The following is a 56,491-nucleotide window of genomic DNA, read 5'->3' on the forward strand; positions in this document are numbered from 1 at the left end:
CCTGGGCTTGAAGTACTGGCGCAATGGCGGGCCGCCGCGCTGGCCATCCCGGTACTGATTCTCACGGCGCGTGATTCCTGGGCCGAGCGCATCGAAGGGCTCAAGGCTGGCGCCGACGACTACCTGAGTAAACCGTTCCATCCCGAGGAACTGCACCTTCGCATCCAGGCGCTGCTGCGCCGCTCCCATGGGCAGGCCAATCAGCCCACCCTGCAAGCGGCTGGCCTGCACTTGGATGAAGGGCGCCAGTGCGTGCTGCGCGATGGCGCAGAGATCCAGCTGACCGCCGCCGAATTCCGCCTGTTGCGCTACTTCATGCTGCATCCCGAGCAAATCCTGTCGAAAAGCCACTTGGCCGAGCATTTGTATGATGGCGAAACCGAGCGCGACTCCAATGTGCTGGAAGTCCACGTTAACCACCTACGGCGCAAGTTGGGGCGCAGCGTGATCGAAACCCGGCGCGGCCAGGGTTACCGGTTTGGCGCCAGCGCCGAATGAGGTCGATCCAGCGGCGCCTGAGCCTGGGCCTGGTCAGCGTTATGGTGATTGTCGGCGTTGCGTTGGCGCAAACCAGTCTTTGGTTGTTTGAAACGGGCTTGCAGCGCTACCTGGAAGCGGGGCTGCGCGACGACAGTGAGAGCCTGCTGGTCGCGCTGGTACGCGGCCCAGATGGCTTGCAACTGCATGAGAAACGCTTGTCGCCAGCGTACCAACGACCGTTTTCCGGGCACTATTTCCGGATTGATTTCGCCGATACGCACTGGCGCTCCCGCTCGTTGTGGGACCAGGAGCTGCCGCAACTGCCCGAGGCCGGCCTCAAGGGCAACCTGCAACTGGGGCCGGAAGGTCAGCAACTGTTGGTGTTGCGCGAGGACTACAAACGCTTCGGGCAGTCGATTTCCATCAGCGTGGCCCAGGACTACACGCCGGTGCGGGAAAGCTTTCGCCTGATGCGTCAGATCGGTCTGGTGCTGGGGCTGGCGGCGCTGCTGCTGGTGTTGGTCCTGCAACGGCTCACCGTGCGCCGCGCCTTGCGCCCCTTGGAAACCGCGCGTAACCAGATTGCTCAACTGCAACAGGGCCAGCGTTCGCAACTCGACACCCAGGTGCCGCTGGAGCTGGAGCCGCTGGTGGCGCAGATCAACCACTTGCTGGCCCACACCGAAGACAGCCTCAAGCGTTCGCGCAATGCCTTGGGCAACCTCGGACACGCCCTCAAGACCCCGCTGGCGGTACTCTTGAGCGCGGCGTCAAGCGAAGCGCTGATGAAGGATCACCCTGAACTGAGCAAGCTGCTGCGTGATCACTTGGAACACGTGCAGCAACGCCTCAACCGTGAACTCAACCGTGCGCGCCTGGCCGGTGAAACCTTGCCGGGTGCGTTGTTCGACTGTGAAAAGGAATTGCCGGGCCTGCTCGCCACCTTGAACATGATCCACGGTGAGCACCTGGACCTGAGCTATCACGCCGCGCCCGGGCTGCAACTGCCCTGGGACCGTGAAGACCTGCTGGAGCTGCTGGGCAATCTGTTGGATAACGCCTGCAAATGGGCGGATGCCGAGGTGCGCCTGACCGTCACAGAGACTGCGCACAGCTACGTGCTGGCGGTGGAGGACGACGGCCCCGGCATACCCGAAACCCTGCGCGATCAGGTCTTCAGCCGCGGCGCACGGCTGGATGAGCAGACTGATGGGCATGGCCTGGGGTTGGGTATCGTGCGGGATATCGTCGAGGTGTGGGGAGGGGTGTTGCAGTTGCAGGAAAGTGCGTTGGGCGGTTTGAAAGTACTGATTGAGTTGCCCAAGCGTTAGTCCTGACACACCACAATCAAAATGTGGGAGCGGCGGTGCGACGATTCGACTTGCTCGCGAATGCAGTGTGTCAGTCTCTGAATATGTCGACTGATGTACCGGATTCGCGAGCAAGCCCCACATTGGATCTATTACACCGTCAGACCCGGAACTGATCCATCAACCCCTGCTGCTGATTCGCCAGGCTATTCAACGCCTGGCTCACCCGCGCCGATTCATTCGCCTGTTCCGACAGCGATTCGGTCACATCGCGAATCGTCGCCACATTGCTGTTGATTTCCTCGGCCACCGCGCTTTGCTCTTCGGCAGCGCTGGCGATTTGCAGGTTCATGTCGCTGATCACCGTGACGGCCTCGCCGATCTGGCGAAGGGCGGTCACCGCCTCGCCAACTTGTTCGACGCTGCCCTGGGCCTGGCGATAGCTATTGTCCATGGCGCTGACGACCTCTTCGGTGCCGCCTTGCAACTGCTCGATGACCAGGCGGGTTTCCTCGACGGACTCCTGGGTGCGCCGCGCCAGGTTGCGCACTTCATCTGCCACCACCGCAAAGCCACGTCCAGCCTCACCGGCGCGGGCCGCTTCGATGGCGGCGTTGAGCGCCAACAGGTTAGTCTGTTCGGCAATACCACGAATCACTTCCAGCACCGAACCGATTTTTTCGCTATTGGCAGCCAGGCCTTCGACCTGGTTCATGGCCGTGCTCATATCCGCCGCCAACTCCCCGATATTGCGGGTCGTGCGGTCGATTACTGTGAGGCCGTCGCGGGTCGCCTGGTCGGCATCGCGTGCAGCTTGGGCCGCCTGCGCAGCGCTGCGCGCCACATCCTGGGCGGTGGCGCTCATTTCGTGGGAAGCAGTGGCCACTTGGTCGACCTGACGATACTGCTGTTCCATGCCGGCGCTGGTTTGCGTGGCAATTGCGGCGGACTGGTCGGCGGTGCCACGGGCGTCCTGCACCGAACGCTTCACCTCGGCGATGATCGGTTGCAGCTTGTCCAGGAAACGGTTGAACCAGCCGGCCAGTTGGCCCAGCTCGTCCTGCTTGTCGTAGGCCAGGCGTCGGGTCAGGTCGCCTTCGCCGCTGGCAATGTCTTCGAGCATCTGCGCTACGCCGAGGATCGGCCGGGTCACGCTGCGTGCCATCAGCCACACCAGGATCAGGCCGACCACTGCCGCCAGCAGGCCCAGGCCCAGTTCCAGCAGGGTGCCGCGCGTGTTATCGGCGTCCAGTTGCGCCTTGAGCGCTTCGGCCGGGCCTACCAGGACTTTCTCCGGCACATCCAGCAACACGCCCCACGGCTTGCCATCCGGGATCGGCGCGAACGGCGCCAGCACCTTGAGTTGGTGGTCGCTACGCAGGCTGCGGATGTGGGTGCTGCCAGACAGGGCGCTGATCAATTGTGCGCCATTGGCGCTGTCGACCTGGTCCAGGCGCTGACTGAGCTTGCTGGCGTCCTGGCTGTGGCCGGCGAGCAAACCTGTAGGGCTGAGGATGCTGACGTGGGTCTGGCCGTCATACAGCTTGTGGCTGGCCTGTTGGCTCACGGCCTGCAGGCTGTTGAGGTTGATGTCGACCGATAACGAGGCGATGACTTTGCCATTGACCATCAACGGAAAAACGATGCTGGTCATCAGCACGTTTTGCCCGTCGATCACATAAAAGTAGGGTTCGATCACGCACGGCTTGAGGGTGGTGCGCGGGCAGGTGAACCAGGCGTTGGCCTTTTCACCGCTGGGGCCGACGCTGGCGTCGGACATGTCGCTTTCCGGCAAGGCCATTGAGGTCAGCTTGCCGGGTGTCGGCTGCGACCAGTACAGGGCGAAGCGGCCTTTGTCGTTACTGCCCAGTTCGGCTTGGCCTGCGAACAACTCATCCTTGCCATCCAGGGCATTGGCTTCGAACACCAGGGACAAACCGAGCAAGTCCGGGTTGGCCTGCAACGCGGCCCTGACCTGGCGGGTCAGGTCTTCGCGGGTGTCGAAGGCGTCGAGAAAGCGTTTTTCCGCCTGTTCGCGCAAGAACAGCACCTGACGAGAAAAACCATGGCCGTACTGATAGGCGTCCATGAACTGCTGCCGAATACCCAGCGCCTGCACTTCGCCTTGGGCTTCGATGCGCGCCTGGGCGGCTTCATCCAGCATCTGCATGCTGGACGCCTTGACCTGCTGCGAACTCTGCTCCATGCGATACAGCGACAGACCCACCAGCAGGGTCACGATTCCCAGCAGGCACAGGCCGGCGAGCAGGGTGATTTTCCATTGAATGGAGAGCTGCCTAAGCGACATCGGTACATCCTTACCTGAAAACACATGAGCCCGGTTATCGGCCGATTTCAAACTTTCTTAATTCAAACGATCAATTTAAACCTGAAAGCGGCGCCGCTTTTTGACATGCGCGCCCACCTGCGGCAAAGTGCGCGCCCTCTAATAAGACCTCCTTCAAGCCTGTACGTCGGCTGCCGCCCGATGGCCGCCCGGGCGCAGGCATGCCTGTTGTTTACGTTTTTTGCTTGAGGTAACCATGATTAACGCAGTTATTGCCGCGGTCGGCACCATGCTGGTGCTCAGCCTGTCCCGCGTGCATGTGGTCATCGCCATCATCGTTGGCGCACTGGTGGGCGGCCTTACCGGTGGGCTGGGCATCGACGCCACGCTCACGGCCTTCAATGGCGGTTTGGGCGGTGGTGCCACCGTGGCCTTGTCCTACGCCTTGCTCGGCGCTTTTGCGGTGGCGATTGCCAAGTCTGGCCTGGCTCATGCCCTGGCCGACAAGGCGCTGCTGCGAGTGGACCGCCAGGAAGCCAGCGGTGGCAGTCACGTCAAATGGCTATTGATCGGCCTGCTGTGGGGGGTGGCGATTGCCTCGCAGAACATCCTGCCGATCCACATTGCGTTTATCCCGTTGCTGGTGCCGCCGCTGTTGTATGTGCTGACCAAGCTGCAACTGGACCGCCGCCTGATCGCCTGCGTGATGACCTTCGGCCTGATCACGCCCTACATGTTCCTGCCGGTGGGCTTTGGCAATATCTTCCTCAACCAGATCCTGCTGGCCAACGTGGCCAAGAGCGGCGTGGACATCAGCCAGGTCAGCGTCACCCACGCCATGAGCTTGCCGGCCCTGGGCATGGTGGTCGGCCTGCTGGTGGCGGTGTTTATCAGCTACCGCAAAAAGCGTGTGTACAACCTGGAAAAAATCGAGCGCGTCGAGCAGGTGGCGGTGCAGTACAACCCGTTGACCCTGCTGGTGGCTGGGGTGGCGATTGCTTCGGCGTTCATCATTCAATTGTGGCTGGACTCGATGATCATCGGCGCGCTGGCCGGGTTCCTGATCTTCTCGGTGTCGGGCATCGTGCGCTGGCGCGATACCGATGACCTGTTCACCGAAGGCATGAAGATGATGGCGATGATCGGCTTCATCATGATTGCCGCGTCGGGGTTTGCCGAAGTGCTCAAAGCCACCGGCGATGTGCGCGCGCTGGTGGAAACGTCCGCGGCGTTCATCGGCCATAGCCGTGGCGTGGGGGCATTGCTGATGTTGCTGGTCGGGCTGCTGGTGACCATGGGCATCGGTTCGTCGTTCTCCACCGTGCCGATCCTGGCCGCGATCTTTGTGCCGCTGTGTGTGCAACTGGGCTTCAGCCCGGTCGCCATTGTGTGCATCGTCGGCACGGCGGGTGCCTTGGGTGACGCCGGCTCACCGGCCTCTGACTCCACCCTCGGCCCGACCTCCGGCCTGAATATCGACGGCCAGCACCACCATATCTGGGACACTGTGGTGCCGACGTTCCTGCACTACAACCTGCCATTGCTGGCGTTTGGCTGGCTGGCGGCGATGACCCTCTGACGGCGCGCTCACTACAGAATCCGCGCAATTGGCCGATAGCCTCTCAAGTCGTGACTAATAAGAGAGAAAAGCCATGCGTCTGAGCCTCAAGGCCAAAGTTCTGTCCCTCGCCGTAGTGCCGGTGTTGCTGTTTGCGGTGGTCATCAGCCTGACCACCGTGTGGATCCTGCAAGGACAGGCGCGCAACGAGGTGGATGAAACCCGCCAGCGCCTGCTCAACGACGCCAAGGCTACCCTGCAAAGTTATGTAGAAGTGGCCATGAGCACCGTCAAGCCGCTCTACGACGCCGCCGCCCCGGGCGATACCGCCGCGCGCGCAGAGGTGGTCAAGTTGCTGTCCAACACCAGCTACGGCAAGGACGGCTACTTCTTCGGCTATGACTCCGAGACCATCCGCCTGTTCAAGGGCAACAGCCCAGACGGCGTGGGCAAGAGCTTCAAGGACAACCGCGACCCCAACGGCGTCTACGTCAACCGCGACCTGGTCAAGGTCGGCAAGGACGGCACCCACTACCTGCAATACAGCTCGACCCAACCGGGGCAGACCGAACTCGTGCCCAAAATGGGCTACACCGAATACCTGCCTAAATGGGACATGGTCATCGGTACCTCCGTCAACCTGGACGGCATCGAAGCCCAGGTCGCGGTGGTCGAGGCCAAGGTGCAAAAACGCATGGAAGGCGTGTTGCTGAGCATCCTCGGCGTGGCTGTGGTGGTGCTGCTGGTGATCGCTGCCGTCGGCATGGTGCTGGCCAATACCATCCTGCGTCCGCTGACCTTGATGAAAGCCAACCTCGACGATATCGCTGCCGGCGAAGGCGACTTGACCCGCCGCCTGGCCATCACCAGCCAGGACGAGCTGGGCGATCTTGCCGGCGCGTTCAACCGCTTTGTCGACAAGATCCACGGCCTGGTGCGCCAGATCACCGAGATGACCACCCAACTCACTGGTCTGGTCAGCCAGGTCTCCGACCAGGCCCAGCGCTCCGAACAGGCCATGGAGCGCCAGCGCCACGAGACCGACCAGGTGGCGACTGCGATCAATCAGATGTCGTCCGCTGCGCAAGAAGTGGCGCGCAGTGCCCAGGGCGCCTCGGTGGCTGCCCAGCAAACCGACGCCGAAGGCCAGGCCGCCAAGCGCGTGGTGGACGGCAGCATCGCGCAGATCCATGCGCTGGTGAACGACATCCGTAGCAGCGGTGTGTCCCTCGACAGCTTGCAGCAAGACGTGTCCTCTATCGTCAGTGTCCTCAGCGTGATCCGCTCCATCGCCGAACAGACCAACCTGCTGGCGCTCAACGCGGCGATCGAAGCGGCACGGGCAGGGGAGGCCGGGCGTGGTTTTGCCGTGGTCGCCGATGAAGTGCGTGCCCTGGCCAGCCGCACCCAGACCAGCACCCAGGAAATCCAGGGCATGATCGACCGCCTGCAAAAAGGCACCGAAGCCGCCGTGGAGGCCATGCGCCGTTCCAGCGATGCCGGGGATGGCACCTCGGCCCAGGCCAACGAAGCTGGCGCGTCGCTGGACACCATTGCCCAGTTGATCGGCACCATCAATTCGATGAACGCCCAGATCGCCAGCGCCGCCGAAGAGCAGACCGCGGTCGCCGAAGAGATCAACCGCAGCGTGCATCAGATTGCCGTGGCGGTGGACAGCGTGGCCGACGAGACCCAGCTGGGCGCGCAGACCTCACGTAGCCTGGCGGAGCTGGGTCAACGGTTGGGGCAATTGGTCGGTCAGTTCAGGATCTGAAGCCGCCATAGCAAGCTGAAACCACCCATGCTCGGCGGTGTTAAGAAGCGATCCAGCGGCTACAAGACATCACGCATCAGCAAGCCAAAGCGCACATCCATCTCCGCCGGGACAGGTACATACACCGTGTGCCCATCTCCCGGCGCGACCTCAACAGCCTCGCCCCGGCTGTTGTGCATCCTCTCCAGATCAAAGTGAAAATTGCCGGCCGGTGTCATCAATTCCAGGTGATTGCCCACCGCAAAGCGGTTCTTCACCTTGACCTCGGCCAACTCGCCCCAACGCTCGCCGGTCAGCTCTCCGACGAATTGCTGACGCTGCGACACCGAGCTGCCGCTCTGGTAGTTCTGGTACTCATCGTGCACATGGCGGCGCAGGAAACCCTCGGTGTAGCCGCGCTGGGCCAGGGATTCGAGGTCGGTCATCAGGCTGCGGTCGAAGGCGCGACCGGCCACCGCATCATCGATTGCGCGGCAATACACCTGGGTGGTGCGCGCGCAGTAGAAATGGGATTTGGTGCGGCCTTCGATCTTCAGCGAATGCACGCCCATGTGCGTCAGGCGCTCCACGTGCTGCACCGCGCGCAGGTCCTTGGCGTTCATGATGTAGGTGCCGTGCTCGTCTTCGAAGGCGGGCATGTGCTCATCGGGGCGGTTGGCCTCTTGCAGCAGGAACACCTGGTCGGTCGGTGTGCCAATGCCCAGGGTCGGTTCCGGTTGAAACACCTGGACGATATCGCCCGTGGCGTTTTCCACTGCTGGCGTGGCCTGGTATTTCCAGCGGCACGCGTTGGTGCAGGTGCCCTGGTTAGCATCACGCTTGTTCATATAACCCGAGAGCAGGCAGCGTCCGGAATAGGCCATGCACAAGGCACCGTGCACGAACACTTCCAGTTCCATGGCCGGTACTTGCTGGCGGATCTCGCCGATCTCTTCCAGGGACAGTTCCCGCGACAGGATCACCCGGCAGATCCCTTGCTGCTGCCAGAACTCCACGCTGGCCCAGTTCACGGTGTTGGCCTGCACAGACAGATGGATCGGCATCGACGGGAAGTGCCGGCGCACCAGCATGATCAACCCGGGGTCGGACATGATCAGCGCATCCGGGCCCATGGCGATCACCGGGGCCAGGTCCTTGAGGAAGGTCTTCAACTTGGCGTTGTGCGGCGCGATGTTCACCACCACGTAGAAACGTTTGCCCAGCCCGTGGGCTTCCTTGATGCCGAGGGCCAGGTTGGCGTGGTCGAACTCGTTGTTGCGCACTCGCAGGCTGTAGCGCGGCTGGCCGGCGTAGACCGCATCGGCGCCGTAGGCGAAGGCGTAGCGCATGTTTTTCAGGGTGCCGGCAGGGGCGAGCAGTTCGGGGGCGAGGATGGGAGGCATGGGCACGGGTCGCAAAAGGTCGCGAAGGTAGCCGAGCGGCCACGACGGTTTATTGATCCAGGTCGTTGTTTGGGCTTTTTGTATCGCTGTGTATCGACAGGCGCTGTTGAAGGAGGCCAAAGCCGTTGAGTGAGGCGGTCTATGCTTGTTCGATAACCTAGGGCACTCCCAGGTTTCGCTGCGGACTAAGCAACAGGGCCTACACGAGGCCACTGCTTTTCTGACATGGATCGGACATGAATCAAACCAACCTGCAATTCAAAACCCTGCTGTTGTTGCTGGTCCTGGTGACCATTGCCTTTATCTGGATATTGCTGCCGTTTTACGGCGCGGTATTCTGGGCGGTGATCCTTGGCATTATCTTTGCCCCGATGCAGCGCCGCCTGCAGCAGCGCTTTGGCTGGAACCGCAACCTTACGTCCCTGGCCACCTTGAGTGCCTGCTTGATAGTTGCGATCCTGCCGGTGATCATCACCAGCTCCTTGCTGGTGCAAGAGGGCGCGACGCTCTATAAAAACGTTGAAAGCGGTAAGTTGGACGTGGCGGGGTATATCGAGCAGTTCAAAAACGTGCTGCCGCCGTATTTCCAGCACCTGCTCGACCGTTTTGGCATGGGCAACCTGGAAGGCTTGCGCGAGAAGATCGTCAAGAGCGCGATGCAGGGCAGCCAGTTCTTTGCGACCCAGGCGTTCAGCTTCGGCCAGGGCACGTTTGATTTCCTGGTGAGTTTTTTCACCATGCTGTATTTGCTGTATTTCCTGCTGCGCGACGGCCCGGACCTGGTGCGCAAGGTGCGCACGGCGGTGCCGCTGGCCGAACCGCAGAAGCGCCGGTTGCAGCTCAAGTTCAATCGGGTGGTGCGTGCCACGGTCAAGGGCAATGTGCTGGTGGCCGTGACCCAGGGTGCGCTGGGCGGGTTGATCTTCTGGTTCCTCGATATCCCGAGTGCGTTGCTCTGGGCGGTATTGATGGCGTTTCTGTCGTTGTTGCCGGCGGTGGGCGCGGGGATTGTGTGGGGGCCGGTGGCCGCTTACTTCCTGTTGAGCGGCTCGATCTGGCAGGGCGTGGTGCTGGCGCTGTTTGGCGTGTTTGTGATTGGTTTGGTGGACAACGTGCTGCGTCCGATCCTGGTGGGCAAGGACACCAAAATCCCGGACTACCTGATCCTGATCTCCACCCTGGGCGGTCTGTCGGTGTTTGGCTTGAACGGCTTTGTGATCGGGCCGCTGGTGGCGGCGCTGTTCATGTCCAGTTGGGCGTTGTTTGTGGAAAGCAAGCCGCGGGTCAAGTTGCCGTTGCCTTAGGGGCAGCTGTAAGTTTCAAGCTTTTAGCCTCAAGCTTGCAGCTTGAGGCTTGCAACTGCTTCTCCACTGCTCCTGAAAGGCCCCCTGATGGCTTCGCCATCGCGTACTAGGTACCAGCAGGCGAGCAAGCCCAGCTCCCGAAGAGGGGCGGGGACGGCGCTGCCGATGACGGACATGATCTGAACAGTGGGCATAAGGACCTCCAATCGCTATGGAGGTCACCTTACGGGGCTGGGCGGCGTAGGAAAAATCAACCGTCTCGATAGTCGACATCAACGCGAGGCGTCAGTCCACCACCTGATCAAGCATGTTCACCACTTCCTGCTCACTGAGCAAACCCTTGCGCACCAGGTTTTCTGCCAGCAGTGCGAGGAATTTGGCGCTGCGGTGGCCTTCCAGGTGCTTGAGCTCGGTGAGGGCGCTGTACACCTTGCTGGACGTGCAGAGGCCAGCGGTGCGGTGTGGGTTTTGCGTGGGCATGGTCAGTCGTCCTTGTTGTTATTGGGTGGACAGGCTCGATAGTGGGAGTGTGTCGTGACACAAACATGACAGCGTGAGGCCCGGTCGAGCAAGTAGACATTGGTGTTGATGATGTGCGAATACGCGACGGGCATTGTCCTCGGAACGACCTTTGCAGGATGAATCCGGACTTTTCAGACAAAAAAAGGCCTCGCAACCTGCGAGGCCCGTTTCAGCGTGATCGATTACCAGCCGCGGCCGTAGTAGCCGTGGGGGCGGCCGTAATAACCACGCGGTGGACCGTAATACACCGGCGCCGGGCGGTAGTAGACCTGTTGTTGCACATACACCGGTGGCGGCGGTGCGTAATAGACCGGCGGCGGCGCGGCGTACACCGGTTGCGGTTGCACATACACCGGCTGCTGCACATAGACCTCACGTGGCTGGCTGGCAACCACGGAGCCCACGACTGCTGCGCCGACCAGGGCACCCAATACGGCCGGGCCACCCCAACCACCACCGTGGGCGGAGGCTTGGCCTGCCATCGCGAGTGCGCCAACAAGCAAGGCGATCTTGGGGATTGTACGAATCATGGTCATTCCTCGGTTAGCCCCTGCGCTTGTGGTCTGCAATCAATGGACTCAAGTAATGTCGCGGGGATACTTTTAAGACAACGTATTTCTGAAAAACAGCACAGCCGCTAGGTAAAGGTTGTGTAAGGTCTGTATCGAATCGCTTACTCAAGGAGTTACCCATGCAGATGCACCCCAACAAGGACACGCGGCTGTGCATGTCGCTGTCGGCGCGCCCCGGGAATTTTGGCCTGCGTTTTCATAACCACCTGTACGAACAGTTGGGTCTGAACTTCTACTATAAAGCCTTCAGTAGTCAGGATTTGCCCGGCGCGATCGTTGGTATCCGCGCGCTGAACGTCCGTGGTTGCGGGGTTTCCATGCCGTTCAAGGAGGCCGCCATTGCCTTAGTGGACGAACTCGACGATTCAGTTCAAGCCATCGACTCGCTAAACACCATCGTCAACACCGATGGGCATCTCAAGGCCTACAACACTGATTACATCGCCATTGAGCAACTGCTGAAAAAGCACGCCGTGCCGCAGTCATCGACATTCGCCCTGCGTGGCAGCGGCGGCATGGCCAAGGCCGTGGCCAGTGCCTTGCGCGATGGTGGCTACGCTAGTGGCGTAATAGTGGCGCGCAATCAAGCCGCAGGCCGCGCCTTGGCGCAGAACCTGGGCTATGAATGGTTGCCCGACTTGGGTGAATTGCGCCCACAGATGCTGATCAACGTGACACCTATCGGCATGACCGGCGGGCCTGAGGCGCACGCCCTGGCGTTTGATGCCGAAGCCGTGGAGGCTGCCGAAACGGTGTTCGATGTGGTGGCGATCCCCTCTGAAACCCCATTGATCGTGCGGGGCCGTGCCAAAGGCAAACGGGTGATTACTGGGTTGGAAGTGATCGCGATCCAGGCGTTGGAGCAATTTGTGCTCTATACCGGTGTGCGTCCGACTCCTGAGCAATTCGAGAAAGCCGTGGCATTTGCGCGTGCCTGAAACCTCATCCCATCGCATCCCCCACCCAGTACCCAAGTAGCATAGGTCTCCCCCCTGGCCCTTCGTACACTTGTGCCTCAGAGGGGGAGCCAACGATGCACAACAGTGAAGGCGTAGTCAGTGCCATGTCCCAGGCCACCGATGCCGGGCAGGCCGCCGAAGAGCTGGCGCGGCAACTGTTGCATCCGTACCTGGGTTTCGTGCTGTTTTTCTGCTCGGCCTCCTATGATTTGCAGGCTCTGGGCCACGCGCTGCAACAATGCTTCGCCAGCGTGCGCGTGGTCGGCTGTACCAGCGCCGGCGAGATCACGTCCCAAGGCTATGGCCGCAACTGCATCACGGCGGTGGGCTTCAACCACGCTCACTTTTCCATCGCCACTGAGCTGATCGACCAGGTGGAACACTTCAGCCTGATCAACGCCCAGGACATGGTCGAACGCCTGGTCGGCGGTTGCCGCAGCAATACGCTGGCGCCGATCAAGGGCAACACCTTCGCCCTGACCCTGCTCGATGGCCTGTCCAGCCGAGAAGAAATGGTGCTCGCGGCCCTCAGCGCCGCGTTGGGCGATATCCCGCACTTTGGCGGTTCGGCGGGTGACGACAATTTCCTCACGCACACCCACGTCTACTTCAACGGCGTGTTCCACAGCGGCGCAGCGGTGGTGGTACTGGTCAATACCTGGCTGGATTTCGAGGTGTTCACCACCCACCACATCCTGCCGCGCTCGGAAAAGCTGGTGGTCACCGGCGCAGACAGCCCGTCGCGACGGGTCTTTGAACTCAACGCCGAGCCTGCCGCCGAAGAATACGCGCGGCATATCGGTGTGGCCGTGGCCAACCTCGACCACCGCACCTTCGCCGCGCACCCGCTGGCGGTGCGCATCCACGACCAGTACTACGTGCGCGCGATCCAGCAGGTGCACGAAGACCTCAGCCTGAGTTTCTACTGCGCGGTGGAAAACGGCATCGTCCTGACCGCGATGAAGCCCGGCCCGATTCTGCCGAACCTGCAAACCCTGTTCGACGGCCTGCAGTCGCGCCTTGGCGACCTGCTGCTGACCATTGGCTGCGACTGTTTCCTGCGGCGCCTGGAACTGGAAGACAACGGCACCCTCGAGCAGATCGGCAGCTATCTGCGCGACCAGCGGGTGATGGGCTTCAACACCTATGGAGAACAGTTCAATGGCATGCACATCAACCAGACTTTCACCGGGGTCGCCATTGCCCGAGGCCGACGCTGACCTGCCCGCCCTGGTGGCGCGACTGCAACAGGACAACCACAAGCTGGCGCGGATCAATGCGGCGCTGATCGAGCGCATCGAGTCCGGCATGACCCAGGGCAACAACCCCTACACCACCTTCCAGCATTCGGTGGTATTGGCCGAGCAAGTACGCGAACGCACTGACGCGCTGAACCAGGCGATGGCTGAACTCAAGGCCAGCAACCACCTGCTGATCAACGCCCGGCTGCGCGCTGAAGCCCTGCGCGGCGAACAGGCAGCGGCGCAAAAGGCCCAGGAAAGCGAACGCTGGATCCGCCTGATCACCGACAACGTGCCGGCGCTGATCGGCTACCTGAATGCTGATCTGGTCTACGAATTCACCAATAAAGTCTATGAAGAATGGTACTGCTGGCCGCGCGGCATGATGCTCGGCCAGAGCCTGCGCGAAGTGCACAGCGAGCAGCATTGCCAACGCCTGGATGCCTACGTCGCACGCGCCCTGGCGGGGGAAAGCGTGACGTTTGAATTCGCCGAAACCAACATCAACAATCAGGAGCGCTACATGCTGCGTTCTTATGTGCCGAACCTGTTGGCCAGTGGCGAAGTGGTGGGGATCTTCGTATTGATCCGCGACATCACCGAACGCCGGCGCACCGCTGAGGCCTTGCACCAGGCCTACCAGCACCTGGAGCAACGCGTGGCCCAGCGCACGTCGGAACTCACCTCGCTCAACGACCAGTTGCTCAAGGAAATCGACGAGCGCCGGCGCATGGAAACCCGCCTGCGTGAAGCCAAGCGGGAGGCCGAACAGGCCAACCTGTCGAAAACCAAGTTCCTCGCCGCTGTCAGCCATGACCTGCTGCAACCGTTGAACGCCGCGCGCCTATTTACCAGCGCATTGCTCGAACGCCCCAGTGAAACCCTGGTGCGCAACGTCAGCAATTCCCTGGAAGACGTGGAAAACCTGCTCGGCACCCTGGTGGATATTTCCAAGCTGGATGCCGGGGTGATCAAGGCCGATATCGCGCCGTTTGCCCTCAGTGAGTTGCTGGACAACCTCGCCGTCGAATACACCGAACTGGCCCGCGCCGAGGGGCTGGCGCTGCACTTTATCGGCTGCTCGGCGCTGGTGCGCAGCGATATCCAGCTGCTGGCGCGGATCCTGCGCAACCTGCTGAGCAATGCGATCCGCTACACCTACAAGGGCCGCGTAGTACTGGGTTGCCGGCGCCAGCATCAACGCGTGTTGATTCAAGTATGGGACAGCGGCATGGGCATTGCCGAAGAGCGTCTGGAAGAGATTTTCCAGGAGTTCAAGCGCGGCGATGTGCAGCGCCCGGATCAGGATCGCGGGTTGGGCCTGGGCCTGGCCATCGTGGAAAAGATCGCCGGGATGCTAGGCCATCGCATCAGCGTCAAATCCTGGCCGGGTAAAGGCTCGATGTTTTCGGTAGAAGTGCCGTTGAGCGCCACCGCGCCCAAGTCCTCGCCGGCGCCGTGCATGAGCGAGCCGATGCTCGAACGCTTGCAGGGTGCGCGCGTGTGGGTGCTGGATAACGACGCGGCGATTTGTGCAGGCATGCGCACGTTGCTCGAAGGCTGGGGCTGCCGGGTGGTCACCGCGCTGTCGGAGCAGGACTTGGCGCGACAGGTGGACAACTACCATGCCGAGGCGGACTTGCTGATTGCCGATTACCACCTCGACAACGACCAGAACGGCATTGACGCAGTGGCCCGCATCAACGCGCGGCGGGGCCGTGCGATACCGGCGATGATGATTACTGCCAATTACAGCAATGAGTTGAAACAGCAGATTCGTGAGCTGGGGCATACGTTGATGCATAAGCCGGTGCGGCCGATGAAGCTGAAGACTGCGATGAGTCATCTGCTCAGTCGGCCCTGACAAAAGGCAATCAAAATGTGTGGTTTTGTGTTCTGTCTGGAGGTTCAGCGCCGCAGGTAGGAGCCGAAATCAATATCCCCGGCACTGAGTATCGCCTGCACCCGATTATGCACATTCAACTTGCGCAAGATCGCCGACACATGCGCCTTCACCGTGGTCTCGGCAATCTCCAGGGTGTACGCAATCTGCTTGTTCGACTCGCCCTTGGTCATCCGTTCCAACACCAGCAATTGCTTGCGCGTCAGTGCCTGCAACAGCTCCGGGGCGAAACCGGGATTGTCGTTCATGCGCCGTTGCCCGGTGTTTTTCTGGGAGCGGATGATGTCCGGCGGCAGGTACACGTTGCCGTTGAGAATCTGCTGGATCGCCTCGGTCATTTGCAGGCGGGGCGAGGACTTGGTGATAAACCCCACGGCGCCATACGTGATGGCTTGCAGCACGATTTGCTTGTCCTGTTCGGCCGAGACAATCACCACCGGGATAGTCGGTGACTCGTTGCGCAGGTTGATCAAACCGTTGAGGCCGTGCATGCCGGGCATGTTCAGATCCAGCAGGATCAGGTCGAGGTCGTCGTGTTCCTGGGTCAGGGCGAGGGCACTGTCCAGGTCGGCGGTTTCCATCACCTCGCTGCCGGGAAATCCGTCGCTGATAACGTTATGGATCGCCTCGCGAAACAGCGGGTGATCGTCGGCAATCAAAATTTTGTACATGGCCGTTCACCTTCTTGTTGTGGTTTTTTATTCAAAGGGTTCGGGTGTGGCAGTCATCACTGGCAGGTTTGCCGCTTCCCATGCATCCAAGCCATCGCGATACCAGTACACAGAGGTATAGCCCAGCTCGGCGGCTCGTTTTACCGCGTTCCAACTCAGCCAGCAATCGGAGCGGCAGTAGAACACCAGCGGGCGTGCCAGGTTGCCGCCGGTGAACGTGTACAGATGTCGCACGAGATAGCCTTGCCATTCAGGTGAGAGGTCACCGTCGCCGGTGTTGGCCAGCCAGTGGCTTCCTGGCAGATTGGCGTGAGGCTGGTCTTCGATGAAACGGCCTTGCAGCCACTGGCGCCGGTACACGTCGATCAGGACCGGCGCGGGCGTCTGGTTGAGCAGGGCTCGCAGGGCCGGGGTGTCGACGATGGTCGCCCCTGGCAGTTGATCGGGCGTAGGGCTGCGGTACACGCTGATGCGGTAGCCGTCGGCGGAAAACAGGGGTGGGTCGGCGTGTACATGCGTGATGAACAGGCACAACAGGGCCGCTAGGGGCAGTCGAACGGGCAGCATGGCGGGTCCAGTCGTTATCGTTATGCACCTATTACACGCCAGTCCCGCTGCCTTGGGAATGCGACGATAGACAGCAAAACCAGTACCAAAGTAGTAGGTCGCGGCGCGGCGCGGGGTTCTAGCATGGGACGAGAGCCGCTGCCATTGGAGGCATTATGAATATCCTGTTGGTCGATGATCACGCCGTGGTCCGCCTGGGCTATGCCGGGCTGTTGCGCAGCGGCCTGCCGGGTGTGGTGGTGCGTGAAGCGGCCAGTGGCGAAGAAGCCCTGGCGCGCGTGCATGAGGCGGTGCCCAACCTTGTGATCATCGGCTTCGGCCTGCCGGGTATCAGCGGCCTGGAAACCACCCGCCGCCTGCGCCAGCGCTTGCCGCAGTTGCGCGTGCTGTTTTTCAGCCAGCACGCCGAGTTGCCCCTGGTGCGCCAGGCTCTGGAGGCGGGTGCATCGGGCTACCTGACCAAAAGCGCGTCGCCTGCGGTGATGCTGGACGCGGTGGAGCGCATCCTCGACGGTCACACCTATATCGAACAGGACCTGGCGACCCAGCTGGCCTATCACCCCACAGACCGCCGTTTGCAGAGCATGACGCAGCGCGAACTGGAAATTTTCCTGATGCTCGCCAGAGGCACCCCGGCCCGCTCGATTGCGGCCCAGCTGAGTATCAGCAGCAAGACCGTGTCCAATTACCTGACCTTGCTCAAGAGCAAGTTGCAGGTGAGTTCCCATGCCGAGTTGGTGCATTTGGGGATTGATATGGGGGTGGTGCGGGTGGCGGGATGACAGTGGCGACGCAAATCCCCTGTGGGAGCGGGCTTGCTCGCGAATGCAGTGTGTCAGTCAACTGATCCACCGCATTCGCGAGCAAGCCCACACATTTGGATTGCGTTGTCTCAGCGATCCCACGTAGTGGGGCAATCTTTGCAACCTTCCATATTCGCATCCTGAAAGTTCGCATAATGCTGACGACTCCCCGTGAGCGTGGCTTTCTCCAGGTTGCTTTCACCAAACTTGGCTTCTTGCAGATTGGCATCACTGAGGTCCGCCCCTTGCAGGTCGGCCTTGCTCAACCACGTCATTTCCAAGTCAGCCGCACGCAGGTTGGCCTTGTGCATCTTCGCCCCTGACAACCGTGCAAATTGCAGGTAGGCCGCGCTGAGGTTGGCGTTTTCGAATTGCGCGCCTTGGGCAAACATCCCCCAGCCTTGCACCGCCATCAACGTGGCACCGGTAAAGTCGGCCAGGCGCAGATTGGCTTGCTGCAGGCTGGCGCGGGTCAGGTTGGCGCCTTGCAGTTGGGCTTTCTCCAGGTTGGCGAGGTCCAGGTTGGCGTGGCGCAAATCCGCATCGCGCAAGTCGGCACCGGCCAGGTTCATTTTGCTCAGGTTCTGGTTGCGCAGGTTGGCGCCCTTGAGGTTGGCGCCGGGGCACTGGCTGTGTTCGGCGATGGTGCAGCCGTTGATGATCAGGGGGGCGTCGTCGCCGTCGTCGGCGGCGTGAGCCAAGGGAAGTGACAGCAGCAGTAATAAAGGCAGGTAGTTCATCACGAGACCTTTTAGTGAGCGGGCTTGCCCCGCGCTGGGCGGCGAAGCCGCCCCAACAGGGACGGCGCCGTGTTTCAGAGAGACCGAGACGCCGGGGTTTGGGGCCGCTTCGCAGCCCAGCGCGGGGCAAGCCCGCTCACTGCAAGGCGGTCCCGCATTTACAAGCTTATTTTTGCGCGGTTTTGTTATCCCAACTCGGGATCTTGAACACCCAGAATGACCCACCCTGTGCCACCGGCTTGGTCAGCTCGGCCATGTCGCCGCCCCACAGCGGCACCGCGCCGCCATAGCCGACTGTCACGCCGACGTACTGCTCGCCATCCTGTTCCCAGGTGATCGGCGGCGAGACGATGCCGCTGCCGGTCTGAAACTTCCACAGTTCCTTGCCGGTTCTCGCGTCGAAAGCCTTGAAGAAACCGTCGCCGGTCCCGGTGAACACCAGGTTGCCCTTGGTCGCCAGCACGCCGGCCCACAGCGGCATGGCTTCCTTGTGTTCCCACACCACCTTGCCGGTGGTCGGGTTCATCGCACGCAGAGTGCCAACGTGGTCGTCATACATACGCTTGATGCGAAAGCCCATCCCAAGGTAAGCCGAGCCTTTCTTGTAGTTGACCTCTTCGGTCCAGTATTCCTCTTTCCACTGATTGCCCGGGATGTAGAACAGGCCGGTGTCCTGGCTGTAGGCCATGGGATTCCAGTTTTTGCCACCGAGGAACGGCGGCGAGACTTCCACTGGCTTGCCTTTGGTTTCACCGGGCAATGGCTTGGCCGGACGCTGGCCTTCGTTCTCCACGGGGCGGCCGGTCTTCAGGTCGATGTGGCTGGCCCAGGTGATGTTGTCGACGAACGGGAAGGCGTTCTGCAGCTTGCCGTTGTTGCGGTCCACCACATAGAAGAAACCGTTGCGGTCAGCGTGGCCGGTGGCCTTGATGACCTTGCCGTCCTTGTCCTTGTAGTCGAACAGCACCAGTTCGTTGTTGCCGGAGAAGTCCCAGGCATCGTTCGGCGTGTGCTGGTAGAACCACTTCACTTCGCCGGTGCTTGGGTCGACGCCGACCTGGCCCGAGGTGTAGAGGCTGTCGAAGTCGTGGGGGTTGCCGTCTTTGGACGTGCGCGCCCAGGTGTTCCATGGGCCAGGGTTGCCGGCACCGACGATGATGGTGTTGGTCTCGGCATCGAAGCTCGCGCTCTGCCAAGGCGCGCCGCCGCCGTGGCTCCAGGCCTCGACTTTGCCGGTTTCGGTGGTCGGGTCATCTGGCCACGAAGGCGCCTTGACGTCGCCGGTCGGGGTGCTGTCCTTGCCGTTCAGGCGGCCCATATGGCCTTCCACGAACGGACGCATCCAGACCTCTTCGCCGGTGTCCGGATCGCGCGCAAACAGCTGGCCGACCACGCCGAATTCATCGCCGGAGCTGCCGTGGATCAGCAGCACCTTGCCGCTGACCTTGTCTTTGACCAGCACCGGGGCGCCGGTCATGGTGTAGCCGGCGGCGTGGTCACCGAATTTTTTGTTCCACACCACTTTGCCGGTGTTTTTGTCGAGGGCGATCAGGCGCGCGTCGAGGGTGCCGAAGTAGATCTTGTCGCCAAAGATCGCCGCGCCACGGTTGACCACGTCACAGCACGGGCGAATGTTGTCGGGCAGGCGGTGGTTGTAGGTCCACAGGCGCTTGCCGGTCTTTGCATCAAGGGCGAACACACGGGAATACGAGCCGGTGACGTAGACCACGCCGTCATTGACGATGGCCTGGGATTCCTGGCCGCGTTGCTTCTCGTCGCCGAACGAGTAGGACCAGGCCGGGGTGAGCTTGAACACGTTCTTGTCGTTGACCTGGGCCAGGGGGCTCCAGCGTTGGGCGTTGGTGCCCATGCCGTATTGCAGCACGTCCTTGGTCGTCAGGTGGTCGTTGGCGATGTCTTCCCAGGTGACGTTGTGGGTGGGCTTCGCAGGTTCGGCGGCAGCAGAGCTTGCAGCACTGAGGGACAGGCTGCCCACCAGCAGAAAGGCTTGCACGGCAAGGCTTAGGGGTGAGCGGGCGGGTAGCGATCTTATTGTCATGGTTGCAGTTCCCAGTGGAGGTTTTGGCCTGCACAGGTTGCTGCCTGGACGGGTTGGCGAATACGGAAAAAGTCCCGGTGTTGCCGGGACAATTTCCCGAACCGCCTCTGATTTAGCAGTGCCCCACAAGGCCTGCTACCAACGGATGAGAACCCGCCCACCAAAGCAGCATACGGGTGCCGCCGGGCGCTTCCTAAGATGGTTGCCATAGCCTCTGCCAAGAGGTTTTGCGTGCACTCCTTAGGGGACAAAATAATGAAAACAAAACGCAACGCCTTGTTGACCGCCTGCCTCCTTACCGCTGCGATAGGTGCCGGTTCCGCCTGGGCCCACGGCAACGTGACCCCAACTGCCGTGGAAACCAAAGGCCTCACCCCGATCAAGGATGCCGGCGTGCCGCTGGACGCCGATGGCTGGGCCGCGACCAACCCGTATCGCACCTCCCCAGAGCATGACAAGGCCGTCGAAATCGGTGCCTCGGCGTACAACCAGAACTGCGCGGCGTGCCATGGCCTGGAAGCCAAGTCCGGCGGGATCGCCCCCGACCTGCGCATGCTGGATGCCGGCGACCCCGGGGATGAGTGGTTTGTCGAGCGGGTCCGCCACGGCGCCGTGCGCGATGGCCGGGTGTACATGCCGAAGATGGCTGACTACCTGAGCCAGGAAGCCCTGTGGGCGGTGCGCACTTACCTCGACAGCGTGCACGTCGAGGAGTAAGCCATGCGCCTGCGCGGGTGGTGGGTCTGCTGTTTGCCGGTGCTGGCCTGGGGCGCGCCCGTCGACCCGGTGCCCTCGGTGATGTGGGCCTACTACCACCAACGTTTCCTCGACAATGCGCCGTTCGTATTCGACGAGCGCGTGAAGCTCTTGGCGCCGCCGTTCGCCGAGGACGCGCGCCAGGTGCCGCTGGAGATTGATGCCCGTGCGTTCAAGGGCGAGGTGGTGAAGATCCTTGCCTGGGCCGAACTCAACCCGCTGCCACAGATTGTCGACTTCCAGCCGGTAGAGCGCGTGCTGGCGTGGCTGTCGATCCGGATTCGCATCGAACAGGCCACGCCGTTGCGCGCGGCGGTGTTGACCCGGGACGGGATGTGGCATGTCGGTTCGACACTGATCGATGCCGCCGGCGGCGGTTGCACGGCGCCCAGCGTGGTGCGCGCGCAAGCGGGCTGGGAAGACCACCTCGGCGAAGTGCTCGGCGGGCGCTACCCGCGCGCCGAATTCAGCCGGGTGAAGCTGCAAGTTGCCCATCCGATGGATAACGGCATGGTCAGTGGTATTCCCGAGTTTTTCGTTAACAATGCCGAACTTCACGGTGCCAACGGTGAGCTGTTGGCACGCCTGGAATTGTTCCCCGCCGTCAGCGAAAACCCCAACCTGGCCTTCGATATCGAAGGCGCCGAGCCCACGCGTTTGACTTTGCGCGACACCAGCGGCAGTCAATTCGAGGCGCTCATCCCATGACCCGGCGCTGGATTCTGCTCTGGCTGATCATGCTCAGCCAGCCGGTGCTGGCCGAGCTGGATTACGGCCTGAAACCCCGCCTGATCGCCGATGACACCTGGCTGCTGGAAGGCAGCACCGATAACTTCGCCAAGGACAACGGCGGCAACATCGTCAATATCGGGTTCATCGTCACCGAACCCGGCGTGGTGTTGATCGACACCGGGCCGTCCAAGCGCTACGGCGAAGCCCTGCGACAGGCCATCGCCAGCGTCACTGATAAGCCGGTGATCCAGGTGTTGCTGACTCACCACCACCCCGACCATGCGCTCGGCAACCAAGCGTTCAAGGAGGTGACCATCGGCGCCCTGGCCGGCACCGCCGAGTTACTGCACGAGCAGGGCGACAGCATGGCCGAGAACCTGTACCGCAGGGTCGGCGACTGGATGCGCGGCACTGAAGTGGTGTTGCCGGGTGAAGTGTTGCAAGCGGGCGTAAAAACCTTCGGCAGCCACGACCTGCAACTTCTGCACCTGCGCGGCCATACCGGTGCCGACCTGGCGATATTCGACCGCAAGACCGGCGTGCTGTTTGCCGGTGACCTGGTGTTCTACCAGCGCGCGCTCACCACGCCCAATTCACCGGGCCTTGCACTGTGGCTGGCCGATATCGCCACCCTGCAAGGCTTGCCCTGGACGCTGATCGTGCCCGGCCACGGCCCGATCGCGGCGGATGCAAAACCCTTCGAACAGATGCGCGACTACCTCACCTGGCTCGACCAGCTCCTGCGCGACGGCGCCGCCCAAGGTCGCGATATGCCTGAGCTGATCCGCAGCCCGATCCCCGAACGTTTCGCGGCGATCAACCTCAGCCGCTACGAACTGATCCGCAGCGTGACCCACCTGTACCCGCAGTACGAACGCGAGCAGATGCAACGCCTGCACCCCTGACAACACCCACAACAGACAGAGGCCTCACCATGATCTACGCACAACCTGGCACGCCCGGCGCCATCGTCAGCTTCAAGCCGCGCTACGGCAATTACATCGGTGGTGAGTTTGTCGCGCCGATCAACGGCGAGTACTTCACCAACACGTCGCCGGTCACCGGCGACGTCATCGCCGAATTCCCGCGCTCCAGCGCCGCCGATATCGACAAGGCCCTCGACGCCGCCCACGCCGCCGCTGATGCCTGGGGCAAGACGTCGGCCCAGGACCGCTCGCGGGTGTTGCTGAACATTGCCGACCGCATCGAGCAGCATCTCGAAGTGCTGGCCGTGGCCGAGACCTGGGACAACGGCAAGGCCGTGCGCGAAACCCTCAACGCCGACGTGCCGCTGGCTGCTGACCATTTCCGCTACTTCGCCGGTTGCATCCGCGCCCAGGAAGGCGGTGCCGCCGAGATCAACGAACTGACCACCGCCTATCACTTCCACGAGCCGCTGGGTGTGGTCGGGCAGATTATCCCGTGGAACTTCCCACTGCTGATGGCTGCGTGGAAACTTGCGCCGGCGTTGGCCGCCGGTAACTGCATCGTGCTTAAGCCGGCTGAGCAGACGCCGCTGTCGATCATGGTATTTGCCGAGCTGATCAATGACCTGCTGCCGCCGGGCGTGCTCAACATCGTGCAAGGCTTTGGCCGCGAAGCGGGGGAGGCGTTGGCCACCAGCAAGCGCATCGCCAAGATCGCCTTCACCGGCTCCACCCCGGTGGGCGCGCACATCATGCACGCGGCGGCCGAGAACATTATTCCGTCCACCGTGGAGCTGGGCGGCAAGTCGCCGAATATCTTCTTTGAAGACATCATGCAGGCCGAGCCGCAATTTATCGAAAAAGCCGCTGAAGGCCTGGTGCTGGCGTTCTTCAACCAGGGCGAAGTGTGCACCTGCCCATCGCGGGCGCTGGTGCAGGAGTCGATCTACGATGCATTCATGGCCGAGGTGATGAAGAAGATCGTCAAGATCAAGCGCGGCAACCCGCTGGACACCGAAACCATGGTCGGCGCCCAGGCGTCCGAGCAGCAATACGACAAGATCCTCTCCTACCTGAAGATCGCTCAGGAAGAGGGTGCGGTACTGCTGGCTGGCGGCGCGGCCGAACGTTTGGAAGGCGACCTGTCCAGTGGCTATTACATCCAGCCGACGTTGCTCAAGGGGCACAACAAGATGCGCGTGTTCCAAGAAGAAATCTTCGGGCCGGTAGTCGGTGTGACTACCTTCAAGGACGAGGCCGAAGCGTTGGCGATAGCCAATGACAGCGAGTTCGGCCTGGGCGCCGGTTTGTGGACCCGCGACATCAACCGCGCGTACCGCATGGGCCGAGCGATCAAAGCCGGTCGTGTGTGGACCAACTGTTATCACCTGTACCCGGCGCATGCGGCGTTTGGTGGGTACAAGAAGTCGGGCGTGGGGCGTGAGAACCACAAGATGATGTTGGATCATTACCAGCAGACCAAGAATTTGCTGGTGAGCTACGACATCAATCCACTGGGCTTCTTCTGATTCAACGCGCTCCCACCGTTTGATTGATGTACACCTGAGACTAATGCAGTGCGGCTGCTACTTCGAAAGTAGCATTCGCCCCCGTTGATCTGCGTGCATTAATGAAATCACCGGAACATCCCGGTACAACAAGAGGACGACCCCCCATGTGGACCAAACCTGCCTTTACTGACCTGCGTATCGGCTTCGAAGTGACAATGTACTTCGCCAGCCGTTGACCTCCACCCGGCCAGCCCAGCGCTGGCCGGTGCTGGCCGCAAGCATGCCCCTTTGGTCTGATTGCAATCGCAGCCGGATGGGTTAGTGTGGAGCGCATTCTTCCAAAATAATAAAAACAGGCTTTCCAATGAGCCCAAATCTGAGCCTTCTGCGCAAATTCGTCTCGCCTGAAATCATCTTTGGTGCCGGCTGCCGGCACAACGTCGGCAACTATGCCAAGACCTTTGGCGCGCGCAAGGTGCTGGTGGTCAGCGACCCCGGGGTGCTCGCCGCTGGTTGGGTGGCTGATGTGGAAGCCAGCCTGCAAGCCATTGGTGTCGACTACTGCCTGTACACCGCCGTGTCGCCCAACCCCCGCGTCGAAGAAGTGATGCTCGGCGCCGAGGTGTACCGTGAAAACCACTGTGATGTGATCGTGGCCATTGGCGGCGGTAGCCCGATGGATTGCGCCAAGGCCATCGGCATTGTGGTGGCCCACGGGCGCAGCATCCTTGAGTTCGAGGGCGTGGATACCATTCGTGTGCCCAGCCCGCCGCTGATCCTCATCCCAACCACCGCCGGCACCTCGGCGGATGTCTCGCAGTTCGTAATCATCTCCAACCAGCAGGAGCGCATGAAGTTCTCCATCGTCAGCAAGGCGGTGGTCCCGGACGTGTCGCTGATCGACCCGGAAACCACCGCCAGCATGGACCCGTTCCTGTCCGCCTGTACCGGTATTGACGCACTGGTGCATGCCATCGAAGCATTCGTCTCCACCGGCCATGGTCCGCTGACCGACCCGCATGCGCTGGAGGCGATGCGCCTGATCAACGGCAATCTGGTGCAGATGATCGCCAATCCCGGCGACATTGCCCTGCGCGAGAAAATCATGCTCGGCAGCATGCAGGCCGGGCTGGCGTTTTCCAATGCGATCCTTGGCGCGGTGCATGCTATGTCCCACAGCCTTGGCGGCTTCCTCGACTTGCCCCATGGGTTGTGCAACGCGGTACTGGTGGAGCATGTGGTGGCGTTCAACTACAACTCGGCGCCGGAGCGTTTCCAGGTGATTGCCGAGACGTTCGGCATCGACTGCCGCGGCCTCAATCATCGGCAGATCTGCGGGCGGCTGGTGGAGCATCTGATCGCACTGAAGCATGCGATTGGCTTCCATGAAACCCTCGGCCTGCATGGCGTGCGCGTGGCGGATATTCCCTTCCTGTCCCAGCATGCGATGCATGACCCGTGCATCCTCACAAATCCCAGGGAGTCGAGCCAGCGCGACGTCGAGGTTGTCTATGGCGAAGCGCTCTGAGGACCAGCAACTCGCCCTCGCCGGGTTGCTGGGGCTGGGCAATCACTCCGCGCGCAAGAGCCATTACCCGGAACTCGCCGCGCGACTGGACGAGCTTGAGGCCGAGCGCAACCGCTATATCCGCCTCAACGATGAGCTGGAACAGCGCGTCGCCGCGCGCACCGATGAACTGCTCGAAGCCAACCTCAACCTGCAACAGCAGATCGCCCAGCGCGAACAGATCGAACAGGACCTGCGCGATGCCCGTGACGCCGCCCAGGCCGCCAACCGCAGCAAGGACAAATACCTCGCCGCCGCCAGCCATGACTTGCTGCAGCCTTTGAATGCCGCGCGATTGCTGATCGCCACCTTGCGCGAGCGACAGTTGCCCAGCGTCGAGCAGGTGCTGGTGGAGCGCACGCACCAAGCACTGGAAGGCGCCGAGGATTTGCTCACCGATTTGCTCGATATCTCGCGGCTGGACCAGGCGGCCGTCAAGCCGGACGTGGCGTTGTATCGGCTGGATGAGCTGTTCGCGCCGCTGGTCTCGGAGTTCCAATCGGTGGCCCTGGCGGCCGGGTTGAACCTGCGGGTGCGCACCGGCTGTTATGCGATCAATACCGACCTGCGGTTGCTGACGCGGATTCTGCGTAATTTCCTCAGCAATGCCTGTCGTTATACCGACGAAGGTTGCATCCTGCTCGGTGCTCGACGCCGAGGGGGTCGCCTGCGCCTGGAAGTGTGGGATACCGGTCGCGGGATTGCGGCCGACCGGCTGCAGACGATCTTCCTCGAGTTCAACCAGCTCGACGTCGGCCGCGCCTCGGACCGCAAGGGCGTAGGGCTGGGGTTGGCGATTGTCGAGCGTATCGCCGAGATTCTGGGGTATCCGATTGCCGTGCGTTCCTGGCCGGGGCGGGGTTCGATGTTCAGCATCGAGGTGCCGTTGAGTGACGAAATGCCCCTGCCGATCAGCCAGTTGCCGGTGCAACCGAGCACGGGCAACCCGCTGCCTGGGCGGCGTTTGCTGGTGATCGATAACGAAGTGAGCATCCTCGAAAGCATGCGCGCGCTGCTCGGGCAGTGGGGCTGCGAAGTGGTCACCGCCACCGACCAGGCGGGTGCGTTGCTGGCTTTGCAGGGCAGGGCGCCGGAGCTGATCCTGGCGGACTATCACTTGGACCATGGGGTGGTGGGCTGTGCGGTGGTCAAGCACCTGCGCGAGCATTTCGAGCAGAACATTCCTGCGGTGATCATCACGGCTGACCGCACTGACCAATGCCGACGTGCCTTGCGTCGCCTCGAAGCACCGCTGTTGAACAAACCGGTCAAGCCCGGCAAGTTACGCGCGGTGTTGAGTCAGCTATTGGCCTAGGTCAACACGCCGCAGGTGGTTTTGCCCCATGCTCAAGCCTTGATTTAGAGCCTTGGAGCACCCGATGAGCGCGGCATCCTTTAAATTACCCCTGGGCCTGGTTGTCGCGGTGTTGGTAATGACCGGCGTGCTGCTGTTGCCGCTGCCCGCCGACTTGCCCGTGGCCGGGCACCGCATGCTGGCGATCCTTGCGTTTGCCGTGGTGGTGTGGATCACCGAAGCGGTGTCCTATGAAGCCAGCGCGATCATGATCACTTCGCTGATAGCGTTTTTGCTGGGGACCGCGCCGTCGCTGCAAGACCCGACGCACTTGATCGGCACCAGCCCGGCGATCAGCATGGCCCTTACCGGGTTCTCCAACCCGGCGTTGGCGCTGGTGGCCGGCGCGCTGTTTATCGCCGCCGCCATGACCCACACCGGCCTGGATCGGCGTATCGCCCTGGTGACCTTGAGTCGGGTCGGCACCAGCACCCGGCGCATCCTGCTGGGGGCGATTGCGGTGACCATCCTGCTCAGCCTCGTGGTGCCCAGTGCCACGGCGCGCAGTGCCTGCGTAGTGCCGATCATGATGGGCGTGATCGCGGCCTTTGGTGTCGACAAACGCTCGAATATCGCCGCTGGCATCATGATCGTCGTCGCCCAGGGCACTAGCATCTGGAACGTCGGCATCCAGACCGCCGCCGCGCAGAACCTGCTGACCGTCGGCTTCATGGACAAGATGCTGGGTCAGCGCGTGTCATGGATCGACTGGCTGATCGCCGGCGCGCCGTGGGCGTTGATCATGTCGGCGGTGTTGCTGTTCCTGGTGCTCAAATTGCTGCCGCCGGAAACCGACAGCATCCCGGGCGGTAAAGAGGCGGTGGCGCAGTCGCTGGTGGAGATCGGGCCCATGACCGGGCCGCAGAAGCGCCTGTTGAGCGTTTCGGTATTGCTGCTGCTGGCCTGGGCCACGGAAGGGCGCCTGCACAGTTTCGACACCGCCTCCACGACCTACGCCGGGCTGGTGTTCCTGCTATTGCCGGGCATCGGTGTGATGACCTGGAAGGATGTGCAGTCACGCATTCCGTGGGGCACGGTGATTGTGTTCGGGGTTGGCATCAGCCTCGGCACTGCGCTGCTGACCACCCAGGCCGGGCAATGGCTGGGTTCTGCTGTTGTGGCCCACACGGGGTTGGATCAAGTTGGGCCGTTGGGGATGTTTGCGATTCTTGGCGCATTCCTGATCCTGATTCACCTGGGGTTCGCCAGCGCCACGGCATTGACCTCGGCGTTGCTGCCGATCCTGATCGCGGTGCTGCAGACCTTGCCGGGGGATTTCAGCCGGTTGGGCATGACCATGCTGTTGGGGTTTGTGATGAGCTATGGGTTTATCCTGCCGATCAATGCGCCGCAGAACATGGTGTGCATGGGGACTGGGACGTTTACGGCGCGGCAGTTTGCCAAGGTGGGGATCCTGGTGACGCTGATTGGCTATCTGTTGATGCTGGTGTTTGCGGCGACTTACTGGAGTTGGCTTGGTTGGATCTGACATTTGGAATGTGGTCTTCAGTACGCATGAGATCCGAATGTAGGAGCGGGCTTGCTCGCGAAGCAGGGTGTCAGGCGACGTGTTTGTTACTGATCCAGCGCATTCGCAAGCAAGTCCCCTCCCACATTTGGGCCGTATTTCATACTGAGATTGAGGTGGATCGACTGGCTCTGTTCCAGCAGTCTCAGCCCAGGCCTGCCCGGCAGATGATGGGCGTTCACCGGATGGCTCACCGGCTCGATGCAAAAGAACCCCAGCCCCGGCGGGCAGTACAGCAGGAAGTAATCGGCGCCGCTGGCCTGGCATTCCAGCGTATAGCCCAGCTCTGGTTGCTCGATCAGGCAATGCCCATCCCACTGGCAAAAGCCGTTGTCCACCAGGCCTTCGGGTAGGTTTTTCAGTTCCCGGAAGTCCCAGGCATCCGGCACGGGCGCCAAGAGCGTAGGCAACTTGGACGCATCACTCATCCACACCTGTGACGCCTCGGCCTGTAAGCGTGTGCCCGGCCGACGTGGCAAGTAGGGATGCAATCCCAGGCCATGCCACGCGGGTGTTTCTGCCAGATGGGTCACGCTCAGCGTAATACTCAGCTCACCCTTGCTCAATCGAAAGCGCTGCTCGGCGCGATAGGCGAACGGCGTGTCGCACTCCACGGCCAGTACCACTTCACTCGCTGACTGGCTCACCACCTGCCACGCCTGCTGCCAGGCGGAACCATGAATCGGCAAGGGGTCCGTGAGGCTATTGGGCGCCAGGGCCAGCCAGCCGTCGGGGTTGTCGAAACCGCCTCGGGAAACTCGGTTGGACCAGGGGGCCAAGGGATAGCAGCCCAGTTTGCCCGGCAAACCGGTGTTCAGCGCTTGTTGGTCACTATGGCGCAGCAAAGGCTGCCCGGTTGCTCGTACCGTCCAATTGACGATGCTGGCGCCTGTGGCCGGCGCGAGGGTGAGGTGGGTGAGTTGATCGCTGAGTTCGATGAGGTGTGACGACATGGTGTCTCGCCGTATGAAATAGGCCCAACGCAGAGGTTCAGTGTGGGAGCAGGCAAGCCCGCTCCCACATTTGAATCTGTTGTGTTTTTGATAGAGGTTTACAGCACCACGCTTGGCAGCCACAGCGACAGCGCCGGGATGTAGGTCACGGCGATCAGGATCAGGAACAGCACGGCATAAAACGGCAGCAGCGCCTTAGCGGTCTTCTCAATGGTGGTCTTGCCCACCGCCGCGCCCACGAACAGGACCGCGCCCACGGGCGGGGTGATCAAACCAATGCCGAGGTTCACCAGCATGATCATGCCGAAGTGCACCGGGTCGACGCCAATACCCAGCACCACCGGCAGCAGAATCGGCGTAAGGATCAAGATCAGCGGCGCCATGTCCATCACTGTGCCGAGCAACAGCAACATGGCGTTGATGCACATCAGGATGACGTAGCGGTTGTCCGACAGGGTCAGGAACATCGTGGTGATCTTCGCCGGGATCTGCATCAGGGTCATGATGTAGCCGAAGCTGGCGGCGAAGGCGATCAGGATCATCACGATGGAAATGGTGCGCACCGTGCGGTGCATCAGCTTGGGCAGCTCGTTCCATTTGTAGTCGCGGTAAATGAACATGGTCACGAAGAACGCCCACAGCACGGCTATCGCGGCGGATTCGGTGGCGGTGAAAACCCCCGAGAGGATGCCGCCGAGGATGATCACCATTGCCATCAGGCCCCACAGCGCGTCGGCGGCGATCTTCAGCGCCTGTTTCAAGGGGATGACTTCGCCCTTCGGGTAATTGCGCTTTTTCGCGAAGATCAGGCACAGCGCCATCAAGCACGCGCTCATCAACAGGCCGGGGACCACGCCGGCCATGAACAGCGAGGCGATGGAGACGGTGCCGCCGGCTGCGAGGGAGTAGAGCACCGAGTTATGGCTAGGCGGGGTCAGCAGGGCCTGCACCGAACCGCTGACGGTCACCGCCGTGGCGAATTCGCGGGGGTAACCACGGCGTTCCATTTCCGGGATCAGCACCGAGCCGACCGAGGCGGTGTCCGCCACCGACGAGCCGGAAATTGCCCCAAAAAACGTCGAAGCCATGATGTTCACCAAGGACAGGCCGCCGCGCACAAAGCCCACCAGCACCCCGGCAAACGCCACCAGCCGCCGCGACATGCCGCCCTCGGCCATGATCGCCCCGGCCAGCACAAAGAACGGAATCGCCATCAGCGAAAACTTGTTCACCCCGCCGGCCACCTGAATCATCAGGGCCTGGAACGGGATGTCGATCCACCACGCGCCGATCAGCGCCGACAGCCCGAGCGCGTAGGCCACCGGCATGCCGATCAGGATCAAGGCGACAAAACTGCCCAACAGAATCAATGCGTCCATATCAGGCGGCCCCTTCGCTTTCTTCAACCAGGTCGAAGCGCACGACCCGACGGTTGCTCTGGTCACCGAGCAGGAGTTTTTCCACGACAAAAATCAGCGTCAGCAGCCCGCCAATCGGGATCGGCATGTAGGTAATGCCCACGCGCAGAGTAGGGATGGCGCTCATGAACTGGTTCCACGTGGACATGCACAGCTTGGTGCCCCAGATCGTCATGAACAGGCAGACCGTCGCCATCAGCAATTGGGAAAAAATGCTGACGAGGCGGCGTTGTTGCGCCGGCAAGCGGTCAGTAACCATGGCCACCGACATATGCGCCCCGGCGCGGTAACTCGCGGCGGCGCCGATAAAGGTGAAGACCAGCATCAGCAGGATGGCGGTAGGCTCCGGCCAGCTTGCGCCGGTGCCGAGGATATAGCGGGCGAAGATGCCCCAGGGAATAATCAGTGCGACGCCGAGAACCGAAAGGCCGGCGACCCAGATGCAGGTCATGTAGATGCGGTCGTTGATGCGCAGCAGTAAATTCTTCATGGCGTTCACCGTAACCGGGCGCGTCAGTGTGGACCGCGCCAGGCCTTGCTTAGGGGAGGGGCGTTATTGAACGGCGTCGATACGCGTGATGATGTCGGCGTAAGGCGCGCCGTACTTCGCACGCACCGCTGCGGTGGCGTCATAGAAGGGTTTTTTGTCGACGGTGATGAACTCGACGCCGGCGGCCTTGAGCTTGGCTTCGCTGCTGGCGGACTTGGCGTCCCACAGCACGCGCTCGTCAGCCTGGGCGGCCTTGGCGGCTTTCTTGACCATGTCCTGTTGCGCAGGGGTGAGTTTGTTCCAGGTGATTTTCGACATCACGATGGGTTCAGGCAGGATCAGGTGCTCGGTGAGGGTGTAGAACTTGGCGTTCTGGAAGTGGTTGTGTTCCAGCATCGTGGGCGGGTTGTTTTCTGCGCCGTCGATAACGCCGGTCTGCAGGGCGCTGAAGATTTCGCCGGTGTCCATGGCAATGCCGTTGGCGCCCATGGCATTGAAGGCGTCGATGAACAGCGGGTTGCCTTGCACGCGAATCTTCATGCCCTTGAGGTCTTCGATCTTGCGCACCGGCTTTTTCGTGTAGAGGTTGCGCGTGCCGCCGTCCATCCAGGCCAGGGCCACCAGGCCGAACTCGGAGTCGGTGATCTTGGCGAGGATTTCATCGCCGATTTCACCGTCGATGACCTTGCGCATATGCGCCTGGTCGCGGAACACGAACGGCAGGTTGAACACGTTCACGTCCGGCACCACCGGGCCGACGATGCCGAGGCTGACACGGGTCATCTGGATGGCGCCGACCTGAGCCTGCTCGACCACTTCTTTCTCGGAGCCGAGGACCCCGCCAGGGAAATACTTGAAGGTCAGTTCGCCGTTGCTTTCTTTGGTCAGGGCCTTGCCCATGTTCTCTTCTGCAACGACGGTGGGGTAGCCGGCGGGGTGGATGTCGGCGAATTTGATTTCCAGCGCGTTAGCGGCGCTGCTGAGGGTAAAGAATGCAGCGGCGAGCAAGGTGCGTTTGAAGTCCATGGGGTTCATTCCTGTCTTGTTATTGTTGTATTCAAGGCATAGCGATGCAGCTAAAGGGTGAACGTAGGCTCCGGCAAACCGGTGATGCCGGGGTTGAGGGCAAACACGCCGCCGGACAGCGACTGCTCACTCGGGTCATCACGGATCGAGGTGACGAACAGGGTGTCCAGGCGGCTGCCGCCAAAGGCGCACATGGTGGGTTTTTTCACCGGTACGGTGAGGGAACGGTCGAGGCGACCCTCGGGGGTGAAGCGGTGGATGAGCCCGGCGTCATTGGCGCAAATCCAGTAGCAGCCGTCGGCGTCCACCGCCGCGCCGTCGGGTCGGCCGAGGTGGTTGTGCATATCCACGAACACGCGGCGATTGGATGGGGTGCCGCTGTCGATGTCGTAATCGAACGCCCAGATCTGCTGCACCAGCGGGTGAGAGTCCGAGGCGTACATCGTGCGGCCGTCGGGGCTGAAGGCCAGGCCGTTCAGGGTGATGAAACCGTCCAGCTGAGCGTGGGGCGCCAGGCCTGACGCGTAGCGGTAGAGGACGCCCTCGGCCGCGTTCAAACCCATATTCAGCACCATGCTGCCGGCCCAGAAACGACCCTGGCGATCACAGCGGCCATCGTTCAGACGCATGTCCGCGCGTGGGTGCTCGACACTCGCCAGTGGCGTGGTGTCGAGGCTGCCATCGTTGTGCGGGGTGAGCTGGAAGAAGCCGGTTGCCATCCCGGCAACCCAGTTGCCCGCATCCGTGCGGGCGATGCAGGCGAGCATCTGCGGGGCTGTCCACGCAGCGATATGCCCAGTGGCGGCGCTCCAGCGTTGCAGGCCGCCGTTGGGGATATCCACCCAGTACAGGGCGTTTTCCTCGGGCACCCACACCGGGCATTCGCCCACGGCATTGCGCGCATCGACAATCAGTTCAGCGGTCATGGCAACTCATTCCCTTGGGGTGGTGTGCGCTCAGTCACCGAACGGCCCAGCAGCGCAGAATGCGCCACCCTGGTAGACCTTGGCCGGGTCGTCGGCGGCGACCGGTGGCTGGGTTTCGACCTGGGCGCGGAACACTTCGGAGCTGTCTTTGGGGACGAAGCCCAGGTGCGCGGCGTAGCGGTTGTCCCACCAGGTGTCGAGGTTATCCGACATGCCGTAGACCACGGTGTGGCCGACGTTGGGTGTGTACAGCGCGCGTTCGAGGAGTTGGGTCAGGTCGTCGAAGCTCAGCCAGGTGTGCATCATCCGGCGGTTCTGCGGTTCCGGGAACGAGGAGCCGATGCGGATGCTGACGGTCTCGATGCCGTAGCGATCGAAGTAGAAACTGGCCATGTCTTCGCCGTAGGACTTGGACAATCCGTAGTAGCTGTCTGGACGGCGAGGGGAGTGGGCGTCGAGTTTTTCGCCCTGCTTGTAGAAGCCGATCACGTGGTTGGAGCTGGCGAAAATCACACGCTTGACGCCATGGCGGCGCGCGGCTTCGTAGAGATGGAAAGTACCGCAGATATTCGCGCCGAGCACTTCTTCGAACGAGCGCTCAACCGATACGCCGCCGAAGTGCAGGATCGCGTCGACGCCTTCCACTAAATGGTGCACGGCTTGTTTGTCGCAGAGGTCGCACGTTTGCACTTCTTCGCACGCGTCGGCAGCCGGGGCCATGTTGGCGATGTCCGACAGACGCAGTACCTGGGCGTAAGGGCGCAGGCGTTCACGCAGGACTTTGCCCAGGCCGCCCGCGGCGCCGGTGAGCAGCAGGCGGTTGAATGGAACGGGCGTAGATGTGGTGGTGGTCATGAGGGGTCCATTATTGTTGTAGGTTGTCGTATGACTTTTCAGAAGTATCGTTAGGGATTCCCCAGGTTGTCAACGCGCCATTGGTCGAAGTCACTCTCGCGTAGCCGCTGCCGAGCGCCAGCGGCTACGTAAATGTGTGAATTACAGGAGTGAAATCGGATAGCTGACAAAAATCCGGTTCTCATCAAATTCGTTATTGCTGAAATCCCGACGCATGGTCGAGTTGCGCCATTTGACGTTGAGGTTCTTCAGCGCGCCGCTCTGCACCGTGTACGCCAGCTCCGATTCCCGACCCCATTCCTTGCCATCGGTGATCACCCCGGTGTGCACGTTACTGCCGCTGATATAGCGGTTCATCAGGGTCAGCCCCGGAAGGCCGAGCACCACGAAGTTGAAGTCATGGCGCACCTGCCAGGATTTTTCCTTTGCGTTGTCGTAGCTGGCGTTGTAACTGTCGTTGGCCAGGGCGCCGCCGCTGGTGCCGTTGATCCGCATCCACGCGCTGTCGCCAGTGAGTTTCTGCAGGCCCACATAGAAGGTGTTGCCGTTGTATTTGGCCGAGAGCAGGGCGAAGGCGGTCTTGTTGTCGAGGTCGCCAGCCAGGGCGCTGCCGTCTTCCTTGCCATTGAAAAAGCCAAGGTTGGCGCCCAGGGTCCAGTCGCCCACGGGTTGGCTGTGGGTCAGGTTGAAATAGTGTTGCTGGTAGATATCGCTGAGTTCGGCGTACCACACGCCGACCTGGGTGCGTTTGTCGTTGAACGTGTACTCGCCACCGCCGAAGTTGAAACGGTCCGAGGTAAACGCGGCTCTGCCGTTCATGAACATGTCTTCCATGCTCGCGTCGTTTCGCGGGCTGTTGCCGCGGAACTGGCCACCGTAGAGGGTCAGGCCGGCAATTTCGTTGGAGGTCACCTGGCCGCCGCGAAACGTCTGGGGCAGGGAGCGACCATCATCGGAGCGCAGGATTGGCAGCACGGGCATCCATTCGCCCACCTTCAATTCCGTCTTCGACAGCCTGGTTTTCAGCGCCACGCCCAGACGCCCAAAATTATCGGCGGGGCGGCCGTCATCGTGGATCGGCAGCAACTGGGTACCGCCGGTGCCTTTGCCGCCATCGAGCTTTTGCGAGTACAGGCCGAGCACGTCAATCCCGAAGCCGACCGTGCCTTGGGTAAAGCCGGATTTGGCATCGAGAATGAAGCTCTGCGTCCACTCTTCGGCCTTGCCCTGCGGGTTGGTCGGGTTGGTGAAGTTGCGGTTGAAATAGGCGTTGCGCAGGTTGAGCGTGGCTTTGGCATCGTCGATGAAACCTTCGGCCTGGGCATTGAGGGGCAGGGTGAACGCCAGGCTGCTGAGGCCGAGAAGGCCGATACGCGCGGAGGAATTGCGGGCGAATTGACTCACGGTGAAGCTCCCTTCGATTGTTGTTTTTATTGTTTGTCATACGTTGTCGTACAACATTAGACGGGATATTTGCGGGGATTTCGGGATGTGTCAAGCAGAAGTTGTACGATGATCTGCGCCACGGTGATGGCGTGTGGCCAGGGTCAAATAATGTGGGAGCGTTCCACTTGAGGTGCAGTGGATTTAGCCGGCTATGACCATTGGCGGCAAGGTCCCTAGCAAGGAAACGGCCGCCACCGCTGAAACACCTAGTAACCATTCAAGCATCACACTGATTTTCAAAGCGCCCAGCCGCTGTTCGCAATGTTCAATACGCAATCGATTCAGCACCGCCAGGGCCAGCATACCGAACACCAACATCACCTTGATCAACAGAATCAGTGCAAACCCGCTGAACAGCGGCGTCGGCCACAGCTGCCCGGTCAACACGCGCACATTGATCAATCCGGTCACCAGCAAACCGACGACCAGGGCATAACCCACGCCGCTGAAACGCCTGAGGATCGGTTCCAGCGTGAATGGCTGCGGCTGTTTGAGGATCAGCACCAGCAACAGCAACCCCCCAAGCCACGCGCCCACGCAGACCAGATGCCCCACCTGATTAAGGATCAGCAATTGCCCGCTGAGCCCATCCAGCATGGCGCCATGGCCCACAGGAGCGAGGGTCGCCAGCAGCGATGCGGTCAACGGCAGGCGCAATAGCGGCCAGGGTTTGATCAGCACAATCACCAGCAACAGGTTCAGCAGCAAATGCCAGGCCCACACCTGGCCAAAAAAGGTTTTGCCCAGCACCAGTTGGAGGGTGGCCGGTTGCAACGCCGCGTCCCAGCTGCCCGCCATACTGGCGGTGATCAACAGCAGCCAGGCGACGCCGGAGAACAGGCCCAACCCAGCGAGGCTGCGGGTGATACGCTCGAGTTGCCGATCCAGCACCGGCTGCGGTTCAGCGCCCAGCAGCCAGGGCCTGAATGCACAGGCCCCGAACATCAGCAACACGACGATGAAATGCGCAAAGCGGCACAGCACCAGCAGGGTTGCCATGGGTTATTGGCCGACCTTGAAGCTGTATTCGCCATTGCTCTTGTGGGTATCGACCGAGACGGCGTTCCACACCACTTTGTAGTTACCAGCAGCCAGTGGGGCGGCAGGCGTCACTACCAGGGTTTTCTTGTCGGCGTCCGGGGTTTCCAGGCCCTTGATGGCGATTTCGGTGCCGTCCTTGCTCAGGGACACCTTGGTGAAGGTGGCCTCGACGCCTTCACTGAAGGTCAGGCGCAGATCAGCGGGCGTGGCGACGGTGCTGTCGGCGGGGGGTGTGGCGCTTTTCAGGTGAGCATGGGCAAACGCCGCCGAAGCCCCCAGCAAGGACGCGAGCAGGGCGACGGTGGTCAGGGTTTTCTTGATCAACATTGTTCAATACCAATCAATGGGCAGGAGCAGGCAGTGTACGAAGTTTCGGTTCAGCCTGTCGCCCCGATCTAGAGCGAATGGTAGTCTTTGGGCTCTCTCGTTGTCAGGGAGCCCTCATGGGCAATCACAAGATCGGAATTCGTCGGGTCAACGTCGAAAAAATCCTGCTGGCGGCGGAGAAAATCTTCGCCGAAAAAGGCTACGGCAGCACCGCCATGGCCGATATCGCCGAAGAAGTGCAACTGCCGCGCTCAAACCTGCACTACTACTTCACCACCAAAAGTGAGTTGTACAGCGCGGTGCTGTTCGACCTGTTGGAAGTGTGGAAGCAGGACGCCCTGAGCTTCGAGACCTTTGATGATCCGCGGGTGGTACTCAGCAGTTACATCCGCGCCAAGATGCAGCGCTCGCGCACCCGGCCGTATGGCTCGAAAGTCTGGGCCAACGAAATCATCCACGGCGCGCCGACACTCGGGGAGGCGCTGGATGAAAGCCTGTACGACTGGGCCAAGATGAAGGAAGCGAAAATTCGCCAGTGGGTGGAGGACAAACGCATCCTGCCGGTTGAGCCGTCGAGCTTGCTGTACATGATCTGGGCCTCGACCCAGCACTATGCCGACTTTGATCATCAGGTGAAGATCCTGAATGATCACCAGCCTTTGTCGGATATGCAATTCGAGAAGGCGATACAGACGGTGACAGGGGTGATTTTGCGGGGGATTGGGTTGGAACCTTGATGTCACGGTGCGGCTGAAGGCCCCATCGCAGGCAAGCCAGCTCCCACCGTTGAGCGCATTGTTCCTGAAGGAATGCACTCGAATGTGGGAGCTGGCTTGCCTGCGATAGCGATCTAGAGCGCTACACAGCCTCTCGATAGGGATTCCTCGGATCTTGCGTCCAGTTCAAATACGGCTTGCCCGAGTCGATCGGCACCATCTCGATGCAGTCGGCCACCGGGCAGGTGATCTGGCACAAATTGCAGCCCACACATTCATCATCGATCACTTCGTACTTATGCGTGCCATCCGCCAATTTCAAACTGGCAATCGCCTGGTGCGACGTGTCCTCACAGGCAATATGGCAACGCCCGCAGCCAATACAGGCTTGCTGATCGATCTTCGCAATCACCTGGTAGTTGATGTCCAGGTACTTCCAATCCGTCGTATTGCCCACCGCGCGTCCGGAAAATTCCTGCAGGCTGGCGTAACCCTGACTGTCCATCCACCGCGACAGCCCGTCCTTCATCTCTTCCACAATCCGAAACCCGTGCAGCATCGCCGCCGTGCACACCTGCACCGCGCCACAGCCAAGGGCAACGAATTCCGCCGCGTCGCGCCAGTTGCCGATGCCGCCAATGCCACAGATCGGCAGGCCCTGTGTCTGCGGGTCACGGGCGATTTCGGCGACCATGTTCAGCGCAATTGGCTTAACCGCCGAACCGCAGTAACCGCCGTGGGTGCTTTGTGTGCCAACCACCGGCAGCGCGACCATGCGTTCCAGGTCGACGCTGGTGATGGAATTGATGGTATTGATCAGCGACACCGCATCCGCACCACCGCGATACGCCGCGCGCGCCGCCACGCGAATGTCGGTGATATTCGGCGTGAGCTTGACGATCACCGGCAGCGAGCAATACGTCTTGCACCAACGCGTGACCTGCTCCACATACTCCGGCACTTGGCCGACCGCCGCACCCATGCCGCGCTCGGGCATGCCATGGGGGCAGCCGAAGTTCAGCTCGATACCGTCGCAACCGGTGGCTTCCACCCGCGGCAGGATGTTTTTCCAGGATTCCTCAACGCACGGCACCATCAGCGACACGATCAACGCGCGGTCGGGCCAGTCCTTTTTCACCTGGGTGATTTCCCGCAGGTTGATCTCCAGCGAGCGGTCAGTGATCAGCTCGATGTTATTGATGCCCAGCACTTCACGGTTGGCACCGTAGTGCGCCGAGTAGCGTGACGACACGTTGACCGCCGCCGGGTCTTCGCCCAGGGTTTTCCACACCACGCCGCCCCAGCCGGCTTCAAACGCACGGACCACGTTGTAGGCCTTGTCGGTGGGCGGCGCGGAGGCCAGCCAGAACGGGTTGGGGGCTTTGATACCGGCGAACACAATCGAGAGATCGGCCATTACGCTGCCTCCACATTCAGCATGAGTTGGGCGTGCATGGCTTCAGCGGCCAGCTTGCCGTGTTGCACTGCCTGCACGGTGAGGTCCTGGCCAAGGCTGACGCAATCGCCGCCGGCGTATACGCCGGGAATGCTGGTGCGCAGCTGTTCATCGACGAAGATTCTTTCACCGACACGTTGCAGTTGCTGGGCCAGCGGATCGTGCAGCGCCTCGCTGTCAAACCCTTGGCCGATGGCCTTGAAGATTGCATCGGCGGCCAGCTCGAAGGTTTCGCCGGTGGGGTGCAGGCGCCCGTTTTCCAGGCGCGTGCGCTGGAAGCGCATGCCGCGCACGTGGCCCTGCTCATCCAGCAGCACTTCTTCAGGCTGGGCCCAGGTCAGCAGGCGGACCTGGTTGGCTTTGGCGATGTCCTGTTCGTGGTGGGTGGCGCCCATATCTGCCAACCCTCGACGGTAAACGAGGTTCACATCACGAGCACCGAGGCGGGCCATTTGCACGGCCATGTCGATGGCGGTGTTGCCGGCACCGAGCACGATGCAGCGGTCGGCCAGGGGCAGCTGGGTCAGGTCGTCGGCTTGGCGCAGCTCGCGGATGTAGTCGGTGGCGGCGAGCAGGCCGGGAGCGTCCTCGTGGGCTAAACCGAGCTGTTTACTGGCGGCCAACCCGAGGCCGAGGAAGACTGAGTCGAATTGCGGGTGCAGGTCGCTCAAGGTCAGGTTGTCGCCCAGGCGCTGGCCGTGGCGGATCTCGATGCCGCCAATCTGCAGGAGGAAATCCAGTTCCTTCTGCGCGAAGTCATCCACCAGTTTGTACTTGGCGATCCCGTATTCATTCAGGCCACCGGCTTTTTCCCGTGCTTCGAAAATCACCACGTCATGGCCGTGCAAGGCGCTGCGGTGGGCACAGGCCAAGCCTGCCGGCCCGGCGCCGACCACGGCGATGCGCTTGCCGGTAGGCGCGGCGCGGTGGAAGGGGTGTTCGCTGAAGTGTGCATTGTCGATTGCATAACGTTGCAGCAAGCCGATCAGCACCGGGGCGCATTCTTCGGCGTTGTTACGCACGCAAGCCTGCTGGCAGAGGATCTCGGTGGGACACACCCGAGCGCAACTGCCGCCAAGGATATTGGCCGAGAGGATCTTCTGCGCGGCGCCTTGTACGTTTTCGGTGTGGATGTTGCGGATGAACGACGGAATGTCGATTTCGCTGGGGCATGCGTTCACGCACGGTGCGTCGTAGCAATACAGGCAGCGCGAGGCTTCCAGTTGGGCCTGGCGGGCGTTGAGCGGCGGCGCCAGGTCGGTGAAATGGCTGGCGAGCGTGGGTCCATCCTCAGCGGGATGGGGGAGGTGGGTCAGGGTCTGGATCACGGTGTTGGCCTCACGGTTATTGAGGTGCTGCCTCTGATGGGCATTGATTTTTTGGTGCCTGTGCTCGCGAATGCGATATCAGCGGTTCACAGCGACTGGCTTGGAATACGCCGCCCGCTTGCTCAACTGCTCAAACACCGCCGGATACGCCGGCCGCTCCACATACCGCCCGGCACCGCGTTCGGCACGCAGGTCGCCATCGACCCAGACCAGCTTGCCCTGGCTGATGGTATGGCTCGGCACGCCGCGCACGGTTTTGCCTTCGAAGATGTTGAAGTCGACTTTCTGGTGGTGAGTCTTGGCGGAAATGGTCCGTGTACCCTCGGGGTCCCACAGCACCAGATCAGCATCGGCCCCCACGCGGATCGCGCCTTTGCGCGGATAAAGGTTGAAGATCTTCGCGGTATTGGTGGAGGTCAGCGCAACGAACTCCTGCATCGACAGGCGCCCGGTGTTGACCCCTTCATCCCACAGCAGCGCCATGCGGTCTTCGATCCCGGCAGTGCCATTGGGGATCTTGCTGAAGTCGTCACGGCCAGCGGCTTTTTGCTCGGCGCAGAAGCAGCAGTGGTCGGTCGCGGTGGTGTGCAGGTTGCCGGACTGCAAACCATGCCACAGCGCTTCCTGATGCCCGTGCGGGCGGAAGGGTGGGCTCATCACGTAGCCGGCGGCGGTCTGCCAGTCAGGGTGCTGGTAGACGCTGTCATCCAGCAGCAAGTGGCCGGCGAGTACTTCGCCATAGACCGGTTGGCCTTTGCTGCGGGCGTAGGTGATTTCATCCAGCGCTTCCTTGGTGGACACGTGCACCAGGTATAACGGCGTGCCGATGGTTTCGGCGATGCGAATGGCGCGGCTGGCCGCTTCGCCCTCTACCTGCGACGGGCGCGACAGCGGGTGCGCTTCCGGGCCGGTGATGCCCTGGGCCATCAGCTTGCGTTGCAGGTGATACACCAACTCGCCGTTCTCAGCATGCACCGTGGGCACCGCGCCCAGTTCCAGGCAGCGTTCGAAGCTGGCGACCAGGGTGTCATCTGCCGCCATGATCGCGTTCTTGTAGGCCATGAAGTGCTTGAAGCTGTTGATGCCGTGGTGGCTGACCAGTTCGGCCATTTCCTCGCGCACCTGCTCGCTCCACCAGGTGATCGCCACGTGGAAACCGTAGTCGGACGCGGATTTTTCCGCCCAGCCCCGCCACAGGTGAAACGCCTCCATCAAGGGTTGCTGCGGGTTGGGAATCACAAAGTCGATGATCGACGTGGTGCCCCCCGCCAGGCCTGCTGCCGTGCCACTGAAAAAGTCTTCACTGGCCACGGTCCCCATGAAGGGCAATTGCATATGGGTATGGGGGTCGATGCCGCCGGGCATCAAGAATTGGCCGCTGCCGTCGAGTGTTCCAGTGCCGGCGGGAATATCCAGATTCGTGCCAATGGCCCGAATGAGACCGCCTGCGCATAAAACATCGGCGCGGTAACTTTCATCATGGGTAATAACGGTGGCGCCACGGATCAACAGCGACATGTCGAGTTCCTCACAGGCTTGACCGGCTTGTGCCAGTTCTAAGTGTTGTAATGCTGCTTACCGATGGCGGGTTAATTCCTGTCATCAGTGACAGGAATAGAAACTAGCCCGAGTTTTTCGATTGGGCAAGAAGATTTTTTATAAGCTTATTCAAGCGTTAACTTATTGATTTATATATATAAAATATAAAAATCACCAAAATGTAGCGTTCACTCACCATTTTGACGCACTTGACAGGTTCCTAAATTGAGCAACATTTCTTATTGCAAATCAGGCGCTTGAGACATGCCTCTTGACGGGGGAGGGAAATAAAAATAATTGTGTTGCACCAGATTGAGTCCTGAGGGTTCTGACAACTTTCGTATTGTTTAGCCTGAGCAGTGCGGCATGTACCGAGGGATAAATCGGAAAGCTGATAAACATCAGCACGTTATATAAGCGGTGCGGGTTCAAGGTGGGGTGTCGGCACGGATATTGAGTGCAGTGGCGGCTGGCCGGACCCGTGATGTCATGTTGTTTACGAGGTACTCCGGCCATCCAGCGCACAGCGTTGGATGAGCAAAAATAATTCGAAAAAACCGTGGAGCGGCCATGCAACAGAACAGATCGCAAGTCATTGAACGCAACGGCCTGTACGAATTAGACGCCGGCCCCGACGTCCTCGACAGCCCTCGCTACAACCACGACATGGCACCGTCCAAGGTGCACGAACGCACTTGGAACAAGTGGCACATCACCGCGTTGTGGGTCGGCATGTCGATCTGCGTGCCCACCTATACGCTGGGTGGGGTGCTCACCGCGTATTTCGGGTTGTCGGTGGGTGAAGCGCTGGTGGCGATCCTGCTGGCCAATATCGTGGTGCTGATCCCGTTGACCCTCAACGCCTTCCCTGGCACCAAGTACGGCATACCGTTTCCGGTGTTGTTGCGTTCGTCGTTTGGCATTCTTGGTTCGAACGTGCCGTGCCTGATCCGGGCGCTGGTGGCATGTGGCTGGTTTGGTATCCAGACGATGTTTGGCGGGCTGGCGATTCACCTGTTCCTGGGCTCGATTTTCGAGGGCTGGAAGTCCCTTGGCGGCACCGGCGAGGTGATCGGGTTCATGATTTTCTGGACGCTGAATCTATGGGTGGTACTGCGCGGCGCCGAGTCGATCAAACGCTTGGAAACCCTGTCGGCACCGCTGCTGGTGGCAGTGGGGATTGGTCTGCTGGTGTGGGCGATGCCTAATGTGTCGATCAGCGAGTTGATGGCGATTCCACCCAAGCGCCCCGAAGGTGCGAGCCTCACCGGTTACTTCATGGCCGGCCTCACGGCGATGGTGGGTTTCTGGGCGACATTGTCGCTGAATATTCCGGACTTCAGCCGTTACGCCAAAAGCCAGAAAGACCAGATTCTCGGGCAGATCTTCGGCCTGCCGCTGACCATGTTCCTGTTCGCCTCTCTTGGTGTGATCATGACCGCCGCGTCGGTAAAACTGGTGGGTGTGAGCGTGTCCGACCCGGTGACCCTGATCGGCCATATCCAGAGCCCGGTGTGGGTCGCCGTGGCGATGGCGCTGATCATCGTCGCGACGTTGTCCACCAACACCGCCGCGAATATTGTTTCGCCCACCAATGACTTTCAGAACATCGCGCCCAAGCTGATCAACCGCACCACCGCCGTGATGCTCACCGGTCTGGTCGGGTTGGCGTTGATGGGGCATGAACTGCTGAAGAAGCTCGGGCTGATCGTTTCCGATGTAAGCCTGGAAACCGTCTACTCCAATTGGTTGCTGGGTTATTCAAGCCTGCTGGGACCGATCGCCGGGATCATGGTGGTGGACTACTTCATCACCCGCAAACAACAGCTTGATCTCGCAGGTCTGTACCGCGACGACGTGTACCCGGCGTGGAACTGGAGCGGGTTTATCGCGTTTGGCGTGCCGGTGGTGATGACCCTGCTGTCGCTGGGCAGTGATGCATTCAGCTGGTTCTACAGCTACGGCTGGTTTACCGGATCGGCGCTGGGTGGCGTGTTGTATTACGGCCTGAATGCCCGGCGTGGTGTCAGCCCGGCCACCGCCAAATTGCCTTTATAAACACGGTCAATGTGGGAGCTGGCTTGCCTGCGATAACGGTGTGTCAGCCACGGAAAATGTTGGATGTGCCGCCGTCATCGCAGGCAAGCCAGCTCCCACAGTTGACCGAGTCAGTTCATAAGAATATAGCCTGAGGAGATCCCCATGAACGCTGCCCTCGACGTTCTGCAATCCACCCATCAGCACATCAACCGCGACCGCCTGTGGCAGTCGTTGATGGACTTGGCCAGACTCGGCGCCACCCCCAAGGGCGGTGTGTGTCGCCTGGCTCTCACCGACCTTGATCGCAAGGCCCGCGACTTGTTTGTGCAGTGGTGTGAAGAGGCGGGTTGCACGGTGACCGTCGACGGCATCGGCAACATCTTCGCCCGTCGCCCGGGGCGCAACCCCAACCTGCCGCCAGTGATGACTGGTAGCCATATCGACACCCAGCCCACCGGCGGTAAGTTCGACGGTTGCTTCGGTGTGCTGGCGGGTGTGGAGGTGCTGCGTACGCTCAATGACCTCAAAGTGGAAACCGAGGCGCCGTTGGAAGTGGTGGTGTGGACCAACGAAGAGGGCTCGCGCTTTGCGCCCTGCATGATGGGCTCGGGCGTGTTTGCCGAGAAATTCACCCTGGCGGACACCCTGGCCAAGGTGGACGTGGACGGCGTCAGCGTGGGCGACGCGCTGAACGCGATTGGCTATGCGGGTTCGCGGCCGGTCAGTGGGCACAAGGTAGGCGCCTATTTCGAGGCGCATATCGAACAGGGGCCGATTCTTGAAGACGAGAAAAAGACCATTGGCGTGGTGCTGGGCGCCCTTGGGCAGAAGTGGTTTGACCTGAAACTGCGCGGCGTTGAAGCGCACGCGGGACCGACGCCGATGCACCTGCGCAAGGATGCCCTGGTGGGCGCGGCGGCGGTGGTGGCGGCGGTCAATGCGGCGGCGCTTGGGCATCAACCGCATGCGTGCGGCACCGTTGGCTGCCTGCAGGCTTACCCCGGTTCGCGCAACGTCATTCCGGGGGAAGTGCGCATGACCCTGGATTTCCGTCACCTGGAGCCGGTGCGGCTGGACTCGATGATTGCCGAAGTACGCAAGGTGATCGATGAAACTTGCGCCAAGCACGGTTTGAGTTTCGAGATGGCACCTACGGCAGATTTTCCACCCCTGTATTTCGACAAGGGCTGCGTGGACGCTGTGCGTGATGCCGCGAATGGGCTGGGGTTGTCGAACATGGACATCGTCAGCGGGGCAGGGCATGACGCGATCTTTGTTGCCGAACTGGGCCCGGCGGGGATGATTTTTGTGCCCTGTGAAGGCGGCATCAGCCATAACGAAATCGAAAACGCCGCACCGGATGACTTGGCGGCGGGGTGTGCGGTGCTGCTAAGGGCGATGGTGGCCGCGTCGGCGGCCATCGCCAGCGGCAAACTGGCGGCCTGAATGGCGCCCGCTCAGGCCAATTCGGTGGCGGTGTTTTTCACCACCGCCAACTCCGGATGCGCCACCAATTTATCAATGTGCAACTCGTCATTGTTCAACCAGGTCTCGGTCAGTACCCGGTAATGCTCCATGTCTCGGCAGCGCATGCGCAGGCTGTAGTCAAACGGGCCGCTGATCAGCTGGCACTCGAACACCTGCGGGCAGGCCTTCACACAGGCTTCGAAGGCTTTCTGCGCCGAACGCCCGCTCTGGTTGGACAAGGCCACCAACACCAGCAACGAAAGGCCTGGTGAAACCATCTGCACATCAATGATCGCCCCATACCCACGGATCACCCCGCGTCGCTCCAGCTTGCGCACCCGCTCCAGGCAGGGCCGGGGCGTGAGGTGCACCAGCGACGAGAGCTTTTCGTAGGTGATACGCCCCTGGTGCCGCAGCACTTCGATGATGGCTTCATCGATGCGGTCCAGCGCAGGGGAAGAATGGGGTCCGTTGGCCTTGGTATCCATGGTTTTCACTTCAAACGGTTGAGAAAAAATGGCGGCAAACGCCTCGCGTTTGCCTGACCCGTCACATGGTACGGCCTTCCTGCGTCAACGTCTGTATGCGGTCGAGGGCTTGCAGCACGCCTCAGGCGCGCTTTTTCTGCTGCGCGCGTGGCTGCTGCGCCAGGCGTGCGAACAGGTCTTTCGGATCCGCCAGGTCCGGCACCAGCGCCAGGTCGCTGCCCACGTCCAGCGCCTTGGCCACGTCCAACACGTAGCGCAGGGCCGAGTAATCTTCGATGGCAAAACCCACCGAATCGAACAGGGTCACTTGGTGCGCGTTTTCGCGGCCGGGCTGCTGGCCGTTGATCACTTGCCAGAGTTCGGTCACCGGCGAATTGTCCGGCATGTGCTGGATTTCACCTTCGATGCGGCTTTGCGGTTCGTACTCGACGATCACCCGGGCGCGCTCGACGATACGTCGGTCCAGCTCGGTCTTGCCGGGGCAGTCGCCACCGACCGCGTTAAGGTGCATGCCGGGTTCGATCATGTCATCGGTGAGGATAGTGGCATAGGCCTTGTCGGCGGTGACGGTGGTGACGATGTCCGCACCTTTCACGGCGTCGGCCACGCTGCTGGCCAGGATCACCTTGATCGCCGGGAACGCCTTGAGGTTGGCCGCCAGTTTGGCGGTGGCCTTGGCATCGATATCGAACAGGCGGATCTCATTGATGCCAAGCATGGCATGGAAGGCCAGGGCCTGGAATTCACTCTGCGAGCCGTTGCCGATCAGCGCCATGCTGCGGCTGTTGTCGCGAGCCAGGTAGCGGGCGACCAGGGCCGAGGTGGCGGCAGTGCGAATCGCGGTAGTCAGGGTCATTTCCGCCAGCAGCACCGGTTTGCCTGTGTCGACATCGCCCAGCGCGCCAAAAGCCATCACGGTGAGCATGCCGGCCAGGGTGTTCTTCGGGTGGCCATTGACGTACTTGAAGGCATACAGCGACGCGTCGGATACCGGCATCAGTTCGATCACGCCATCCGGTGAGTGGTTGGCCAGGCGCGCGCATTTTTCGAAGTCCTGCCAGCGCAGGTAGTCGGCGCGGATGTACTCGGCCATCTCGGTGATGCAGGTGGGCAGGCTTTTTTGCGAGACCAGGTAGCAGAGGTCGTTGACGTCGATGTAGCGGGTCATGTGAGGCTCCTTGTTATTCGAGGGTACGTCCAACGTTTTCTGCTGCGCGTGAGGCGGCACGGCAGGCAGGTGCAGTCGGGTTATTGTGTGGGTTATCTGCGGATTATCCCGGCTGAAACGCAGGGGTGGCTCAGCCGGGAAAGCTGAAAAGTGCAGTCCGTCAGCCGAATCGGCTGTGAAGGTGAGGTGTGATCGAAATGGGGGAGCTGGCTTGCGCCTGCATTGGTATTGTGGTGTCAGGTCTAGCGCCGTCAGTCAGGAGGAATCATGTCGACCGCAGTACGTCTTGCCCAACCCGCCGATGCCGAGGGGATCAGCCAGGTCATCCTGGCGGCTTTGCACAGCAGCAATGCACAGGATTACCCGGCGGATGTGATTGCGCGGGTTGCGACCAACTTTACCCCGGAGGCCGTGCTGGCGCTGCTCACGCGCCGGGTGGTGCTGGTGGCGATCAAGGACCAGGTGATCGTTGCCACGGCGGCCCTGGACGCCAATGTCGTGCGTTCGGTGTTCGTCAATCCGGCGCTGCAAGGGCAGGGCATTGGCCGGCTATTGATGATCGAGGTCGAACTGCGCGCCCGTGAGGCCGGGGTGACGGTACTGAGTGTGCCGTCATCGCTGACCGCCGAGCCGTTCTATACCAAACTGGGGTTTCACACCGTGCGCGATGTTTACCATGGCAACGAGCGTACGTTGGTGATGGAAAAGGCGCTGCTGTCCCGGCATCCCATCGGCCCGTATCGCGACCGTCAGCATCGCGCGCAGGTGGTTGCGTTGTGGCAGGAGGCTTTTGGTTACGAGACGGCGCATAACCTGCCGAGGCTCGCGATCGATAAGAAGCTGGCGGTCAACGATGGGCTTTTTTTCGTCGCGATGGATAAAAAGGTTGTGATCGGTACGGTGCTTGCCGGGTATGACGGGCATCGTGGGTGGCTGTATTCGGTGGCGGTGCACGCAGATTATCGCCGGCACGGCCTGGGTTCCTCGCTGGTGAGGCATGCGGAACAGGCGTTGACTGCCTTGGGTTGTATGAAGATCAACCTGCAGATCACCGGGGGGAATGATGCGGTGGTGGGGTTTTATGAAGCGCTGGGGTATGGGGTGGAGCCGAGGATAAGTATGGGGAAGAAGATTGCGGGGAATATTCCGGCTCAATCTTAAGAACACTGGAGATCCAATGTGGGAGCGAGCAAGCCCACTCCCACATTGGTTTTGTGGTGTTGCCGGTGTTGCGGGTGTTCTGGTTAGACTTTGACGATCCAGCCTTCTGGGGCTTCGACTTCGCCGGTCTGTACGCCGGTCAGCTCTTTGTAGAGCTTCTGGGTGATCGGGCCGACGTCGGTTTCGCTGTGGAACACATGCAGCTTGCCGTTGTACTGGATGCCGCCGATTGGCGTGATGACCGCAGCCGTACCGCAGGCGCCGGCTTCCTTGAACTGGTCCAGCTTGTCGATGAACACTTCGCCCTCGACCACGTTCAGGCCCAGGCGGGTCTGGGCCAGTTCGATCAGCGACAGGCGGGTGATGCCCGGCAGCACCGAAGGCGACTTCGGCGTGATGAACTGGTTGTCGTGGGTGATCCCGAAGAAGTTGGCCGAGCCGACTTCTTCGATTTTCGAGTGAGTCATCGGGTCCAGGTAGATCGCATCGGCGAAACCGGCTTTTTTCGCTTCCGAACCTGGCATCAGGCTGGCGGCGTAGTTGCCACCCACTTTGGCAGCACCGGTGCCTTGTGGCGCGGCGCGGTCGAAAGTGGAGATCTGGAAGTTGTGTGGCACCAGGCCGCCTTTGAAGTAGGCGCCGACCGGGATCGCGAACACCGAGAAGATGAACTCCGGTGCGGTACGTACGCCGATGTTGTCACCGGTGCCGATCACGAATGGGCGCAGGTACAGCGCGCCGCCACTGCCGTACGGCGGGATGAACCGCTCGTTGGCCTTGACCACTTGTTTGCAGGCGTCGATGAACACGTCGGTCGGCACATGCGGCATCAGCAGACGGGCGCAGCTGCGCTGCATTCGGGCGGCGTTCTGGTCCGGGCGGAACAGGTTGATCGAGCCGTCCTTGCAGCGGTAGGCCTTGAGGCCCTCGAAGCATTGCTGACCGTAGTGCAGGGCGGTGGAGCCCTCGCTGATGTGCAGCACGTTGTCGTCGGTCAGGGTGCCTTCTTGCCATTCGTCGTTTTTCCAGACCTGGAGAAACCGCTTGTCGGTCTTGATGTAGTCAAAACCCAGCTTGTCCCAATTGATGCTTTCGTTACCCATGACACCCTCTATCTCTGGTCAACCGCCTGGTCAGAGGCAGGCTTGTCGGTTTTTTTCTGGATGGGCGCAACAATACTTCATTCTTGCTTTATGTGGGAGCGGGCTTGCTCGCGAATACAGAGTGTCAGTCAGTACGCCGGTGACTGATCCACCGCATTCGCGAGCAAGCCCGCTCCCACAGGGGAATTGCATCAGAATTACAGGTGTAGGGCGTGGCCCAGGGCCCTTAAAGCGGCTTCCTGAACGGCTTCGCCGAGGGTCGGGTGGGCGTGGATGGTGCCGGCAACGTCTTCCAGGCGTGCGCCCATTTCCAGGCTAAGGCCGAACGCGGTGGACAGTTCCGAGACGCCAGCGCCAACCGCTTGCCAGCCGACGATCAGATGATTGTCACGGCGTGCAACGACGCGCACAAAGCCGGTTTTCGACTCCAGGGTCATGGCCCGGCCATTGGCGGCGAACGGGAAGCTCGACACGATGCAGTCCAGGCCGGCAGCCGTGGCCTCGTCTGGGGTCTTGCCGACCACCACCAGTTCCGGGTCGGTAAAGCACACCGCCGGGATCGCGGCCGGGTTGAATTCGCGGGATTTACCGCTGATCAGTTCGGCCACCATTTCGCCCTGAGCCATGGCGCGGTGCGCAAGCATCGGTTCGCCGCTCAGGTCGCCGATGGCCCATACGTTGCGCATGCTGGTCTGGCAGTGCTTGTCGATCTTGATCGCCGCACCGTTCATGTCCAGGTTCAGCGCTTCGAGGTTCCAGCCCTGGGTATTGGGGTTGCGGCCCACGGCAACCAGCACCTGGTCCGTTTCCAGCGACAACGTGTCGCCATTCGGATCGCGCACTTGCAGGCAGTTGTCCGCAAAACCGGTGACGCTGTGCTTGAGGTACAGCTTCACCCCCAGTTGCTTGAGGGATTCATTCACGGGTTGGGTCAGCTCGGCGTCATAGGCTGGCAGGATGCGGTCCTGGGCCTCGACCATACTGACCTCGGCGCCGAGCTTGCGGTAGGCAATGCCCAGCTCCAGCCCGATATAACCCCCACCTACCACGATCAGCCGCTTGGGCACGCGTGTCGGTGCCAGGGCTTCGGTGGAGGAGATGATCGGCCCGCCAATCGGCAGCATCGGCAAGTTGACGCTTTTCGAACCGGTGGCCAGCAACAGGTGTTCGCACTGAATGCGCTGGTCGCCGACGTCGACGGTTTTGCCGTCCACCACCTTGGCCCAGCCGTGGATCACTTGCACCTTGTGTTTCTTCAACAGCGCAGCGACGCCCGTGGTCAACCGGTCGACGATGCCATCTTTCCATTCCACGCTTTTGCGGATGTCCAGGGTCGGCACATCCACTTCGATGCCCAACTGTGAGCCCTGGCTATGGTGCACGGTTTGCTGGAACTGCTCGGCCACATGGATCAACGCCTTGGACGGAATGCAGCCGATATTCAGGCACGTGCCGCCGAGCGCCTGGCCTTCTACCAAAATGGTCGGGATACCCAGTTGACCCGCCCGAATCGCTGCCACATAACCGCCAGGGCCGCCGCCGATAATCAGCAGCGTGGTATTCAACGTCTGAGACATGCCTTACTCCAGAAACAGGCTGGCGGGTTGTTCGAGCAGGCCACGAATGGCCTGGATGAATTGCGCCGCGTCCATGCCATCGACCACGCGGTGATCGAAGGAGCTGGAGAGGTTCATCATCTTGCGCACCACGATCTGGCCCTTGATCACCATGGGCCGTTCGACGATGCGATTGACGCCAACGATGGCCACTTCTGGCAGGTTCAAGACCGGCGTGCTGACAATGCCGCCGAGTGCACCCAGGCTGGTCAACGTGATGGTGGAACCTGACAGCTCATCGCGGCTGGCCTTGCCATTGCGCGCGGCGGTGGCCAGGCGTGCGATTTCCTCGGCATTGCCCCACAGGCTGCGGGCTTCGGCGTGACGTACCACCGGCACCATCAAGCCGACGTCGCTCTGGGTGGCGACGCCCACATGCACCGCGCCGAGGCGGGTGATGACCTGGGCTTCGTCGTCGTATCGCGCATTGATCTGCGGGAAGTCACGCAGGGCCACAACCATGGCGCGCACGATGAATGGCAGCAACGTCAGCTTGCCGCGCGTGGCGCCGTGTTTCTCGTTGAGGTGCACACGCAGCTCGTCGAGGGCGGTGACGTCGATCTCTTCCACATAGCTGAAATGCGCGGCGCGCCGGGTGGCGTCCTGCATGCGCTGGGCGATCTTGCGGCGCATGCCGATCACCGGGATCTGTTCTTCGACGTTGCGTTCGGCGTAGGGGTTGGCTGCGTTTTTATTTTGCGTCGGACTCTGGAGCAAGTAAGCCTCCAAGTCTTCGTGCAGAATCCGGCCCGCCGGGCCAGAGCCCTGGACCAGGCGCAGCTGAATCCCGGCGTCCAATGCGTGTTTGCGCACAGCCGGGGAGGCCAGCGGACGTTCGTCGGCTTCACGTGCAACAGGCGCCTGGGCCGCGATCACCGGCGCAGGTTTGCTCTCAACCGCCACCGGCGCAGGCTTGGCCTCCACCACAGGGGCGGCCTTCGGCGCTTCCTTCGCGGCGGGCGCTTCCTTGGCGTTGCCGGCACCTTCCACTTCAATACTGATCAAGATACTGCCCACGGCCATGACTTCGCCTGGCTCGCCGCCGAGGGAAATCACCTTGCCATGCACCGGCGATGGGATATCCACCATCGCCTTGTCAGTCATTACATCCGCCAGCACCTGGTCTTCGACGACCATGTCGCCGACCTTCACGTGCCAAACCGACAATTCAACTTCTGCGATGCCTTCGCCAATGTCCGGCATCTTGATAACGTGCGTGCCCATTCAGACCTCCATGACCCGTTTCAACGCCGCGCCCACGCGGGACGGGCCAGGGAAATACGCCCACTCCTGCGCGTGCGGGTAGGGGGTGTCCCAACCGGTCACGCGTTCGATCGGCGCTTCCAGATGGTGGAAGCAATGCTCCTGAACCAGCGCTACCAGCTCGGCGCCAAAGCCGCAGGTGCGGGTGGCTTCGTGCACCACCACACAACGGCCGGTCTTTTTCACCGACTTGACGATGGTTTCCAGGTCCAGTGGCCATAGGCTGCGCAGGTCGATGACTTCGGCGTCGATGCCGGTTTCTTCTGCGGCGACTTGCGACACATACACAGTGGTGCCGTAGGTCAGCACGGTGACGGCCGAACCGGGACGCACGATGGCAGCCACGTCCAGCGGCACGGTGTAATAACCGTCCGGGACATGCGCTTGCGGGTGTTTCGACCACGGGGTTACCGGGCGGTCGTGATGGCCATCGAACGGGCCGTTGTACAGGCGTTTTGGCTCAAGGAAGATCACCGGGTCATCGTTTTCGATGGAGGCGATCAACAAACCCTTGGCGTCATACGGGTTGGACGGCATGACCGTGCGCAACCCGCAGACTTGGGTGAACACCGCTTCGATACTTTGGCTGTGGGTCTGACCCCCGTAGATACCACCGCCACACGGCATGCGCATGGTCAACGGTGCGGTGAACTGGCCGGCCGAGCGATAACGCAGACGCGCGGCTTCGGAGATGATCTGGTCGGTGGCGGGGTAGACATAGTCGGCGAACTGGATCTCGGCGACCGGGCGCAGTCCGTAGGCTCCCATGCCCACCGCCACGCCGATAATGCCGCTTTCGGAGATCGGCGCGTCAAACACACGCGAGCTGCCGTATTTGGTCTGCAAGCCTTCAGTGCAACGGAATACGCCGCCGAAATAGCCCACGTCCTGGCCGAAAACCACCACGTTGTTATCACGTTCAAGCATCACGTCCATGGCCGAGCGCAGCGCCTGGATCATGGTCATGGTTGTGGTGGTCATGGCGGTTTCCACTTCAATACTGTTGTTGTGATCGTTCATGTCAGATCCCCAACGCTTGACGCTGGCGCTTCAAGTGCTCCGGCATCTCTTTGTAGACGTCTTCGAACATGGTCGCGGCGCTTGGAATCTGGCCGCCGGCGAGGGTGCCGTGCTGTTCGGCTTCTTTCTGCGCCTTGACCACTTCGGCCTCAAGTTCGGCACTGACCGCCGCGTGTTCCTCTTCGGACCACTGGCCAATGCGGATCAGGTGCTGCTTGAGGCGGGCAATCGGGTCGCCCAGTGGGAAGTGGCTCCAGTCATCGGCTGGGCGGTATTTCGACGGATCATCAGAGGTGGAGTGCGGCCCGGCGCGGTAGGTGACCCACTCGATCAGCGTCGGCCCGAGGTTGCGGCGCGCACGCTCGGCGGCCCAGGCGGAGGCGGCGTACACCGCGATGAAGTCGTTACCGTCCACGCGCAGGGAGGCGATACCGCAACCCACGCCGCGTCCGGCGAACGTTGTGGCTTCACCGCCGGCAATGGCCTGGAAGGTGGAGATGGCCCACTGGTTATTCACCACGTTGAGAATCACCGGCGCGCGGTACACGTGGGCGAAGGTGAGGGCAGTGTGGAAGTCGGACTCGGCGGTGGCACCGTCGCCGATCCAGGCGGAGGCGATCTTGGTATCGCCCTTGATCGCCGAGGCCATGCCCCAGCCCACGCCTTGGACGAATTGGGTGGCGAGGTTGCCGGAAATGGTGAAGAAACCGGCGTCTTTTACCGAATACATGATCGGCAACTGGCGGCCCTTGAGCGGGTCACGCTTGTTGGACAGCAGTTGGCAGATCAGGTCGACCAGCGGCACCTCGCGCGCCATCAGGATGCTTTGCTGGCGGTAGGTGGGGAAGCACATGTCGTCGATGTTCAAGGCCAGGGCCTGGGCGCTGCCGATGGCTTCTTCGCCAAGGCTTTGCATGTAGAAAGACATTTTTTTCTGACGCTGGGCGACCACCATGCGGTTGTCGAAGATCCGCGTCTTGAGCATGGCACGCATGCCTTTGCGCAAGATCTCGACGGGGACACCTTCAGCCCACGGGCCCAGGGCCTGGCCCTGGTCGTCGAGCACGCGTATCAGGCCTTTGGCAAGGTCGGCGGTGTCGGCAGGTTCTACGTCGATGGCGGGTTTTCGCACCAGGCCCGCGTCGGTCAGGCGCAGGTAGGTAAAGTCGGTCTTGCAGCCTGGGCGGCCCGAGGGTTCAGGGACGTGCAGGCGCAGTGGTTCATACTGCTGGGTCATGGCTTTCTACGCTCTATCTTGTGAATTTCTTGTAGTGGGCGCGCTAGCTGACAGTCAGTCTCCGGGTAGGAGAAATCTTGTCCTACAACAATCATAGGCGGGGCGTAGAAGAATATTTATCTGTGTTTCATTGCGCTCGGGATCATTTGCGGATAAAAAAACTGCATAAACATAATAAACAGGTGATTTTGTCTCATGCGCAAACTGGATCGTACTGATATCGGCATTCTCAACGCTTTGCAGGAGAACGCCCGCATCACCAACGCCGACCTGGCCCGCTCAGTCAACCTGTCGCCCACGCCGTGTTTCAACCGGGTGAAGGCGATGGAAGAATTGGGCTTGATTCGCGACCAGGTGACCTTGCTGGACGCCGACCTGCTGGGGCTGCACGTCAACGTGTTCATCCACGTTAGCCTGGAAAAACAGAATGAGCTGGCGTTGCAACAGTTCGAAGGCGCGATCGCCGACCGCCCGGAAGTGATGGAGTGCTACCTGATGGCCGGCGACCCGGACTACCTGATTCGCGTGCTGGTACCGACGATCCAGTCACTGGAACGCTTCATGATGGACTTCCTGACCAAAGTGCCAGGCGTCGCCAACATCCGCTCCAGCTTCGCCCTCAAGCAAGTGCGTTACAAAACCGCACTGCCGCTGCCCGCCAACGGCATCAACCTGGGCGGCTGATAATTAACTGAATCACCGCGGGCCAAATGTGGGAGCAGGCAAGCCAGCGCCCACAGGGTTAAACGTTTCAAAGTTGATTGAGTGGGATCTTCAGGTAAGTCACCCCATTGCTCTCTGCCGGCGGCATATTTCCCGCTCGCACGTTCACCTGGATCGCCGGCAACAGCAACGTCGGCATCCCCAGCCCCGCATCGCGCGTTGTACGCATCTCTACAAATGCCGCCTCATCCACCCCGTCATGCACATGAATGTTACCCGCGCGCTGCTCAGCCACGGTCGTCAGGCATTTCGCCTCACGCCCCTCAGGCGGGTAGTCATGGCATACGTACAATTGAGTCTCCAAAGGAAAGGCCAGCAACTTGCGCATCGACGCATACAGCTGCCGCGCATCCCCACCGGGAAAATCACAACGCGCCGTGCCCACATCCGGCATGAACAACGTGTCACCCACCAGGATCAACCGGTCGTCGATCAAATAGGCCATGTCCGCAGGGGTATGACCGGGCACATGCAGGGCCTGGGCCTTGATGTTGCCGATGTGAAACACCTCATCCGGCGCAAACAAGTGATCGAACTGCGAGCCGTCGGCACGAAACTCCGGCTCGAGGTTGAACAGGTTCTTGAACACGCCCTGCACTTTGCTGATGGACTGACCGATGGCGATCTTGCCGCCCAGCGTGCGGCGCAAGTACGGCGCGGCGGACAGGTGATCGGCATGGGCATGGGTTTCCAGCAGCCACTGCACCTGCAAGCGATGTTCACGCACATAGGCGATGACTTTGTCGGCCTGGCGTGTGTCGGTGCGCCCGGAGGCCGGGTCGTAATTGAGCACCGAGTCGACGATGGCACAGGGGCCATCATCTGCTTCATGTAGGACGTAGGTGTAGGTCGACGATGCCTCATCCAGAAAGGCTTGAATCAAAGCGGGCATGGCGGCGGTCCTTGGTAGCGGATTGCGGCTTACATTCGAGATGTTTTCCACATAGGCTTGCGAGCTTAAGGGAAAAAAACGGTCCGAGGCAAAGGATCGACCTGTAACGGGACGTGACGCCATACGGCAACGCCCCTTGTGTGCATTGACGATAAAAGGCGATAGACCATGACCGAACAACACTGGGGCCCAACCATCAGTGGCGATATCGTTGTCATCGGCGGCGGCTCGGCGGGCATCGGCCTGGTGGCCAGCCTGCTCAAGCGCGACCCCCAGCTGAATATCA

52 protein-coding genes and 1 pseudogene (2 of these 53 only partly in view) are annotated in these 56,491 nt (G+C 61.3%); 25 read left to right on the forward strand and 28 right to left on the reverse strand.

Annotation, left to right across the window (positions count from 1 at the left end):
* Positions 1-498, forward strand: the 3' portion of a protein-coding gene (locus AACY44_RS22595; RefSeq protein ID WP_049709086.1) for a response regulator transcription factor. 171 nt of this gene lie to the left of the window's left edge; 498 of the gene's 669 nt are visible here — the last part of the coding sequence; its start codon lies beyond the left edge, outside the window; it ends in the stop codon at positions 496-498.
* Positions 495-1,811 carry a sensor histidine kinase gene (locus AACY44_RS22600; protein WP_339420014.1) on the forward strand — a complete coding sequence of 439 codons (1,317 nt, stop codon included), beginning with the start codon at positions 495-497 and terminating at the stop codon, positions 1,809-1,811. The genes AACY44_RS22595 and AACY44_RS22600 overlap by 4 nt, the downstream gene beginning before the upstream one ends.
* A 139-nt stretch (positions 1,812-1,950) precedes the next feature.
* Here AACY44_RS22600 and AACY44_RS22605 read toward each other — a convergent pair whose 3' ends face one another.
* A complete protein-coding gene (locus tag AACY44_RS22605) occupies positions 1,951-4,098 on the reverse strand; it encodes a methyl-accepting chemotaxis protein (RefSeq protein WP_339420016.1) in 2,148 nt (715 codons plus the stop codon).
* Positions 4,099-4,122: 24 nt separating this feature from the next.
* On the opposite strand from AACY44_RS22605, the gene AACY44_RS22610 reads away from it, so the two are divergent.
* The 4 genes and pseudogenes from AACY44_RS22610 to AACY44_RS27845 all read left to right on the forward strand — a co-directional run bounded on the left by AACY44_RS22610 (position 4,123) and on the right by AACY44_RS27845 (position 7,409).
* Entirely contained in the window at positions 4,123-4,326 is a 204-nt protein-coding gene (locus AACY44_RS22610; RefSeq protein WP_339531096.1) for a hypothetical protein, read from the forward strand.
* Between the two features lie 10 nt (positions 4,327-4,336).
* Positions 4,337-5,656, forward strand: a complete 1,320-nt coding sequence (locus tag AACY44_RS22615; RefSeq protein WP_339420140.1) for a Na+/H+ antiporter family protein — start codon at positions 4,337-4,339, stop codon at positions 5,654-5,656.
* Between the two features lie 73 nt (positions 5,657-5,729).
* Positions 5,730-6,551: pseudogene (locus AACY44_RS27840) on the forward strand (cache domain-containing protein); the annotation flags it as partial.
* Positions 6,552-6,653: 102 nt separating this feature from the next.
* Positions 6,654-7,409 (forward strand): methyl-accepting chemotaxis protein, encoded by a 756-nt coding sequence (locus tag AACY44_RS27845; protein WP_370467857.1) that lies wholly within the window; start codon positions 6,654-6,656, stop codon positions 7,407-7,409.
* Positions 7,410-7,468: 59 nt separating this feature from the next.
* Here AACY44_RS27845 and trhP read toward each other — a convergent pair whose 3' ends face one another.
* On the reverse strand, positions 7,469-8,791 hold the full coding sequence (trhP, locus tag AACY44_RS22625; RefSeq protein ID WP_339531098.1) for a prephenate-dependent tRNA uridine(34) hydroxylase TrhP: 1,323 nt from the start codon (positions 8,789-8,791) through the stop codon (positions 7,469-7,471).
* 236 nt (positions 8,792-9,027) lie between these two features.
* Between trhP and AACY44_RS22630 the strand changes: the two genes are divergently transcribed.
* A complete protein-coding gene (locus tag AACY44_RS22630; RefSeq protein ID WP_339428149.1) occupies positions 9,028-10,095 on the forward strand; it encodes an AI-2E family transporter in 1,068 nt (355 codons plus the stop codon).
* Between the two features lie 285 nt (positions 10,096-10,380).
* Here AACY44_RS22630 and AACY44_RS22635 read toward each other — a convergent pair whose 3' ends face one another.
* Entirely contained in the window at positions 10,381-10,575 is a 195-nt protein-coding gene (locus AACY44_RS22635) for a hypothetical protein (RefSeq protein WP_010211349.1), read from the reverse strand.
* A gap of 224 nt (positions 10,576-10,799) precedes the next feature.
* Positions 10,800-11,153 carry a hypothetical protein gene (locus AACY44_RS22640; protein ID WP_339531101.1) on the reverse strand — a complete coding sequence of 118 codons (354 nt, stop codon included), beginning with the start codon at positions 11,151-11,153 and terminating at the stop codon, positions 10,800-10,802.
* A 155-nt stretch (positions 11,154-11,308) separates the two neighbouring features.
* Between AACY44_RS22640 and AACY44_RS22645 the strand changes: the two genes are divergently transcribed.
* The 3 genes from AACY44_RS22645 to AACY44_RS22655 all read left to right on the forward strand — a co-directional run bounded on the left by AACY44_RS22645 (position 11,309) and on the right by AACY44_RS22655 (position 15,253).
* Positions 11,309-12,127 carry a shikimate 5-dehydrogenase gene (locus AACY44_RS22645; RefSeq protein WP_339420026.1) on the forward strand — a complete coding sequence of 273 codons (819 nt, stop codon included), beginning with the start codon at positions 11,309-11,311 and terminating at the stop codon, positions 12,125-12,127.
* 95 nt (positions 12,128-12,222) lie between these two features.
* Entirely contained in the window at positions 12,223-13,368 is a 1,146-nt protein-coding gene (nosP, locus tag AACY44_RS22650) for a nitric oxide-sensing protein NosP (RefSeq protein WP_339531103.1), read from the forward strand.
* Positions 13,310-15,253, forward strand: coding sequence for a PAS domain-containing hybrid sensor histidine kinase/response regulator (locus AACY44_RS22655; protein ID WP_445261914.1), 1,944 nt, complete (start codon positions 13,310-13,312; stop codon positions 15,251-15,253). Before nosP ends, AACY44_RS22655 begins: the two co-directional genes overlap by 59 nt.
* 44 nt (positions 15,254-15,297) lie before the next feature.
* Here the strand turns inward: AACY44_RS22655 and AACY44_RS22660 are convergent, their stop codons facing one another.
* Together AACY44_RS22660 and AACY44_RS22665 are read right to left on the reverse strand one after the other, a co-directional pair.
* Positions 15,298-15,963, reverse strand: coding sequence for a response regulator transcription factor (locus AACY44_RS22660; protein ID WP_049709073.1), 666 nt, complete (start codon positions 15,961-15,963; stop codon positions 15,298-15,300).
* A 27-nt stretch (positions 15,964-15,990) separates the two neighbouring features.
* On the reverse strand, positions 15,991-16,530 hold the full coding sequence (locus tag AACY44_RS22665) for a PQQ-dependent catabolism-associated CXXCW motif protein (protein WP_339428152.1): 540 nt from the start codon (positions 16,528-16,530) through the stop codon (positions 15,991-15,993).
* 155 nt (positions 16,531-16,685) lie between these two features.
* Here AACY44_RS22665 and AACY44_RS22670 point away from each other — a divergent pair, with 155 nt between their 5' ends.
* Entirely contained in the window at positions 16,686-17,312 is a 627-nt protein-coding gene (locus AACY44_RS22670; protein WP_339428153.1) for a response regulator transcription factor, read from the forward strand.
* A gap of 110 nt (positions 17,313-17,422) precedes the next feature.
* Here the strand turns inward: AACY44_RS22670 and AACY44_RS22675 are convergent, their stop codons facing one another.
* Both AACY44_RS22675 and exaA read right to left on the reverse strand, forming a co-directional pair.
* Positions 17,423-18,073 (reverse strand): pentapeptide repeat-containing protein, encoded by a 651-nt coding sequence (locus AACY44_RS22675; RefSeq protein ID WP_339420032.1) that lies wholly within the window; start codon positions 18,071-18,073, stop codon positions 17,423-17,425.
* A 166-nt stretch (positions 18,074-18,239) separates the two neighbouring features.
* The gene (exaA, locus tag AACY44_RS22680) at positions 18,240-20,132 is read right to left on the reverse strand and encodes a quinoprotein ethanol dehydrogenase (RefSeq protein WP_339493512.1); all 1,893 of its coding nucleotides are present in this window, start codon (positions 20,130-20,132) and stop codon (positions 18,240-18,242) included.
* A gap of 255 nt (positions 20,133-20,387) precedes the next feature.
* On the opposite strand from exaA, the gene pedF reads away from it, so the two are divergent.
* The 8 genes from pedF (at position 20,388) to AACY44_RS22720 (ending at position 28,467) form a co-directional block, all read left to right on the forward strand.
* Positions 20,388-20,849 (forward strand): cytochrome c-550 PedF, encoded by a 462-nt coding sequence (gene pedF / locus AACY44_RS22685; RefSeq protein WP_339436208.1) that lies wholly within the window; start codon positions 20,388-20,390, stop codon positions 20,847-20,849.
* A gap of 3 nt (positions 20,850-20,852) precedes the next feature.
* Positions 20,853-21,596 (forward strand): quinoprotein dehydrogenase-associated SoxYZ-like carrier, encoded by a 744-nt coding sequence (locus AACY44_RS22690; protein WP_339531106.1) that lies wholly within the window; start codon positions 20,853-20,855, stop codon positions 21,594-21,596.
* Complete coding sequence (locus AACY44_RS22695) at positions 21,593-22,525, forward strand: quinoprotein relay system zinc metallohydrolase 1 (RefSeq protein WP_339531108.1); 933 nt, start codon at positions 21,593-21,595, stop codon at positions 22,523-22,525. Before AACY44_RS22690 ends, AACY44_RS22695 begins: the two co-directional genes overlap by 4 nt.
* 29 nt (positions 22,526-22,554) lie before the next feature.
* The gene (gene exaC / locus AACY44_RS22700; RefSeq protein ID WP_339428158.1) at positions 22,555-24,075 is read left to right on the forward strand and encodes an acetaldehyde dehydrogenase ExaC; all 1,521 of its coding nucleotides are present in this window, start codon (positions 22,555-22,557) and stop codon (positions 24,073-24,075) included.
* A 146-nt stretch (positions 24,076-24,221) separates the two neighbouring features.
* Positions 24,222-24,293, forward strand: a complete 72-nt coding sequence (gene pqqA, locus AACY44_RS22705; protein WP_010209364.1) for a pyrroloquinoline quinone precursor peptide PqqA — start codon at positions 24,222-24,224, stop codon at positions 24,291-24,293.
* A gap of 128 nt (positions 24,294-24,421) precedes the next feature.
* Positions 24,422-25,585 (forward strand): alcohol dehydrogenase-like regulatory protein ErcA, encoded by a 1,164-nt coding sequence (gene ercA / locus AACY44_RS22710; protein WP_339436212.1) that lies wholly within the window; start codon positions 24,422-24,424, stop codon positions 25,583-25,585.
* Positions 25,569-26,939: an ATP-binding response regulator gene (locus AACY44_RS22715; protein ID WP_339531110.1), complete on the forward strand. Its 1,371-nt coding sequence runs from the start codon at positions 25,569-25,571 to the stop codon at positions 26,937-26,939. Before ercA ends, AACY44_RS22715 begins: the two co-directional genes overlap by 17 nt.
* A gap of 64 nt (positions 26,940-27,003) precedes the next feature.
* On the forward strand, positions 27,004-28,467 hold the full coding sequence (locus AACY44_RS22720) for a DASS family sodium-coupled anion symporter (protein ID WP_339420048.1): 1,464 nt from the start codon (positions 27,004-27,006) through the stop codon (positions 28,465-28,467).
* Between the two features lie 86 nt (positions 28,468-28,553).
* Here AACY44_RS22720 and AACY44_RS22725 read toward each other — a convergent pair whose 3' ends face one another.
* The 9 genes from AACY44_RS22725 to copC all read right to left on the reverse strand — a co-directional run bounded on the left by AACY44_RS22725 (position 28,554) and on the right by copC (position 36,988).
* Positions 28,554-29,459 (reverse strand): aldose 1-epimerase, encoded by a 906-nt coding sequence (locus AACY44_RS22725; RefSeq protein ID WP_339420050.1) that lies wholly within the window; start codon positions 29,457-29,459, stop codon positions 28,554-28,556.
* A gap of 98 nt (positions 29,460-29,557) precedes the next feature.
* Positions 29,558-30,838 carry a TRAP transporter large permease gene (locus AACY44_RS22730; protein WP_339420052.1) on the reverse strand — a complete coding sequence of 427 codons (1,281 nt, stop codon included), beginning with the start codon at positions 30,836-30,838 and terminating at the stop codon, positions 29,558-29,560.
* A gap of 1 nt (position 30,839) precedes the next feature.
* A complete protein-coding gene (locus AACY44_RS22735; protein ID WP_339420053.1) occupies positions 30,840-31,367 on the reverse strand; it encodes a TRAP transporter small permease in 528 nt (175 codons plus the stop codon).
* A gap of 63 nt (positions 31,368-31,430) precedes the next feature.
* Positions 31,431-32,393: a TRAP transporter substrate-binding protein gene (locus AACY44_RS22740; RefSeq protein WP_339420055.1), complete on the reverse strand. Its 963-nt coding sequence runs from the start codon at positions 32,391-32,393 to the stop codon at positions 31,431-31,433.
* Between the two features lie 50 nt (positions 32,394-32,443).
* Positions 32,444-33,319, reverse strand: a complete 876-nt coding sequence (locus AACY44_RS22745) for an SMP-30/gluconolactonase/LRE family protein (protein ID WP_339420057.1) — start codon at positions 33,317-33,319, stop codon at positions 32,444-32,446.
* A gap of 30 nt (positions 33,320-33,349) precedes the next feature.
* The gene (locus tag AACY44_RS22750; protein ID WP_339428166.1) at positions 33,350-34,174 is read right to left on the reverse strand and encodes an NAD-dependent epimerase/dehydratase family protein; all 825 of its coding nucleotides are present in this window, start codon (positions 34,172-34,174) and stop codon (positions 33,350-33,352) included.
* A 141-nt stretch (positions 34,175-34,315) separates the two neighbouring features.
* Positions 34,316-35,578, reverse strand: a complete 1,263-nt coding sequence (locus AACY44_RS22755) for an OprD family porin (RefSeq protein ID WP_339420059.1) — start codon at positions 35,576-35,578, stop codon at positions 34,316-34,318.
* A gap of 183 nt (positions 35,579-35,761) precedes the next feature.
* Complete coding sequence (copD, locus tag AACY44_RS22760) at positions 35,762-36,619, reverse strand: copper homeostasis membrane protein CopD (protein WP_339456283.1); 858 nt, start codon at positions 36,617-36,619, stop codon at positions 35,762-35,764.
* A 3-nt stretch (positions 36,620-36,622) separates the two neighbouring features.
* Positions 36,623-36,988 carry a copper homeostasis periplasmic binding protein CopC gene (gene copC / locus AACY44_RS22765; protein ID WP_339531113.1) on the reverse strand — a complete coding sequence of 122 codons (366 nt, stop codon included), beginning with the start codon at positions 36,986-36,988 and terminating at the stop codon, positions 36,623-36,625.
* A gap of 116 nt (positions 36,989-37,104) precedes the next feature.
* On the opposite strand from copC, the gene AACY44_RS22770 reads away from it, so the two are divergent.
* Positions 37,105-37,725 carry a TetR/AcrR family transcriptional regulator gene (locus tag AACY44_RS22770; RefSeq protein ID WP_049709047.1) on the forward strand — a complete coding sequence of 207 codons (621 nt, stop codon included), beginning with the start codon at positions 37,105-37,107 and terminating at the stop codon, positions 37,723-37,725.
* 121 nt (positions 37,726-37,846) lie between these two features.
* On the opposite strand, the gene preA is transcribed toward AACY44_RS22770, so the two are convergent.
* From preA to hydA, 3 genes are all read right to left on the reverse strand, one after another.
* Entirely contained in the window at positions 37,847-39,121 is a 1,275-nt protein-coding gene (gene preA, locus AACY44_RS22775) for an NAD-dependent dihydropyrimidine dehydrogenase subunit PreA (RefSeq protein ID WP_339420064.1), read from the reverse strand.
* A complete protein-coding gene (locus tag AACY44_RS22780; protein ID WP_339420066.1) occupies positions 39,121-40,488 on the reverse strand; it encodes an NAD(P)-dependent oxidoreductase in 1,368 nt (455 codons plus the stop codon). Before AACY44_RS22780 ends, preA begins: the two co-directional genes overlap by 1 nt.
* A gap of 78 nt (positions 40,489-40,566) precedes the next feature.
* Positions 40,567-42,006, reverse strand: a complete 1,440-nt coding sequence (gene hydA / locus AACY44_RS22785; protein ID WP_339531115.1) for a dihydropyrimidinase — start codon at positions 42,004-42,006, stop codon at positions 40,567-40,569.
* A 591-nt stretch (positions 42,007-42,597) separates the two neighbouring features.
* Between hydA and AACY44_RS22790 the strand changes: the two genes are divergently transcribed.
* Positions 42,598-44,085 (forward strand): NCS1 family nucleobase:cation symporter-1, encoded by a 1,488-nt coding sequence (locus tag AACY44_RS22790; RefSeq protein WP_339420070.1) that lies wholly within the window; start codon positions 42,598-42,600, stop codon positions 44,083-44,085.
* 144 nt (positions 44,086-44,229) lie between these two features.
* Complete coding sequence (locus tag AACY44_RS22795; protein WP_339420072.1) at positions 44,230-45,513, forward strand: Zn-dependent hydrolase; 1,284 nt, start codon at positions 44,230-44,232, stop codon at positions 45,511-45,513.
* Between the two features lie 11 nt (positions 45,514-45,524).
* Here the strand turns inward: AACY44_RS22795 and AACY44_RS22800 are convergent, their stop codons facing one another.
* On the reverse strand, positions 45,525-46,022 hold the full coding sequence (locus AACY44_RS22800; protein ID WP_016974875.1) for an Lrp/AsnC family transcriptional regulator: 498 nt from the start codon (positions 46,020-46,022) through the stop codon (positions 45,525-45,527).
* 121 nt (positions 46,023-46,143) lie between these two features.
* A complete protein-coding gene (locus tag AACY44_RS22805) occupies positions 46,144-47,190 on the reverse strand; it encodes an ornithine cyclodeaminase (protein ID WP_339438931.1) in 1,047 nt (348 codons plus the stop codon).
* 267 nt (positions 47,191-47,457) lie between these two features.
* Between AACY44_RS22805 and AACY44_RS22810 the strand changes: the two genes are divergently transcribed.
* Positions 47,458-48,351, forward strand: a complete 894-nt coding sequence (locus AACY44_RS22810) for a GNAT family acetyltransferase (RefSeq protein WP_339420075.1) — start codon at positions 47,458-47,460, stop codon at positions 48,349-48,351.
* 83 nt (positions 48,352-48,434) lie between these two features.
* Here the strand turns inward: AACY44_RS22810 and AACY44_RS22815 are convergent, their stop codons facing one another.
* From AACY44_RS22815 to AACY44_RS22835, 5 genes are all read right to left on the reverse strand, one after another.
* Entirely contained in the window at positions 48,435-49,454 is a 1,020-nt protein-coding gene (locus AACY44_RS22815; protein WP_339420078.1) for a branched-chain amino acid aminotransferase, read from the reverse strand.
* A 197-nt stretch (positions 49,455-49,651) separates the two neighbouring features.
* Positions 49,652-51,031, reverse strand: a complete 1,380-nt coding sequence (gene lpdA, locus AACY44_RS22820; RefSeq protein WP_339531117.1) for a dihydrolipoyl dehydrogenase — start codon at positions 51,029-51,031, stop codon at positions 49,652-49,654.
* A 3-nt stretch (positions 51,032-51,034) separates the two neighbouring features.
* A complete protein-coding gene (locus tag AACY44_RS22825; protein WP_339420082.1) occupies positions 51,035-52,294 on the reverse strand; it encodes a dihydrolipoamide acetyltransferase family protein in 1,260 nt (419 codons plus the stop codon).
* The gene (locus AACY44_RS22830; RefSeq protein WP_339531119.1) at positions 52,295-53,353 is read right to left on the reverse strand and encodes an alpha-ketoacid dehydrogenase subunit beta; all 1,059 of its coding nucleotides are present in this window, start codon (positions 53,351-53,353) and stop codon (positions 52,295-52,297) included. It abuts the gene before it with no gap.
* Position 53,354: 1 nt separating this feature from the next.
* Positions 53,355-54,590, reverse strand: coding sequence for a 3-methyl-2-oxobutanoate dehydrogenase (2-methylpropanoyl-transferring) subunit alpha (locus AACY44_RS22835; protein ID WP_339420084.1), 1,236 nt, complete (start codon positions 54,588-54,590; stop codon positions 53,355-53,357).
* 195 nt (positions 54,591-54,785) lie between these two features.
* On the opposite strand from AACY44_RS22835, the gene bkdR reads away from it, so the two are divergent.
* Positions 54,786-55,274, forward strand: coding sequence for a Bkd operon transcriptional regulator BkdR (gene bkdR / locus AACY44_RS22840; protein ID WP_049709031.1), 489 nt, complete (start codon positions 54,786-54,788; stop codon positions 55,272-55,274).
* A gap of 67 nt (positions 55,275-55,341) precedes the next feature.
* Here bkdR and AACY44_RS22845 read toward each other — a convergent pair whose 3' ends face one another.
* Positions 55,342-56,205, reverse strand: a complete 864-nt coding sequence (locus AACY44_RS22845; RefSeq protein WP_339420086.1) for an MBL fold metallo-hydrolase — start codon at positions 56,203-56,205, stop codon at positions 55,342-55,344.
* Positions 56,206-56,373: 168 nt separating this feature from the next.
* Here AACY44_RS22845 and AACY44_RS22850 point away from each other — a divergent pair, with 168 nt between their 5' ends.
* Positions 56,374-56,491 carry the start of an NAD(P)/FAD-dependent oxidoreductase gene (locus AACY44_RS22850; RefSeq protein ID WP_339420088.1) on the forward strand. Its footprint extends 1,127 nt past the window's final position, so 118 of the gene's 1,245 nt are visible here — the first part of the coding sequence; it begins with the start codon at positions 56,374-56,376; the stop codon falls past the right edge of the window.

This window comes from Pseudomonas sp. RA_15y_Pfl1_P11 (assembly GCF_963970975.1).
Classification (GTDB): Bacteria; Pseudomonadota; Gammaproteobacteria; order Pseudomonadales; family Pseudomonadaceae; genus Aquipseudomonas; species Aquipseudomonas tritici.

What these genes read in the sequence shown, in the direction of transcription:
- AACY44_RS22600 (WP_339420014.1), top strand. Translation starts at nt 495, where the DNA reads ATGAGGTCGATCCAGCGGCGCCTGAGCCTGGGCCTGGTCAGCGTTATG.
- AACY44_RS22605 (WP_339420016.1), bottom strand. Translation starts at nt 4,098, where the DNA reads ATGTCGCTTAGGCAGCTCTCCATTCAATGGAAAATCACCCTGCTCGCC.
- AACY44_RS22610 (WP_339531096.1), top strand. Translation starts at nt 4,123, where the DNA reads ATGAGCCCGGTTATCGGCCGATTTCAAACTTTCTTAATTCAAACGATC.
- AACY44_RS27845 (WP_370467857.1), top strand. Translation starts at nt 6,654, where the DNA reads ATGGAGCGCCAGCGCCACGAGACCGACCAGGTGGCGACTGCGATCAAT.
- trhP (WP_339531098.1), bottom strand. Translation starts at nt 8,791, where the DNA reads ATGCCTCCCATCCTCGCCCCCGAACTGCTCGCCCCTGCCGGCACCCTG.
- AACY44_RS22630 (WP_339428149.1), top strand. Translation starts at nt 9,028, where the DNA reads ATGAATCAAACCAACCTGCAATTCAAAACCCTGCTGTTGTTGCTGGTC.
- AACY44_RS22635 (WP_010211349.1), bottom strand. Translation starts at nt 10,575, where the DNA reads ATGCCCACGCAAAACCCACACCGCACCGCTGGCCTCTGCACGTCCAGC.
- AACY44_RS22640 (WP_339531101.1), bottom strand. Translation starts at nt 11,153, where the DNA reads ATGACCATGATTCGTACAATCCCCAAGATCGCCTTGCTTGTTGGCGCA.
- AACY44_RS22645 (WP_339420026.1), top strand. Translation starts at nt 11,309, where the DNA reads ATGCAGATGCACCCCAACAAGGACACGCGGCTGTGCATGTCGCTGTCG.
- nosP (WP_339531103.1), top strand. Translation starts at nt 12,223, where the DNA reads ATGCACAACAGTGAAGGCGTAGTCAGTGCCATGTCCCAGGCCACCGAT.
- AACY44_RS22655 (WP_445261914.1), top strand. Translation starts at nt 13,310, where the DNA reads ATGGCATGCACATCAACCAGACTTTCACCGGGGTCGCCATTGCCCGAG.
- AACY44_RS22660 (WP_049709073.1), bottom strand. Translation starts at nt 15,963, where the DNA reads ATGTACAAAATTTTGATTGCCGACGATCACCCGCTGTTTCGCGAGGCG.
- AACY44_RS22665 (WP_339428152.1), bottom strand. Translation starts at nt 16,530, where the DNA reads ATGCTGCCCGTTCGACTGCCCCTAGCGGCCCTGTTGTGCCTGTTCATC.
- AACY44_RS22670 (WP_339428153.1), top strand. Translation starts at nt 16,686, where the DNA reads ATGAATATCCTGTTGGTCGATGATCACGCCGTGGTCCGCCTGGGCTAT.
- AACY44_RS22675 (WP_339420032.1), bottom strand. Translation starts at nt 18,073, where the DNA reads ATGAACTACCTGCCTTTATTACTGCTGCTGTCACTTCCCTTGGCTCAC.
- exaA (WP_339493512.1), bottom strand. Translation starts at nt 20,132, where the DNA reads ATGACAATAAGATCGCTACCCGCCCGCTCACCCCTAAGCCTTGCCGTG.
- pedF (WP_339436208.1), top strand. Translation starts at nt 20,388, where the DNA reads ATGAAAACAAAACGCAACGCCTTGTTGACCGCCTGCCTCCTTACCGCT.
- AACY44_RS22690 (WP_339531106.1), top strand. Translation starts at nt 20,853, where the DNA reads ATGCGCCTGCGCGGGTGGTGGGTCTGCTGTTTGCCGGTGCTGGCCTGG.
- AACY44_RS22695 (WP_339531108.1), top strand. Translation starts at nt 21,593, where the DNA reads ATGACCCGGCGCTGGATTCTGCTCTGGCTGATCATGCTCAGCCAGCCG.
- exaC (WP_339428158.1), top strand. Translation starts at nt 22,555, where the DNA reads ATGATCTACGCACAACCTGGCACGCCCGGCGCCATCGTCAGCTTCAAG.
- ercA (WP_339436212.1), top strand. Translation starts at nt 24,422, where the DNA reads ATGAGCCCAAATCTGAGCCTTCTGCGCAAATTCGTCTCGCCTGAAATC.
- AACY44_RS22715 (WP_339531110.1), top strand. Translation starts at nt 25,569, where the DNA reads ATGGCGAAGCGCTCTGAGGACCAGCAACTCGCCCTCGCCGGGTTGCTG.
- AACY44_RS22720 (WP_339420048.1), top strand. Translation starts at nt 27,004, where the DNA reads ATGAGCGCGGCATCCTTTAAATTACCCCTGGGCCTGGTTGTCGCGGTG.
- AACY44_RS22725 (WP_339420050.1), bottom strand. Translation starts at nt 29,459, where the DNA reads ATGTCGTCACACCTCATCGAACTCAGCGATCAACTCACCCACCTCACC.
- AACY44_RS22730 (WP_339420052.1), bottom strand. Translation starts at nt 30,838, where the DNA reads ATGGACGCATTGATTCTGTTGGGCAGTTTTGTCGCCTTGATCCTGATC.
- AACY44_RS22735 (WP_339420053.1), bottom strand. Translation starts at nt 31,367, where the DNA reads ATGAAGAATTTACTGCTGCGCATCAACGACCGCATCTACATGACCTGC.
- AACY44_RS22740 (WP_339420055.1), bottom strand. Translation starts at nt 32,393, where the DNA reads ATGGACTTCAAACGCACCTTGCTCGCCGCTGCATTCTTTACCCTCAGC.
- AACY44_RS22745 (WP_339420057.1), bottom strand. Translation starts at nt 33,319, where the DNA reads ATGACCGCTGAACTGATTGTCGATGCGCGCAATGCCGTGGGCGAATGC.
- AACY44_RS22750 (WP_339428166.1), bottom strand. Translation starts at nt 34,174, where the DNA reads ATGACCACCACCACATCTACGCCCGTTCCATTCAACCGCCTGCTGCTC.
- copD (WP_339456283.1), bottom strand. Translation starts at nt 36,619, where the DNA reads ATGGCAACCCTGCTGGTGCTGTGCCGCTTTGCGCATTTCATCGTCGTG.
- copC (WP_339531113.1), bottom strand. Translation starts at nt 36,988, where the DNA reads ATGTTGATCAAGAAAACCCTGACCACCGTCGCCCTGCTCGCGTCCTTG.
- AACY44_RS22770 (WP_049709047.1), top strand. Translation starts at nt 37,105, where the DNA reads ATGGGCAATCACAAGATCGGAATTCGTCGGGTCAACGTCGAAAAAATC.
- preA (WP_339420064.1), bottom strand. Translation starts at nt 39,121, where the DNA reads ATGGCCGATCTCTCGATTGTGTTCGCCGGTATCAAAGCCCCCAACCCG.
- hydA (WP_339531115.1), bottom strand. Translation starts at nt 42,006, where the DNA reads ATGTCGCTGTTGATCCGTGGCGCCACCGTTATTACCCATGATGAAAGT.
- AACY44_RS22790 (WP_339420070.1), top strand. Translation starts at nt 42,598, where the DNA reads ATGCAACAGAACAGATCGCAAGTCATTGAACGCAACGGCCTGTACGAA.
- AACY44_RS22795 (WP_339420072.1), top strand. Translation starts at nt 44,230, where the DNA reads ATGAACGCTGCCCTCGACGTTCTGCAATCCACCCATCAGCACATCAAC.
- AACY44_RS22800 (WP_016974875.1), bottom strand. Translation starts at nt 46,022, where the DNA reads ATGGATACCAAGGCCAACGGACCCCATTCTTCCCCTGCGCTGGACCGC.
- AACY44_RS22805 (WP_339438931.1), bottom strand. Translation starts at nt 47,190, where the DNA reads ATGACCCGCTACATCGACGTCAACGACCTCTGCTACCTGGTCTCGCAA.
- AACY44_RS22810 (WP_339420075.1), top strand. Translation starts at nt 47,458, where the DNA reads ATGTCGACCGCAGTACGTCTTGCCCAACCCGCCGATGCCGAGGGGATC.
- AACY44_RS22815 (WP_339420078.1), bottom strand. Translation starts at nt 49,454, where the DNA reads ATGGGTAACGAAAGCATCAATTGGGACAAGCTGGGTTTTGACTACATC.
- lpdA (WP_339531117.1), bottom strand. Translation starts at nt 51,031, where the DNA reads ATGTCTCAGACGTTGAATACCACGCTGCTGATTATCGGCGGCGGCCCT.
- AACY44_RS22825 (WP_339420082.1), bottom strand. Translation starts at nt 52,294, where the DNA reads ATGGGCACGCACGTTATCAAGATGCCGGACATTGGCGAAGGCATCGCA.
- AACY44_RS22830 (WP_339531119.1), bottom strand. Translation starts at nt 53,353, where the DNA reads ATGAACGATCACAACAACAGTATTGAAGTGGAAACCGCCATGACCACC.
- AACY44_RS22835 (WP_339420084.1), bottom strand. Translation starts at nt 54,590, where the DNA reads ATGACCCAGCAGTATGAACCACTGCGCCTGCACGTCCCTGAACCCTCG.
- bkdR (WP_049709031.1), top strand. Translation starts at nt 54,786, where the DNA reads ATGCGCAAACTGGATCGTACTGATATCGGCATTCTCAACGCTTTGCAG.
- AACY44_RS22845 (WP_339420086.1), bottom strand. Translation starts at nt 56,205, where the DNA reads ATGCCCGCTTTGATTCAAGCCTTTCTGGATGAGGCATCGTCGACCTAC.